Here is a 56,482-nt window from a genome sequence, read left to right on the forward strand (position 1 = left end):
AGCAGGGTCGGGTTGTGCGCCAGCACCGTAGCCAGACCGAATACGCCAGCGGCCACCAGCAGCGCATCGCAGACGACGCACAGCGCCGCTACCGGCAGGTGATGTTCGCGGCGCAGGCTCTGGGCCAGCACAAACGCATTCTGGGTGCCGATCGCCATGATCAGCCCCGCGGCCACCAACAGGCCGTTCACATAGCTTTGCCACATTAGATGTTTACTCCGCGTTGGCCGCCAGATCCCGCAGTACGTGCAGGGCGCGTTCGGCATCGGCCTGGCCGACGAATAAATGGTCGTGGTAATAGCCGGCAATCACGTTGCAACTGATGCCGGCCTGGCCTAATGCCGTGGCGAATGCGGCGGTCAGGCCGACGGCTTCGAGGGCAGAATGCACGTTCAAGGTGATCCAGGCCGCGACGTAATCGAAACTGAAACCGGCCTTCTCGGCGTGGGAACGTTCCAGAATCACTGTCAGACCTTCCTGCTCGCGAAAGCTGCCGACAATCTCAAGGCCTGCCGGCAACTTGCCGTCGCGAAGGGTGCAGAACACGTATTCGCCGACGTTGAGTTGCGGGCTCATGCTGCGCAGCAGGGTTGCCAATGAAGTTTCGCCAGCCATGTCGATGATCCTTGTTCAAGAGTTCTTGCTGGCCATTCTCCGGTGCAAAGCTGTATAAGAAAAACCAATCTTACTGATCGCTCATTAGGAAAACTGATGTTCGACTATAAATTGCTTTCTGCCTTGGCCGCCGTGGTTGAGCAGGCCGGGTTCGAACGTGCGGCTCAGGTGCTCGGTTTGTCGCAATCGGCGATCTCCCAGCGCATCAAATTGCTCGAGGCGCGAGTCGGCCAACCGGTGCTGGTGAGGGTGACACCGCCGGCCCCGACCGAAATTGGCCGACGGCTGCTCAACCATGTGCAGCAGGTGCGTTTACTTGAACGGGACTTGCAAACATTGGTGCCGGCACTCGACGAAGAAGGCCAGCCGGAACGTCTGCGCATTGCTTTGAATGCCGACAGCCTCGCCACGTGGTGGGCCGTGGCGGTCGGGGATTTTTGCGCGGAACAGCATCTGCTGCTGGATCTGGTGGTTGAAGACCAGACCGTTGGCCTCAAACGCATGCGCGCCGGTGAAGTCGCGGCGTGCGTCTGCGCCAGCGAGCGCCCGGTGGCCGGCGCGCGCAGCGTTTTGCTGGGGGCCATGCGCTACCGTGCGTTGGCCAGCCCGGCATTTATTGCCCGGCATTTTCCTGAAGGTGTGCGCGCCGATCTGTTGTCGAAAACGCCGGCGTTGGTGTTTGGCCCGGACGATTTCCTACAGCATCGCTACCTCGCGTCCCTCGGCGTCGATGGCGGATTCGAACACCATCTATGCCCCTCGTCCGAAGGCTTCATCCGCCTCACCGAAGCGGGACTCGGTTGGGGCCTGGTGCCTGAACTGCAGGTGCGCGAGCAACTGGAGCGCGGTGTATTGGTAGAGCTTTTGCCTGATAAGCCGATCGATGTGCCGCTGTACTGGCATCATTGGCGCAATGGCGGTCAGTTGCTGGGGTTACTCACCGATCAGTTGGTGCGTTCGTCGAAGCAATGGCTGGTGCCGTTGGACTGACGGGCAGCGTCAAGACCTCACGCAATATGCAAAACGCAAAACGAAATATTCGGAGCAATTCATGAAGATTCTGGTTACCGGCGCAAGCGGCTTCATTGGCGGGCGCTTTGCGCGTTTTGCCCTGGAGCAAGGCCTGGACGTGCGGGTCAACGGTCGCCGGGCCGAAAGTGTGGAGCATCTGGTGCGCCGTGGCGCCGAGTTCATTCAGGGGGACTTGAGCGACCCGGAATTGGCACGCGATCTGTGCTCAGAAGTCGAAGCCGTGGTGCATTGCGCCGGTGCGGTCGGTTTGTGGGGGCGTTATCAGGACTTCCATCAAGGCAACGTGCAGGTCACCGAAAACGTGGTTGAGGCCTGCCTGAAACAGCGGGTTCGGCGACTGGTTCACTTGTCGTCGCCGTCGATCTACTTTGATGGTCGCGATCACCTGGGGCTGACCGAAGAACAGGTGCCCAAGCGCTTCAAGCATCCCTACGCCGCGACCAAATACCTGGCCGAGCAAAAAGTTTTCGGCGCGCAGGAGTTCGGCCTCGAAACCCTGGCCCTGCGCCCGCGTTTCGTGACGGGGGCTGGCGACATGAGCATCTTCCCGCGGCTGCTGAAAATGCAGCGTAAAGGACGGCTCGCGATCATCGGCAACGGCCTGAACAAGGTTGATTTCACCAGCGTGCAAAACCTCAATGAAGCGTTGCTCAGCAGTTTGCTGGCCAGCGGTTCTGCGTTGGGCAAGGCCTACAACATCAGCAACGGCACGCCGGTGCCATTGTGGGACGTGGTCAATTACGTGATGCGCAAGATGGAAGTCCCACAGGTCACGCGCTACCGTTCCTACGGTTTGGCCTACACCGTGGCGGCGCTCAACGAGGGGGTGTGCAAGTTGTGGCCGGGTCGCCCCGAACCGACCCTGTCGCGTCTGGGCATGCAGGTGATGAACAAAAATTTCACCCTGGACATCAGCCGCGCCCGGCATTATCTGGACTACGATCCGAAAGTCAGTCTCTGGACCGCCCTCGATGAATTCTGCGGCTGGTGGAAGGCCCAGGACATTCGCTGACGCACGGGTTAGCGCCGCCACACTGAACCGAGTTCGGGGTTGAGGGTCAATCGATGCGGCAGTGGGGGTTATACTGCGCCGCATCAAGCCATCACCGCGTTCCACAAAGGTTGACTCAATGTCCATGCGTAACGATGCCAACGACGACTTCGACGATGTACCGAGCCTGCGTGCCGACAGCCTCGACGACGATGATTTTCCGACCACCGCTCGCAACTCCGTGCATTCGCGGACCGCGCCAGTCGTCAAAGTCAAAAGCCCGAGCACCGGCCCGCTGTGGGCGCTGGTTGGCGCCTTGTTCTTTGCGTTTGCAGGCCTTGCCTGGTGGAGCTTCCAGCAGCTCTCGCTGATGGAACAGCAATTGGTGGCGACCCAGGAAAGTTTCGCGCGTATCAGTGAGGATGCGGCGGGGCGCTTGCAGGACATTTCCGGCAAGGTTGTGGCCAGTCAGACCAACGTCAGCAGCGACAGCGAAGCCTTGAAGCTGCAAATCAAGCAGCTGGAAAGCAAACTCCAGGATCAAAGCAAACAACAGCAAGGCGTTGTCGGCCAGACCACCGATCTGGACAAACGCCTGGCGCAGATGAGTGCCCAGACCACTGAGCTGGATAAGCGCTTGGCGCAGATAACCGAACAAGGCACCGAACAACAGACCGCCACCATTCAATTGCAGGCTCAGGTCAAAGTCTTGAACAGCGATGTGGCCGTGCTGAAAAGCAACCCGGCGGACACAGACAAATTCGACGCGCAACTTAAAAGCCTTGGCTCCGACATCGTTGCACTGAAGAAACAAGGCAACCCGAGCGCCGCCATCGAGCGCCTGGAGCAGGAAGTCATTATTCTCAAAAGCCAACAGGACAATCGCCCGGCCGCGACGCCAGGCGGGACCAATACCGCCGAATTCGACGCCTTCCGTGGCCAGGTCACCCGCAACATCAACACCCTTCAGGCACAGATCCAGAATTTGCAGCAGCAGCTGCGCGCAAGGCCTTGAGCCATGAATCATTCCCGGATGCGCCGGGAATGATTTCCTTACACACTGCCATTCGCTGAATATCCATACATACCCCATTGCCGTCTACGCTCTTGAAACACCGACAAGAACGAGGGATGCGCAATGGGGTTTTTGCATAGGTTGGCCTTGCTGGGCGTGATGCTTTTGCTGTGTCTTGGCCAGGTTCAAGCCGCCGGCACGGAAAAGGACGACAGCCAGGCTGCCAAGGCCTTGCTGGAAAAAGCGTGGCGTACTACCACGACAATGGCGACAAGGCCTTCGCTGCTTTCAGCCGTCAGGGGGAGTTTGTCGACAAGGATCGTTACGTGTTCGTGGTCGACACCAAGGGCGTGATGCTCGCCAGCGGCGGGCCGTCTTCGGCGTTGATTGGCCGTGATGTGTCCGATGTGCTCGGGCCGGATTTGCAGAAAGCCTTCAAAGACGCCTTGAAAGTGCCGGAGGGCAATGGCATTCAGCAGGCCGAATATCGCTGGCAGAACTGGTCCGACGGCAAGGTCGAACGCAGCATGTGTTCTACCAGCGCATCGGTCAGCGGATCCTGGCGGTCGGTTACTACTTGCCACGGGCCTCAGCGGAACAGGCGATGGCGTTGCTGAACAAAGCGGCGGCCGATCTGGCCAAGGACGAGAAGGGCACGCTCACGGCCATCAACTCCCTCAAGGGCGGTTACTTGCAGGATGACCTGTACGTCTTCGTCGTCGACCTGAATAACCAGCGTTATGTCGCCCACGGCACCAACTTGCGGTTGATCAATACCGATTTCAGCAAGATCAAGGACCCGGAAGGCAAGCCGGTTGGGGAGCCGATCCTGGCGCTGATGGCCAAGCAGGACTACGGCGAATACGAGTACCGCTGGAAAAACCCGGTGACCGGCAAGGTCGAGGACAAGCATGCCTACCTGAAAAAGGTCGGGCATTTTCTGGTGGCAGTGGGGTATTACAGCCCTTGAAGATCAAAAGATCGCAGCCTGCGGCAGCTCCTACAGTGGAATGCGTACACCCTTGTAGGAGCTGCCGCAGGCTGCGATCTTTTGCTTTTAGTGGACCTTATCCTCACGCCCCCGCAACACCATATTCGGCATGGCAACCGCCGCCGCCAGCCCCAGCAGCGACACCGCCGCACTGACCATCAGCAAATGTTGAAAGGTCAGCAGCAGTTCGGCGCGCAAGGCGTTCTGCGCATCCCCCGGCGCGGCGTTCAAACCATCGAGCAAGACGTTCCCCGAACTGCCCTCGGCAATCATCGAAGAGCCGGCCAGGTGGGCAAAACTTGAGTCCTGTAACAACGCCAGCAGCAGGGCTGACATCAAGGCCACACCCACCGCACCGCCCAGTGAGCGGAACAGGTTGGTGGTGCTGGTGGCGACACCGATGTCCCGTTGTGCCACCGCGTTCTGCGTTCCGACCAGGGAAGTCGGGAACTGCATGCCGCTAGCGATCCCGCTGAGCAACATAAACACACTACTGAGCACAAATGCTTGGGGAGGACTGAACGCCATACCGAGAATCGATATCGGCATGAGCACGGCGCCGGTCAGGATCATAGGTTTGTAGCGCCCGGTCACCGAGGTTCGGCGGCCGGCGAAATACGCCCCGATCGGCAAACCTATCGCCAGCGGCAACAGGTGCAGCGCGGCGCTGTCGGCCCCGGCGCCGGTAACGCTCTGGAAGCGCAGCGGCATCAACACAATCAGCGAGATCGCTTGGAAACTGGTGAAGAAGATCGTGCACCAGCACAGGATCGCATTGCGATTGGCAAACAAATGCATGGGCAGCAGCGGCTCCCGCGCCCGGCGTTCATGCCAGACGAACAGCGCCAGTACCAACACCGCACAACCGAGCAGGCCCAGCACTTCGGCGCTGCGCCACGAATGGCCCTGGCCGACTTGGGTGATGCCCAGCAACAAGGCGGTCAAGCCGATGATCATCAGCAACGTACCGAGGTAATCGATGATCGGTTTGCGTTGCGGCACTGGCAAACCCACCAGCGTTCGATTGGCCACCAGCCAGGCACCGAGGCCCAACGGAAGATTGATCAAAAATACCCAACGCCATGACAGGTACTCGGTCATGTAACCGCCGAGTACCGGGCCGGCCACGCTGGCCACTGCGTACATGCTGCTGAAATAGCCTTGATAGCGGCCACGTTCCCGGGGCGGCACGATGTCGCCAATGATCGCCTGGCTGACCGAAATCATCCCGCCAGCACCGATGCCTTGAAGAATCCGCGCCAGCACCAGTTGCTCCATGCTCTGGGCCATGCCGCAGAAAAACGAAGCAACCGTGAACAACCCCATGCCAAACAGCATCAACGTGCGGCGACCGTACAGATCGCCCAGTTTGCCGTAGATCGGCACGGCCACCGTCATCGCCACCATGTAGCCGGAAATCACCCAGGCCAGCAGGCTGACGTCCTTGAATTGTGCGGAAATGGCCGGCATCGACACGGCGACGATGGTCTGGTCCAGCGCGCCAAGAAAGATCGCCAGCATCAGGGCGATCAACACGCTGCGGATGGCCGGTTTTGGCGTTTCAGGCTGGTTGAGATTGGTCACGGGTTAGAACCTGCGGACAGTGATTGACCCGCAAGGAGCAAGGCGAGCGGGGATGCTCGCCAGTGTAAGTCGATAGCAGGCTATTCGATAGCCTCGTATGGAAGGCCGACGTAATTTTCTGCAATGGTTTTTCGACCGGCCTCGGAGTCGACGAAGTACCCCAGTTCCGACTCGGCAATCCGCTGGCTGAAGGCGTCGTTATCGTCAAAGCGGTGCAGCATCGAGGTCATCCACCAGGAAAACCGTTCGGCTTTCCACACCCGGCGCAAACAGACCTCGGAGTACTTCTCCAGCAAATCCACACGGCCTTCTCGGTAAACCTTCAGCAGAATGTTGAACAGCGTACTGACGTCACTGGCCGCCAGGTTCAGGCCCTTGGCGCCGGTGGGTGGGACGATATGCGCGGCGTCGCCGACCAAAAACATACGCCCGTACTGCATCGGCTCGACAACAAAACTGCGTAACGGCGCGATGCTTTTTTCGATGGAAGGTCCAGTGACCAACGATTCTGCCAACGCGCAAGGCAGACGGGATTTGAGTTCATCCCAGAAGCGCTGATCAGACCAGTTCTCGACGTGCTCGTCGGCAGGTACCTGAAGGTAATAGCGAGTGCGGGTGGCCGAACGCATGCTGCACAGGGCAAAACCGCGCTCATGCCGGGCGTAAACCAGCTCTTCGTGAACAGGCGGTGTGTTAGCGAGGATGCCGAGCCAGCCAAACGGATAGACCCGCTCAAACACTTTCAGGCACTCGGCAGGAATCGACTGCCGGGCCACGCCATGAAAACCGTCGCACCCTGCGATGTAGTCGCAATCGAGTCGATACAGCTCGCCATCCTTCTCAAAAGTCACGAACGGCTCTTCGGTTTTCATCCCGTGAGGAACGACGTTGCTTGCCTCGTAAATCGTCTGCGCACCGGCCTCCCGACGAGCGGCCATCAGGTCGCGGGTGACCTCGGTTTGACCGTAGATCATCACCGTTTTGCCACCGGTCAGGGCTTGCAAATCGATGTGTACCCGGCGTCCGTCGAGGGCCAATTCGAAACCTGAATGAACCAGCCCTTCGGCGTCCATGCGCTGACCCACCCCGGCCTGACGCAACAGCTCTACCATGCCTTGTTCGAGGACGCCGGCACGGATTCGACCGAGCACATAGTCCGGGGTCTGGCGTTCGAGAATGAGGGTGTCGACGCCGGCGTTGTGCAGCAATTGGCCGAGCAATAAACCGGACGGACCGGCGCCGATGATGGCGATTTGGGTTTTCAGCGTTTTCATTGTTTTTATGACTCGCAAGCTTCACGCAACCAGGGCCGGTGAATAATTTTTATGGATCGAGTGCTTGCATTTTTCCCTCGCGAGTCTGTCAATTGAAGGGGAAAACTGAGCCGATACCTGTACATTCTGCCAATCGGTGCGATTATCGCCCGCCTACCCCCGAGGCCTGGATTGAAGTGATGAACAAGCCTGACCTACCTTCGATTCCAGTGTTCAAGCTCTACGGTGAAAGCCTGGATTGGCCGACCCCGGACTTGCTGCACTGTGAAACCATTTCCAAACGCAGCCGCGAACACCAATGGGAAATCAAACCCCACCGTCACGCCGATTTGTGTCAGTTGCTCTTCGTGTTCAAAGGTCAGGCAGAGCTTGAAATCGAAGGCAAACGTACGCAATTGACCGAGCCGGCGATCCTGGTTTTGCCGCCGTTATCGGTGCATGGCTATCGTTTTTCCGAGGACGTCGAAGGGTTTGTCGTAACTCTTGCCGCGCCGCTGGTCGCCCATCTTCAGGCGCAACTGGGCAATTCGGTGAATGCCCTGGCCCAGGCCGAAAGTTATCCGGCGGGCAAGGAAGGCGAATACCTCAACAGCCTGTTTTCAGCGCTGCAAGACGAATACACCGGCCACCAGCCGGCTCGCGAAATGCTCATGCATTCGCTGGTCAGCGTGATCATGGTGTGGGTCAGCCGCCAAGTGATTTCCCGCCGCAACGCCAGCCAGCGTCCGCAGCGTGCCCGGGAATACCTCAACGGATTTATCCAACTGGTGGAAGAGACCTATCGCCAGCACGTCAAGGTCGAGGACCTGGCGCATCGGCTGGGGATTTCCGTGTCCCACCTCAACGGCACCTGCCGTGAGCTGGCGGGACAACCGGCGTTGCAGATCATGCACGAGCGTCAATTGCTGGAGGCCAAGCGCTTGCTGACCTACACCAGCATGACCATTTATGAAATGTCCGACGTGTTGGGGTTCTCTGATCCGACCAACTTCACGCGCTTGTTCCGACGTCGAGTGGGGATCTCGCCCAAGGCCTTTCGCGACCGCTTGAAGGCCGATCAGGACAACGAGGCCTGATCCCCTTCGTTACTTGAGGGCGTTAAGGGTCGCGTTGTGGGGAATGCAGCGTTCGAAGTTGCAGCTCGCGTATTCACGGGGCAGTTGTCGCAACTGCTCGACGCGCCAGGCCGCGGTGCCATACAGCGCGAGCGTGGCCGCGCAGGTAATGAAAATCGCGAGGTATCTTCTTGTTTTGATGTTCATGGTGTTGACCTCTGAACGAATACCCTTCGGTACTACTTTCAGCATAGGTCAGTGCCAGTGAGTTGCCAGCCGCGCGGTCTGCGCTTGTAACCCGACATTCAGAACACTGATGCCCCCTGTGGGAGCGAGCCTGCTCGCGAATGCGGTTAATCATTCAACAATGATGTTGAATGACCCGCCGCATTCGCGAGCAAGCTCGCTCCCACAAGGGGATTCGGTTACAGGCCGATATCCCACGCCGGTTCTTCCGGGAATCTGAGCACCAGAAAATCCAGCATGCTGCGCAGTGTCGCCGGCATGTGTTTGCGTGAGGTATACACCGCGTAAACGTTCATTTGCCGGGGTTCGGCAAGGGGCAGCAGGCGGATCAGTTCGCCGCTGTGGATATGCACGCCCGCCTGATAACTGGGGAGCATCGCCACCCCGGCGCCGGCCATCGCCGCGCGCAACAACGTGCTGGCTTCGTTGGCGCTGATGTTGCCCTGCACCGGCACTGACACCTGCTCACCGTCCTCCTCGAAATGCCATAGGCTTTTGCCGAAGTAGGAGTGGGTCAGGCAATTGTGCAGGCTCAGGTCCTCGACCCGCCGCGGTGTCGGGTGTTCGAGCAGATAAGCGGGGGAGGCGCAGATCACCGAGCGGCAGACCGTCAGCCGCCGCGCGATCAGGTTCGGGTCCAGGTCATTGCTGGTGCGGATCGCCAGATCGATGCGCTCATCCACCAGGTTCACCGTGCGGTCGAGCATCTGCATGTCGATGCTGACGCCGGGGTAGCGTTTGACGTAAGCGGCCATGGCATCCGCCAGTTGTGCCTGACCAAACGAAGTGCTGACGCTGATGCGCAGCAGGCCGCGCGGCGCATCGTCCGGTTCGCTGACGGCGGCTTGCATGTCCGTGGACAGGTCGAGCATTTGCCGACATCGAGGCAGGATTTCGCTGCCGGCGGCGGTCAGGCTCAGCTTGCGCGTGGTGCGGTGCATCAGGCGTGCGCCGACCCAATCCTCCAGCTCCGCCAGATAGCGTGAAACCACGGGCCGAGACAGGTCCAGGTGATCGGCAGCGGCCGACTGACTGCTGAGGTCAACCACCGTGACGAACACCCGCATTGCTTGTAGTCGATCCATCATTTGCTCACTTTCAGAAACAAACTATGTCCCAGCATCGCATTTTTTGTACTGAGTCATGCAACTAAGCTCTGTCCCATCGCCAAGCACGGCATTCGGACAACGGAGCAACAGATGATCGGCTTCACCTCGCTTAAACGTATTTTGCTGGCCACCGCTACTTTCGGTTTTGCCGCCCACGCAGTGGCAGCATCGACCCTGACCCTGGACGTCTACAACCCGGGTGACAAGGCGATCTTCCCGGTGACCTCGGTGCTGGTCAGCGGCGAGAAAGACGCGATTTTGGTGGATGCACAATTTGGCAAATCCCAGGCCAAGCAAGTGGTCGAGAAGATCCGCGCCAGCGGCAAGCAACTGACCACCATTTACATCAGCCACGGTGACCCGGATTACTACTTCGGCCTCGACACCCTGACTGCCGCATTCCCCAACGCCAAAGTGCTTGCCTCGCAGCCGACTGTGGATCACATCCAGAAAACCGTCGACGGCAAACTGGCGTTCTGGGGGCCGAAAATGGGCACCGATGTGCCTGCCAAAACCATCGTGCCGGATGTACTCAAAGGCGACAGCCTGATGCTCGAAGGGCAGAAGTTGCAGGTGGTGGGGCTGGAGGGCAAGCAGCCGGATCGCACCTTTGTCTGGATTCCGTCGATCAAGGCCGTGGTCGGTGGCGTCGTCGTCGCAGAAAACATCCACGTGTGGATGGCCGACACCCAGACGCCGCAGTCCCACGCCGATTGGATGACCACACTGCACGCCATCGAAACCCTGAAACCGAAAACCATCGTGCCGGGTCATTACCTCGGTGAAAGCGCCCGCTCCCTGGCCGCCGTGCAGTTCACCGCCGATTACATCAAGGCGTTCGATGAAGAAACCGCCAAGGCAAAAGACGCTGCCGCGCTGATCGCCGCGATGAAAAAACGCTACCCGAAGCTGGGTGAAGAAAGCTCGCTTGAACTGAGCGCCAAAGTCGCCAAGGGCGAGATGAAGTGGTAACCCGATTCACCTACTCACACTGATCCACACTGGAGAACGTCATGAGCAAGATCGCAATCATTGGTGCTACCGGTCGCGCCGGTAGCCAACTGCTGGAAGAAGCCCTGCGTCGTGGTCACAGCGTTACCGCCATCGCCCGCGACACCTCGAAGATCGGTCAGCGTACCGGTGTGGTCACCAAGAATGTCGATGCCCTTGATGCCGACGCGTTGCAAGCGGCCGTTGCGGGTCATGACGTGGTGATCAGCGCTGCGCACTTCGCGACCCTTCCTGCCAGCGCCGTGATCGGGCCGGTGAAGAAGGCGGGGGTGCAACGTCTGCTGGTGGTGGGCGGTGCCGGTTCGCTGTTGCTGCCGGACGGAACCCGCGTGATCGACAGCGACGGTTTTCCGCAGGCGTACAAGGCTGAGGCCAATGCCGGTGCGCTGTTTCTGGAAAACCTGCGGCAGGAAAAAGAGCTGGACTGGAGCTTTGTGTCGCCGTCGGCAGAGTTTGTCGAAGGTGAGCGCACGGGGACGTTTCGGATCGGCAAAGATGATTTGCTGGTGAGTAGCGAAGGGCGTAGCTGGGTTACTTTTGCTGATTATGCGATTGCGATGATCGATGAAGTGGAAGCGCCGAAGCATTCTCGGCAGCGGTTCACCGTCGGTTATTGAGCTGAAAGCCACCCCTCACCCTAACCCTCTCCCGGAGGGAGAGGGGACTGACCGAGGTGTTCTTTCGAGTTACATCGACCTGAAATTCCGAGTCGAGCTCAGGTTCTGAAAAGCATGCAGATCGGCCCCCTCTCCCCTCTGGGGCGGTCCGACGTTTCGGGAGGGCTGGGGTGAGGGGTGGATCTAACTGACACACCACGCCACACACATTCACCGCGCCTGAGCCTGCTCCACCAACCACCCCATCAACTCGCGCAACTTCGGCGAAGGCCCGGGTTTTTCAGGGAAAACCAGGTAATACGCCAACCCGGTCTTCACCTTCAATTCAAACGGCATGACCAGCCGCCCGGCACTCAAATCATCACCAATCAGCGACCAATCCCCGATCGCCACGCCTGTCCCTTGGGACGCCATCGACATCGCCAGGTCCAGCGTTTCGAAATGCTGACCCTTGCCGACATTGCTCAAGCGAATATCCGCAGTGGCCAGCCAGGCCTTCCAGTCCCGTTCATCCCGGGTCGGGTGCAGCAGCATGTGTTGCTCCAGATCCTCCGGCGTCAGCAGCGGCACCGGACCTTCGAGCAACGGCTTGGAGCAGACCGGTGTCAGCTGCTCATCAAACAGATGTTGAGACACCAATGAACTGTCCGGCGGTGCGCCATACACCACCGCTGCATCGAACTGTTCGCGATGAAAATCCACGCCGTGTTTGACCGTGGTGGTCAATTCCACCGGCACATCCGGGCGCTCCCGTTGCCACTGCAACAGCCGCGGCAACAGCCAGCGCATGACACACGTCGGGGCCTTGAGTTGCAGGGTTTCGCGCTTCTCGCCGATCTGCTCCACCGCCTCGTCGATCAGACCGAAAATCTGCTGGACCCGTGGCAGCCATTCCCGTCCTTCAGCGGTCAGGCTCAAGCCTCGAGCCTGGCGAATGAACAGTTCATAACCCAGATGTTCTTCCAGCCCGGCGATCTGCCGACTCACCGCACCTTGGGTGATGTACAGCTGTTCAGCAGCACGGGTGAAGTTGCAGCACTGCGCGGTAATCAGAAAAGTGTGCAGCGCCGGCAGGGGAGGCAATCGTTTCATTGGGATCCAAGGTATGACGTGAGGACATGGCTAGTATGACTTTTTATCCATTGTTGCGGCTACGTGTCGCCCGTTCCAATGAGGCCATCCCTGGACCTGCCCACGCATCATAAACACTGCGCAGGCCCGGCGTCTCAAACGAACAAAAAGGGCAAAGACATGGCGACGTGCGGCGAAGTATTGGTCAAGTTACTCGAAGATTACGGAGTTGAGCAGGTGTTCGGCATTCCCGGGGTTCACACCGTGGAGCTGTACCGCGGGCTGGCCCGTTCGAGCATCAACCACGTCACTCCGCGTCACGAACAGGGCGCCGGTTTCATGGCCGACGGTTACGCTCGCACCAGCGGCAAACCGGGTGTGTGCTTCATCATCACCGGCCCTGGCATGACCAACATCACCACCGCCATGGGCCAGGCCTACGCCGACTCGATCCCGATGCTGGTGATCTCCAGCGTGCAATCGCGCAGCCAGTTGGGCGGCGGTCGCGGCAAGCTGCACGAGCTGCCAAACCAGAGCGCATTGGTCGGTGGCGTGGCGGCGTTCTCCCACACCTTGATGTCGGCGGCTGAATTGCCGGGCGTCTTGGCGCGTGCCTTTGCTCTGTTCCAGGCCGGCCGTCCGCGTCCGGTTCACATCGAAATTCCTTTGGATGTATTGGTCGAAGAGGCCGATGACCTGCTCGCCAGCGTACCCGTGAACATCGACCGCGCCGGTGCCTCGCCGAGCGCAATCAGCCGCATGACTGCGTTGCTGGCCGGTGCCAAGCGCCCATTGATTCTCGCCGGTGGCGGCGCCATCGATGCCGCCGCCGAGTTGACTGAACTGGCCGAGTTGCTGGACGCCCCGGTGGCCCTGACCATCAATGCCAAAGGCATGCTCGAATCCAACCATCCTTTGTTGATCGGCTCGACCCAGAGCCTGGTCGCGACTCGCGCTTTGGTGGCTGAAGCTGACGTGGTGTTGGCGATCGGCACCGAACTGGCCGAAACCGATTACGACGTCACCTTCGCCGGCGGTTTCGAGATTCCTGGCGTGCTGCTGCGTGTGGACATCGACCCGGACCAGACCGTGCGCAACTACCCGCCGAAAGTCGCGTTGGTAGCCGACTCGCGCAACGCGGCTCAAGCCTTGCTGAGCGAATTGTCCCACCACTCGCTGGCCGAGCGCCGTAACGATTGGGGCCAGGTCCGTGCCGCACGCTTGCGCGACGAACTGGCCGCCACCTGGGACGCTCCGACCCTGGCCCAGACCCGTTTCCTGGAAACCGTCTTGCACGAACTGCCAAACGCAGTCTTCGTCGGCGATTCGACCCAACCGGTGTACACCGGCAATCTGACGTTCAACCCGGAGCGCCCGCGTCGCTGGTTCAACTCGTCCACCGGTTACGGCACCCTCGGTTACGCCTTGCCGGCAGCCATTGGCGCCTGGCTCGGTGGCAGCGTTGAAAACGGCGCGCGTCCTCCGGTGGTGTGCCTGATCGGCGACGGCGGCCTGCAATTTACCCTGCCGGAACTGGCCAGCGCCGTTGAAGCGCGCACTCCGGTGATCGTCCTGCTGTGGAATAACCAGGGCTACGAAGAGATCAAGAAATACATGGTCAACCGCGCCATCGAGCCGGTGGGCGTGGACATCTACACCCCGGACTTCATCGGTGTCGCCAAAGCGCTGGGCTGTGCAGCCGAAGCCGTCTGCGGTGTTGAGCAACTGCGCAGCGCACTGCGTGCCGCCGCCGATCGCCAGGGGCCGACCCTGATTGAAATCGATCAGACCGTGTGGATGAAGGCGGTGTCGAAATGACTTTTCCAACCACTTTGGATGGCCTGTTCATCGATGGCCAATGGTCCGCTGGCAACGAACACCTGCGCGTGATCAACCCGGCAACCGAAGCCCTGTTGACCACCGTGAACGGCGGCGATGAGCGGGCTGTGGAGCAAGCCGTCACTGCCGCAACCAACGCCTTCAAGGAATGGTCGAAAACCACCGGCGCCGAGCGCGGCGCGATCCTGCGAAGAATCGCCGCTGGCGTGCAGGCCGGGCGTGACCACTTGATGAAGTTGCAATCGAGCAACAACGGCAAACCGCTGTTCGAAGCCGCCATCGACGTTGACGACGTGATCGCCACCTTCGAGTACTACGCAGGTCTGGCCGAAGGGCTCGATGCCAAGCAAGACAGCAATGTCGAGCTGCCAACCGACGACTTCAGCGCTCGTCTGCGTCGTGAACCCGCAGGTGTTGTCGGCCTGATCGTGCCATGGAACTTCCCGATGGTTACCACCGCCTGGAAACTCGCCCCGGCCCTGGCCGCCGGCTGCTGCGTGGTGCTCAAACCGTCCGAAGTCACGCCGCTGCCAGAATTGGAATTGGCCGCGATCATCGCTGAGGCCGGTCTGCCCAAGGGCGTGTTCAACCTGGTCTGCGGCACCGGCCTGGCGGTCGGCGCGCCGTTGTCCGCTGATCCGCGCATCGCCAAAATTTCCTTCACCGGCAGCAACGCCGTCGGTGTTCAAGTCATGCAACGTGCCGCAGAAACCGTGAAGGGCGTGAGCCTGGAACTGGGCGGTAAATCCTCGCTGCTGGTGCTCAAAGACGCTGACATCGAACTGGCCGTGGAAGTGGCCTGTGGTGGCGGGTTCTTCAACGCCGGGCAGATGTGCTCGGCCACCAGCCGCGTGCTGGTCGCCGATGAACTGGCGGACGAATTCCTCATCCGTTTGAAGGCCCGCGCCGAAGCCATTCGCGTGGCCGACCCGTTCGACCCGAACGTGGAAATGGGCGCACTGGTCAACCAAGCGCAATACCAACGTGTACTCGGTCACATCGATCGAGGTTTGAGTGCTGGTGCCAAGCTGGTTTGCGGCGGTAATCGTCCGGCAGACCTGTCGCGCGGCTATTTTTTGCAGCCGACGATTTTCACTGAAGTGCCCCTCGACAGTGCGCTGTGGTGTGAGGAGATTTTCGGGCCGGTGATTTGCGTGCGCAGTTTTGCCACCGAAGCCGAGGCGATTGCCCTGGCTAATGACAGCCAGTTCGGTCTGGTGGCCAGCGTGGTCACTCGCGACGCCGAAGCGGCAGATCGGGTCGCTAACGCTTTGCAGGCGGGGCTTGTGTGGATCAACGCGCCGCAAGTGATCTTCCCGCAGACCGCCTGGGGTGGCTACAAACAGAGCAGCATCGGCCGCGAATTGGGGCCGTGGGGCTTGCAGGCTTTCCAGGAAATCAAACACGTGATTCGAGCGGTCTGACGGCTCGAAAAGGGTCAGCGCATGCCTCGCGTTGAGGCATGCACTGGCGTCATGGCTTCAATGAGTTTTTATCGATAGTCAGGTGTTTTACACGACCTCAGGATGAACCCGTCGGCTCAGCGCAAGTCCTTTGAAACCGGGGGCTTTAAGCAGATCTGACCGCGCGGATGCAACGGTTGCGACCAACCTCATACTTAAAAAAACAAAGGGAGTCCTTCATGGGCGAGCATGATCTAAACAGACGTCAATTCATCAAAACCGTGGGCGTGGCGTCCGTAGCCGCGGCGGCCATGAGTTTGCCCTTCGTCAAGGCCAATGCCAGCGACACACGCTTCCAGGGCAAAACCCTGCGCCTGCTGACCTGGTCCGATGACACTGGCCTGGCAGCACTGCGCAACATCGCGGCAACCTTCGAAGACAAGTACGGCTGCAAGGTCATCGCTGACCGCACCGGCAGCACCTCGGAAATGGTCGCCAAACTCAAGGCCGGCGGTGATCGTCCGCAGTACGACATCATCACCCTGGCAGGCGTCGGCGCCGAAGGTCTGGCCGCGGCCAACCTGCTGGAAAAGCCCGACCTCAACCGCATTCCCAACCTGGTTGACGTACCGGAGAAATACCGCACCGGCGCCAATGGCCACGGCATCGGTTACCTGCTCTGGTGCAACAGCCTGGTTTACAGCACCCGCACCATCAAAGAAGCGCCGGACAGCTACGCCGCCCTGTGGGACGCCGAGCTGTCGCCGAACATCTTCCTGCCGCCGCCGAACTGGACCGAAGCGATGGACCTGATCATCATCGCCGCCAAACTGGCCGGTGGTGACGAACACAACATCGAGCCGGGCTTCAAGAAACTCGCCGAGCTGAAAGATCGCGTAGTGACCCTGGGTGAAAACCCGAACCAGATCGCCGAACTGTTCCGTACCGGCTCCCTGGACATGGGCGGCTTGTACGCACCGGCATTCTTCCCGAAACAGATTCGCGATCCGTCTTACGGTCTGGGCGCTACCTTCGGCATGAAGGAAGGCTTCTACACCGACCTGATGCTCTCGGTGATGCCGAAGAGTCGTCCGGGCGATATCGACCTGGCCTACGCCTTCATCAACCACTCTCTGGACCCACTGGTGCAGGGCAAGATGGCCGAGGACATCTACAACGGCCCGGTCAACGCCAAGGCGATCATCTCTGCCGAAGCACGCAAGAGCCCGTACATCCTCACGCCTGAGCAGATTGCCGAGAAGGCGATCATGCACGACAACGCCTTCCTGGCTTCCGTGCATGACCAATGGATTCGTCGTTACACGGAAATATTTTCTTCCTGATCGAGTGACGAACACAGGATCTTCAACCACTGAAGATCCCCTGTGGGAGCGAGCCTGCTCGCGATTGCGGACTGACATTCACCGATGATGTTGGCTGACACACCGCTATCGCGAGCAGGCTCACTCCTACATGGGGTCGATGTAGTTTCCAGGACTTGTGTTTGTCAGCTGCTTTCCATTGACGAGACCCTTGCTATGGAACACCAACCTCTGACTCATCCGGTCGCCGTCGCTCCAGTGCGCACCAATCGGGGTGTTTCGCCGACGACGCGTGCCTGGTTTTTCCTGTCGCCGTCGATGCTGTTTCTGGGCGTATTGATCGCCGCCAGCCTCCTGGTTCTGCGCATGAGCGTGGGCACCAAGGGCGCGGAATGGACCGGGTTCAGCCTGGCCAGTTACGCCCAATTGCTGGAACCGTATTACCTCAAATCCTTGCTGCTGACCCTGCGCCTGGCCTTGATCAGCGCGGTGATCGCCGTCGTGCTGGCGATCCCGGTGGCCTACACCATGTCGCGGCTGACCTCACCGTTTGTGCGACGGATCTTCCTCGCCGCGGTGCTGCTGCCATTGCTGGTCAACCTGCTGCTGCAAAGCTACGGCTGGCTGGTGATTCTCGGCCCTGGCGGGATGCTCAACCAGGCGCTGATGGGCCTGGGCCTGATCAAGCGCCCGATCATGCTGCTCTACAACCAGAACGGCGTACTGATGGGCCTGGTGCAAACCGCGTTCCCGTTGGCCGTGCTGCCGATTGCCAGCGCCATGCGCGGCGTCGCCCGTACCTACGAAGAAGCCGCCGCAACGTTGGGCGCGAGTCGCTTGCAGGTGTTCCGCCAAGTGGTGCTGCCGATGAGTATGCCGGGGATCATCACTGGCGCGACGTTGGTATTCGCCTACAACGCCAGCAGCTTCGTGGTGCCTTTGCTGCTCGGTGGCCGACGCGTGCCGATGCTGGCCGTGATGGTCCATGACCAGATCGCTCCGCTGATGAACTGGCCCGCCGCTTCCGCTGCCGGTGTGGTGCTGATTGTCACCACGCTCGCGATCATGACCTTGTCCGAATACATCACTGGCCGTCGTCGGCGCATGCTGGAGGCTTCCCAATGAGCACCCTGATCAAAAAGCGTTATGGGCTGCTGCCCGGCGAGACCGGCAAGTTTGCCGGCATCCTGTCGGGCTTCATCCTGCTGCTGGCGGTGTTGCCGATCCTGACCATGATCGTGATGTCGTTCAGCGGTGCGTCGAACCTCGACTTTCCGCCGAGCAGCTATAGCCTGCAATGGTACAAGGCCGCCTGGAACACCTTCGTGTCGCCGGATTCCAGCGATGTGCTGAGCCTCGGCAAAGCCATGACCACCAGCCTGATGGTGGCCTGCCTGACCATGATTTTCGCCACGATTATCGCGGTGCCAGCAGCCTATGCCCTGACCCGTTGCGAGTTCCGCGGTAAAGCCGTGGCGCTGCAACTGATGTCGCTGCCGTTGGTGTTTCCGATGGTGGTGTTGGGACTGGCGCTATTGCTGGTGTTCGACAGCCTGCCGTTCCACATCACCACCTCGCGATTGGTAATTGCCCACGTGATTCTGGCGCTGCCATTCGTGGTGAAAAACTGCACCGCCGCGATGCTCTCCATCGGCAGCGAAGTCGAAGAAGCCGCGCAGATGCTCGGCGCTTCACCGACCCGGGCGATTATCGATGTGGTGGTGCCGCTGATGAAGTCGGGGATTCTGGCGGGGATGCTGCTGGCGTTCATCGTCTCGTTCAACGAATTCACCGTGACCTACTTCCTCTACACCATCGACGTCATGACCGTGCCGATCTGGATGTACAGCCGCACCGTGTCTTCGCTCGACCCAACCGTTTTCTCGTTTGCCGTGCTGATCGTGCTGATCGACTTCGTCCTGATCTGGGCGTTGGAGAAGCTGGTTGGTGAAGGTGGCGTTTCGTTCTGATTCTTGAGGTGCAACATGACTGGTCTGATTCTGGAAAACGTCGAGAAACATTACGGCTCGGCCTGCGCGGTAAAGGATGTAAACCTGCATTTGCCTGAGGGCAAACTGGTGTGTTTTCTCGGCCCTTCGGGTTGCGGCAAAACCACGTTGCTGCGAATGATCGCAGGGCTTGAAACCCTGAGCGGCGGCGAGATTCGCCTGGACGGTGAAGACATCGGCCACACGCCGGCGCATCAACGTAATTTCGGCATGGTGTTTCAATCGCTGGCGCTGTTCCCGCACATGACGGTGGGGGAGAACATCGCCTATCCGCTGAAACTGCGTGGCGTCAGCAAGGCTGCTCAGCAGGCGCGGGTGGTGGAGTTGCTGCAACTGATTCAGTTGCAGGAAATGATCGACCGTCCGGTGTCGAAACTCTCTGGCGGTCAACGTCAGCGCGTGGCGATTGCCCGGGCGATTGCCAATCACCCGAAAATTCTGCTGCTCGACGAACCACTGTCGGCGCTGGACGCCAAGCTGCGTGAATCGATGCAGGTGGAAATCCGTCAACTGCAACAACGCTTGAACATCACCACCATCCTGGTGACCCACGACCAGCGTGAAGCCATGACCATGGCGGATATCGTTGTGGTATTGGGTGAACATCGGGTGCAGCAAGTGGGCACGCCGATTGAAATCTATCGTCACCCGGCCAACGAGTTTGTTGCGGACTTTATCGGCTCGGGCAACATCTTCCCGGCCACCGCGCTGGGCAACGGGAAAGTTGGCTTGCCGGGTGGCGATGCACTGGAAGTGCCGATCTGCAGCAGCATCGTGGTGGGTGAGAAAGTGAAGATGCTGATTCGCCCTGAGGACCTGCAACTGTCTCATCCACAGGCGACGGCGGGGAATCGGTTGCTCGGTAAGGTGACGTTCGTGCGTGATATTGGCGCGACGATTGAAACGACCGTGGAGTGTTCCGGGGTGTCGTTTACGGCGTTGAGTACGCCGTGTCAGGGGTTTGGGTTGAGCATTGGCAATCCGGTGTCGGTGACCCTTCCGGCCGAGGCGTGCCGCGTACTCGGTGCCTGATTTTGTTTCCTACCTTTAGAACCACCCCTCACCCCAGCCCTCTCCCCAGAGGGGAGAGGGAGCCGACGGAGGTGTTCTTTCGAGTGACATCGACCTGAAAATCCGAGTCGAACTCAGGCTTTGAAAAGCGTGGAGATCGGCTCCCTTTCCCCCTCTCCCCAGGGGTAGAGGGGGCTGGCCGAGGTGTTCTTTCGAGTGACATCGACCTGAAGTATCGAGTCGAACTCAGGCCATGAAAAGCATGAAGATCTGCTCCCTTTCCCCCTCTCCCCTCTGGGGAGAGGGCTGGGGTGAGGGGTGGATTTTGACGGCAATACACAACCTCAAACCGTCAACCGCAACCGCGCCAAATCCCGCAACGGCGGAGCCCCGAACAATCGGCTGTACTCACGGCTGAATTGCGAAGGGCTTTCATACCCCACCCGATACCCCGCCGCCGAAGCCTCCAACCCTTCCGCCAGCATCAACCGCCGCGCTTCTTGCAGGCGCAGTTGCTTCTGATACTGCAACGGACTCATCGCCGTCATCGCCTTGAACCGGTGATGCAACGTCGACACACTCAGGTTCACTTCCTTCGCCAGATCATCGATGCGCAACGGCTGTTCATAGTTGCCGTTGAGCCATTTGATCGCCTGGCTGATGCGATGGCTCTGGCTGTTGGCGATAGCGATTTCGTACAGCCGATGACCCTGCTGGCTGCGCAATAGTCGATACAGGATTTCCCGGCGAATCAGCGGTGCGAGCATGGCGATGTCTTTCGGCGCATCCAGCAAACGTGCCAAACGCAACACCGCGTCAAGCATTGCGGTGTCGATTCGTTCGACATACAAACCTCGTCCCGTCGGCCGGGTGGGCACACCGAGAGGACCGGCATCGGCAATCAGCGCAGTGATTTCCGCCGGGTCGATATCCAGCCGCACCGCGAGGATCGGTTCTTCAGACGTGACGTTCACCACTCGTCCGCTCAATGGCATCGAGACAGACACCACCAGGTAATTCAGCGGATCGTAATTGAAGTATTCATCGGCCAGCCTGACCTCTTTACGGCCCTGCGCCATGATGCACAGCGCGGGTTGCGCCAGTACCGGGGCAAACTCATGGGACTTGCTATGGCGCGACATGAACAGCGAGCCGACGGCAGTCGCATAAGTGCCATCCTCCGCCGTGTTATGGCGAATGATAGCGGCCAGTTCCGCGCGCTGTTTCTCCATGTCGGCATCCAGCGGGGCTTTAAAGTGATCGAGCGACGACATGCAAGGCATCCTCGGTGGGGCGTCAGTAATGAGGCGAGCTTAAGTTTGTGCAAGACGAAGCGGTAGACACATCCTGCCTCAACCTTGCCTGATTCTGCACGGAGTGGATTAGCGGCACCTCTATGACAGGGCAGGCCAAGGAAAACTTGCTTGAAAGGCCTGTTTCATTGGCACCAAGGCTTTTACAGGTTGTTACAGGTTTTTCGAGAAGCCGCGCAGGATTGTGCAACAAGCCGGCAGGAATCGACTAACCGTGCTTCTACTTGCGCGCTTAACCTTTGATCCTGTCGCAGCCCGTCCCACGGCTGCTACTCGACTACCTGGGAGGGTTGAACATGTCTACGCAGATCCCCGTCAGTCATATGGCCTTTGTCCGCGCCCGCGCCGGGCGTTCGGCGGAACTCGGTGCGCGCCTGAGCGCTTTGATCGAGCCGTCCCGCAGCGCGCCGGGTTGCCTGAATTTTGCCCTGCAACATTCGCAGTGCGATCCGGAGTTGTGGCTGGTGTCCGGTTTCTGGATGAACCAGCAGGCCATGACCGCTTATTTCAGCACCCCGGCCATGCAGATTTTTGCCGGGTTGGTGCAAGACCTGGTGGTTAACAGCCTGGATTTTCATACCTTCAAGGACGTGTCGGCCGCCCAGGCGCAGGGGCAGTCCCAGTCATGGGTACACAAAATGGCGGGTTGAGGGTTTAATGGCTCAATTCTCCATTCAGCCAGGATCCACGACATGGCACGCAAAGCCTTTGAAACCTTCGAAGCCGTATCTGCCGTAGTACCCCGTGAAGGCGGTTATCACGCCGCAATCGCCACCAAGGCCATCGGTGGTTCGGGTGCACCGCGCTTTCACAAGCTGCTCGAAGAACAGACCTTCAAAACTGCCCGCGAGGCCGATGAAGCCGCTGCGCTGCAGTTGACACACCTCAAAGACGTCAGCGAAGACGGCGACCTGATCTGGTGATTACTTGACCGCCCCCGGGCGATACATCTTGAACAACGCCTCAGGCCCCAGCTGGAAATAATCCGCTGGCCCGCCGCCGCGCAGGATCGGTTCTGCCGCGGCGGTGTCGTACACCCCATCCATCAACAGCCATTTGGCGATATGCACGGCGACCACTTCGCCGAGAATCAGCCAGCTCGGCACCACGTTGCCATCGGCCCGCTGCAACTGAATGATCTGCGTGACCTTGCACTCGAAGGACACCGGGCTTTCGGCGACGCGCGGCACCTGAATGATTTTCGACGCTGCGGGGGTTAGCCCGGACAGCTCGAACTCGTTGACCTCAGGTCCGACCATGGCAGAGCACTGGTTCATCTGCTCGGCCAGCGGACGGGTTGCCAGGTTCCAGGCGAATTCGCCGGTTCGCTCGATGTTATTCAGGCTGTCTTTGCGCCCGACACTGGAAAAACCAATGATCGGCGGAATGTAGTTGAACGCGTTGAAGAAACTGTAAGGCGCCAGGTTCAGGCGGCCATCGGCATCCTGGGAGGAAATCCAGCCAATGGGACGCGGGCCGACGATGGCGTTGAACGGGTCATGCGGCAGGCCGTGGCCGTTGGCGGGTTCGTAGAAATGGATGTCGTCGGGCATGGATGGCGTTCCTGGGGCATATTCGGAGATCGCGCCATAGTGCTGGGACGAACGGATAATTTCCAGCGATGAGATCCAAATGTGGGAGCGAGCCTGCTCGCGAAGGCGGTGTGTCATTCAGCATTGATGTTGACTGAAAAACCGCTTTCGCGAGCAGGCTCGCTCCCACAAGGTTCTGTGTCGACGCAATTAAAAAGGGGCAGACCCGTTAAGGTCTGCCCCTGTTTTTATTGCGCGGGCTGACTCAGTCCGTTTCGATCCGCGAATGTTTGCGGGTGTCTTTCATGGTCACGTAGACCACCAACGACACGGCAATACACGCGGTGACATACCAGTAGTAACCGGTTTCCATGCCGATGCTCTTGAACCACAGTGCGATGTATTCAGCGGTGCCGCCGAAGATCGACACGGTGAGCGCGTACGGCAGGCCGACGCCCAGGGCGCGGATTTCGGTCGGGAACAGTTCGGCTTTGACCACCGCGTTGATCGAGGTGTAGCCGCTGACGATGATTAGCGCTGCCATGATCAGGAAGAACGCGCCCCACCAGGTCTGGACGGTGTGCAGGGTGGTCAGGATCGGCACGGTGAACAGCGTCCCGAGAATACCGAAGGCAATCAGGATTGGCCGGCGACCGACTTTATCCGAGAGCCCGCCAATGATCGGTTGCAGGCACATGAACAGGAACAGCGTGGCGGCCGAAATAGTGGTGGAGTCGGAGATGCTCATGCCGACGGTATTCACCAGGTATTTCTGCATGTACGTGGTGTAAGTGTAGAACGCCAGGGTGCCGCCCATGGTCAGGCCGACCACGGTCATCAGTTCCTTCGGATGGCGCATCAAGGTGCGCATGGCGCTTTCCTTGGCCTTTTCTTTCTTGGTGAACGACTCGGTTTCTTCCATGCCACGACGCAGGTAGAGCGCGACCACGGCACACAGCGCGCCGATGGCGAACGGGATGCGCCAGCCCCAGGCGTACAGCTCTTCAGTGGTCAGGGTCTGTTGCAGCACGATCAGCACCGCCAACGCGATGAGCTGACCCGAGATCAGGGTCACGTACTGGAAGCTGGAGTAGAAGCCGCGACGATCTTTGGTCGCCATCTCGCTGAGGTACGTTGCCGAGGTGCCGTACTCGCCACCGACCGACAGGCCCTGCAGCAGGCGGGCGAAAATCAGCAGGATCGGTGCGCCAATGCCAATGGTTTCATAACCAGGGCTCAGGGCAATCAGCAGCGAGCCGAAACACATCAGATACACCGAAGCCATCAGTGCTTTCTTGCGACCGGCCTTGTCGGCGTAGAGGCCCATCAACCAGCCACCGATCGGGCGCATCAGGAAGCCCACGGCGAAGATCGCGGCGGTGTTCAGCAGTTGTGCGGTGGTGTCGCCTTTCGGGAAAAAGGCCTTGGCGAAGTACAGGGAGAAGGCGGCGTAGACATACCAGTCGTACCACTCGACCATGTTGCCGACAGAGCCGCTGAAGATCGATTTGATGCGACTGGCAGTGGTTCTTTCTTTGGCAGGCGAAGCTGCCGACCCAAGAGGCAAGGCGTTGGAGTTATCCATTGAAGGATCCTTCGTTTAATTGTTTTTGTGGAGCGCGTTGAAACGCAGCCTGCTTGGGCTATAGCAGGAGATGTGCCAAGGGGAGGAGGGCCGGTTTAGAGGGGTTTTGAAACTTGAGTGAGCGGAAATCCGCTTGTTCTGGCTTGGTTGTAGGCGGAAATTTGCTTATTGCGGGAGGGCCACCCCTCACCCTAACCCTCTCCCCAGGGGGGAGAGGGGGCTGACCGAGGTGATCTCTCGAGGTACATCGACCTGAAATGTCGAGTCGAACTCAGGACTTGGAAATCATGGAGATCTGCTCCCTTTCCCCCTCTCCCCCATGGGGAGAGGGCTGGGGTGAGGGGTGGATTTCACGGCTGAACATTACTCCCCCAAAAACATCTCCCGACTCAACCCATGCCGCTGCATCTTTTCATTGAACGTCCGACGCGGCAGTTGCAGCTCTTCAAGCACCGCTTTCACATCGCCTTTATACCGGGTCAACGCTGCGCGCAGACAATGCGCTTCAAACGCTTCCGCCTGCGCCGCCAGCGATTGCCCAGGATCGATCCCCATCGGTTCCGGCTCGCCCAGTCCCAACACCTGGCGCTCGGCGACGTTCGCCAATTCGCGCACATTGCCCGGCCAGTCGTGGCTCAGCAGGTGGCTCAACTGCGGGCCGCTCAGCGGTGGAAAAGTGCGCCCCAAACGCTCTGCGGCATTTTGCGCAAACGACTCGAACAATAACGGAATGTCTTCACGCCGCTCGCGCAACGGTGGTAGCCGCAACTCGGCCACGTTCAACCGATAGGCCAGATCCTCGCGAAAGCGTCCGGCCCGGGCTTCGTCCAGCAAGTCGGGTTTGGTCGCGGCGATGATTCGCAAATCCACGCGGATGCTCTGATTGGAGCCCAACCGCTCCAGCTTCTGCTCCTGCAAAACCCGCAGCAATTTCACCTGCTGGGCCAGCGGCATGCTTTCGATTTCATCGAGAAACAGCGTGCCGCCATCGGCGTATTCGAGCTTGCCGATGCGTTTGCCCGAGGCGCCGGTGAACGCGCCGCTCTCGTGGCCGAACAGCTCGGCCTCGAACAACTGCTCGGGGATCGCCGCACAGTTCAATGCCACAAACGGTTTGTCGGCACGCGGACCGAAGTCGTGCAGGCAACGGGCAACCAATTCCTTGCCGCTGCCGGTTTCACCGCGAATCAACACATTGACCGGCAGCGTCGCTAGGTCCAGCACTTGTCGACGCAGCGTCTGCAAACCACGGGACACGCCCAACAGCGTCGCATCGAGTTTGGCGCGGTTGTCCGCCTGCTCGTGCAGGGCGCGGTTCTCCAGTACCAGCCGCCGTTTGTCCAGCGCACGGCGCAGGCTGCCGAGCAGGGTTTCGGGGCTGAAGGGTTTCTCAAGGAAATCGTAGGCGCCATCGCGCATCGCTTCGACCGCCATCGGCACATCGCCGTGACCGGTCAGCAGAATCACCGGCAAGTCGGCATCGCGGCGCTGAACCTCGGCCAGCAGTTCCAGGCCGGTCATGCCCGGCATGCGCACGTCGCTGAGGATCACCCCGGGGAAATGCTTCGGCAACTGCGCCAGGCACTCATCGGCGCGGCTGAACAGCTGCACCTCGAACCCGGACAGGCTCAGCCATTGTTCGACGGCACTGCGAATACTGCTTTCGTCGTCGACGACCATCACTGAATTCAGCATGAGCCAGGGGCCTCCAGGTCGATGGGCAAAGTCACGGTGAACACCGCGCCGTTTGCATGATTGTCGGCGCTCAGTCGTCCGCCCGATTCGTGAACGATGGCAAAGGATACGGCCAGCCCGAGGCCCAGGCCATCACCCACCGGTTTAGTGGTGAAGAACGGATCAAACACGTTGGCCAAATGCTCTTCGGCAATGCCACCACCGTTGTCGGTGACGGTCAGGCGCCAGAGTTGTTCGTCGGCTTCGAGACGGATTTCCAGGCGTTTGCAGGGTTTGTCCTGCATGGCGTCCAGGGCATTGCGCAGCAAATTGATCAGCACCTGTTCCAGACGAATCGCATCGCCACGCACCCAGGCCGGACGCGTCAGGTGCAGCACCGTGCTGACCTGTTCATCGCGCAACCTTGTGTCGAGCAACTGCAATGATTGGTCAACCACCGCCGCCAGGTCCAGGCGTTCGCGCAAACCGCTGGGGCTTTTGCGGGCGAAGGTTTTCAGGTGGCCGGTGAGGGCGGCCATGCGTGTCAGCATGTCATCCACCGGTTTGAGTGCCTTGTAAGCGTCGTCGACGCGACCGTGATCGAGCAGCAGCCTCAGAGTAGCAAGCTGCATGCGCTGGGCGGTCAGCGGCTGGTTGATTTCATGAGCCAGCGCGGCAGACATCTGGCCGAGCGCGGCGAGTTTGGCCGATTGCACCAGACCGTCCTGAGCGGTGCGCAGGTCGCGGGTGCGTTCTTCCACCAGTTGTTCGAGCTCTTCACGACTGCGCTGGCGCAGCTTGGCCAGACGCCAGCGCTGATTGAGAAACAGCAACAGAAACACCACCGCCAGCCACAACCCGGCGGCAGCGAGCCCGGCGTTGCGGCTGTCTTCGAACGCAACTTGCGGGCGGCGCAGCAGGTGCAACGTCCAGCCTTCAGTGCTCAGCGGCAGCGATTCCCACAGGTAATTCGCCGTCCCGTCAGGACCCACGACCCGCGTCAGATCACTGTTGTCGTCGAAGCGCCGCACCGATTGATACTCGAGCGGTGTCAGCGGTTGTTTGTCGTATTGGCGGGTGGCCTTGAGTTCGGCGTGATCGCTATCACTCAACGGTTTCAACAGGCGATAGCGCCAGCCCGGCTGATTGGCGATGAAGATAATCCCGCGTGCATCGCTGACCAGCAGCGTGTCGCTGCCCTGACGCCACTCGCGCTCCAGTTCCGGAAACTCGAGTTTCACCACCATCGCGCCGAGGAACTGGCCGTCGTCACCGGTGACCGCGCTGGACAGGAAGTAACCGGGAATGCCGCTGGTCACGCCCACCGCGTAAAAGCGCCCGGTGCCCTGGGTGCGGGTCTGGCTGAAGTAGGGGCGAAAGCCATAGTTGTGGCCGACGTAACTGCTGGGTAAGCGCCAGTTGCTGGCGGCCACCGCGAGACCGGTGTGGTCCAGCAGTTCCAGAGTCGATGATTGCGCCGCGCCGTTGATCTTTTCCAGTTTGCGGTTCAGTGCGTCCTGCTGTTCAGCGGATACCGAACCCTTGAGCGCGGCGCGCAATTCCGGGTCTAGCGCCAATACGGCGGGCAGAGCGCGGTAGCGGTCGATCAGTGTGTGCAGGGAATTGGCGTATAGCGACAATTGCTGATTGGCGCGGGCGGCGTCTTCGACCAAGGCCTGGCGTTCTGCGTGACGTATTGACACGGTGGCCGCGATCGCAGCGCCGACGAGGATAAGAAGGGTGTACAGCATTATGCGCAAGGAGCGAGAAGACTCAAACATGCTTGGCGTTACACAAGTGTGCGGGGGGGCACCATATCATGACGAAGTTAGGCATTCCCACGCTCAAATCCACCTCCCTCAGCCTATATATATAAACGACCATTAAAAAAGGCGACAAGAGCATGGCTCATGTCGCCTTTTATTTGTCAGTCGAAGCGCTTACTGCACTTCCACCGCCAGGCTTTCACTGATCTTTTTCTGCCAGATGGCAGGACCGGTGATGTGTACCGACTCACCCTTGCTATCAACCGCAACGGTAACCGGCATGTCTTTGACGTCGAACTCGTAGATCGCTTCCATGCCCAGTTCGGCGAAAGCCACCACGCGGGATTTCTTGATGGCTTGTGCCACCAGGTAAGCCGCGCCGCCGACTGCCATCAGGTAAACGGCTTTGTGGTCCTTGATCGCTTCGATCGCGGTCGGGCCGCGTTCGGATTTTCCGATCATGCCCAGCAGACCGGTTTGCTCGAGGATCTGACGGGTGAACTTGTCCATCCGCGTTGCGGTGGTCGGACCGGCAGGACCAACCACTTCTTCGCGCACCGGATCAACCGGGCCGACGTAGTAGATGAAGCGACCTTTCAGGTCCACTGGCAGGGTTTCACCCTTGTTCAGCATCTCGACCATGCGCTTGTGCGCGGCGTCGCGACCGGTGAGCATCTTGCCGTTGAGCAGGACGGTTTCGCCCGGCTTCCAGCTCTGCACGTCTTCCGGGGTCAGGGTGTCGAGGTTGACGCGACGGGCCGACGGGCCGGCTTCCCAGACGATTTCCGGGTAGGCGTCCAGCGGTGGCGCTTCCAGCGAGGCCGGGCCGGAACCGTCGAGCACGAAGTGCGCGTGACGGGTGGCGGCGCAGTTCGGGATCATGCACACCGGCAACGAAGCGGCGTGGGTCGGGTAATCCATGATCTTCACGTCGAGCACGGTGGTCAGGCCACCCAGGCCCTGGGCGCCGATGCCCAGTTGGTTGACCTTCTCGAACAGCTCCAGGCGCATCTCTTCGATACGGTTGGACGGGCCGCGCTTTTTCAGCTCGTGAATGTCGATGGACTCCATCAACACTTCCTTGGCCATGACGGCGGCTTTCTCGGCGGTGCCGCCGATGCCGATGCCGAGCATGCCCGGTGGGCACCAGCCGGCGCCCATGGTCGGAACGGTTTTCAAAACCCAGTCGACGATCGAATCGGACGGGTTGAGCATGGCCATTTTCGACTTGTTCTCGGAACCGCCGCCCTTGGCCGCCACGTCCACTTCCACGGTGTTACCCGGAACGATGGAGTAGTGGATAACAGCCGGGGTGTTGTCCTTGGTGTTTTTACGAGCGCCCGCCGGGTCGGCGAGGATCGAGGCACGCAGAACGTTTTCCGGTAGGTTGTAAGCCCGGCGCACGCCTTCGTTGATCATGTCGTCCAGGCCCATGGTGGCGCCATCCCAACGTACGTCCATGCCCACGCGAACGAAGACGGTAACGATGCCGGTGTCCTGGCAAATCGGGCGGTGGCCGGTGGCGCACATCCGCGAGTTGATCAGGATTTGCGCCATGGAGTCACGGGCCGCTGGCGATTCTTCGCGCAGGTAGGCTTCGTGCATCGCCTGGATGAAGTCAACGGGGTGGTAATAGGAAATGAACTGCAGGGCGTCGGCAACGCTCTGAATCAGGTCGTCTTGCTTGATCACGGTCATGAGTCGCGCTCCTCTAAAAGACGGGAACATTCAATAAGGTGCTTGCAGCTTGGGTGCATCGGTCGGTTGCAAGCACCTTTACAAGGCACGCCGGGGCTGCTGGCGCGACGCTAAAAAGGCGCGGCAGTATAACGCGCCTCGGTTCCAGGCACACCCGCCGGTAGTCAATCGTTGGTCGCATAGGATTGGGGGTGGTTGGGGAGATCCACCCCTCACCCCAACCCTCTCCCCACGGGGGAGAGGGGGAGAGGGGGAGAGGGGGAAAGGGGGCCGATTTGTGTTGGTTTCAAATCTGAGTTCGGCTCGATATTTCAGGTCGCAGAATTTCTTATAAACACCTCGGTCAGTCCCCTCGCCCCCTGGGGAGAGGGTTAGGGTGAGGGGAAATGGTGTACACGCGTAGTCATGGCATTGACGCCAGTTTTCTGCCCCGAAAATTGAATGGTCATTTATCAGGCACGCTACTAAAGTGGCATTCGGTCTGTAGAGTAGGACACTCAAGCAGCCTCCTTCGCACGGTGAGTCAACGATTGACCCATAACGCCATCCAGCGCTTGTTGCTCAAACGCTTCGCCCTCGCAGCCGGCACCTACGCCCTGGCTTTGTTGCTGTTGTGGCTGGCGTTTTTCACCGGTCATTACGATGAATCCCTCTCCAATGTGGCCATCGGCAGTGCGCTGGTGGTCATCAGCCAAGCCGCGTTGTTCGCGGTGTTTTACAGTGGCTGCAACCTGCGTTTCTCCGACCCCAGCCTGACTGAAGCGCAAGTGTTGCTGGGGCTGGGTTGGCAAACCTGGCTGATAGCCCATCTGGACGAGGCACGCGGCGCGTTCCTGGTGTTCTATGTGCTGATTCTGCTGTTCGGGTTGTTCCATCTTTCGCGCCTTGCCTTTCTGCGGTGCACGCTGTTGGTGTTCGGCAGTTTCAGCGCGATCACGCTGTGGGAGGGTTACCACTTCCAGTTACCCGACCCGGCGCTGGCCGCGTTGCAGGTGTGCGTGCTGCTCATCGTGTTGGTCTGGCTGGAGCTTTATGCCCGTCACGTCCAGGCCTCCCGTCAACGCATGCGTCAGCGCCGATTTGCCTTGCAGGCGCATCAGGACACCCTGCGCGGGATGATGCGTCAGCTCGAAGACCTGGTGGCTACCGACGAACTGACCGGGCTGTTTAATCGCCGGCATTTCCTGCGTCTGGCCTCCCGTGAGCTGAAGGCCATGGACGCCGGTGTCATGCATGGCCTGGCGCTGATCGACCTCGACCATTTCAAACGGATCAACGATGTGCACGGCCATGCCGCCGGTGATCAGGTGCTGCAAGCCTTTGCCGCCGTGGCCACTGCCTGCTTGCGCGATGGCGATGTTCTGGCCCGTTACGGTGGCGAAGAATTCGTCGTGCTGTTGCCCGATTGCAACGCCGAGCGCTTGACCTCCTGTTGCGAGCGGCTGCGCATTGCGTTCACCGATGTAGAACTGATCGGACTCAACGTCGCCCATCTCAGCTTGTCGGCGGGCATGACGTTGCTCGAACTGGGCGACGATCTCGATGAAGCTTTGCAGCGCGCCGATCAGGCGCTCTATCGCGCCAAGCGAGACGGCCGCAATCGTTGCGCGGCCGCGTGGGAGAACGTCGATGCCTGAGTTACGGGTCGGCGAACGCCAATGGTCGGTGGCGGCGGGCAGCAACTTGCTCGATGCGTTGAATCAGAACGGCGTATCGGTGCCCTACAGCTGTCGCGCCGGCAGTTGCCATGCCTGTCTGGTGCAATGTGTCCAAGGGCTGCCGAGTGACAGCCGCCCCGACGCCCTGAGCGCAGACCAACGACAGCAAGGCTGGCGCCTGGCGTGTCAGTGTCAGGTGGTCGAGGACTTGCAGGTGCACACCTTCGATCCGCAACAGGATGGCCGCCCGGCCGAGGTGACGGCTGTCGACTGGTTAAGCGCCAGCGTGTTGCGTTTGCGCCTGACCCCTCAGAGCCCGTTGCGCTACAGCGCCGGGCAGCATCTGGTGTTGTGGGCGGGCAACGTGGCGCGCCCGTATTCATTGGCCAGCCTACCGGAAGAAGACCGTTTTCTGGAGTTCCACCTCGATTGTCACCAGCCAGGTGAATTCAGCGACGCAGCCCGCCAGCTGAAAATCGGCGATTCGATCCGCCTCGGCGAGTTGCGCGGCGGGGCCTTGCATTACGACCCGGACTGGAACACCCGACCGCTTTGGCTGTTGGCCGCTGGCACGGGTTTGGGGCCGTTGTTCGGTATCTTGCGTGAAGCGCTGCGGCAAGATCACCAAGGTGCCATTCGCGTCATTCACCTGGCCCATGATGCCGAGGCGCATTACCTGGCCAAACCCCTGCAAGCCATGGCCGCCAGCCGCCCGAACCTGAGCATTGAGCTGTGGACAGCGGCCGAGTTGCCGGACGCTTTGGCGCAACTGCGGCTTGTTTCACGGCAAACCCTGGCCTTACTCTGCGGGGCCCCCGATAGCGTCGATGCCTTTGCCCGGCGCTTGTACCTGGCGGGATTGCCGCGCAATCAACTGCTGGCGGATGTCTTTGTTCTCCGCGGTTGAGCGCTGATTTTCAGACGCGAGACCCACCATGAGCGATGCCATCCAATTTGAACGTGAGCGCGGCCTGCTGACCCTGCGCCTCAACCGCCCTGACAAGAAAAACGCCCTGACCCGCGCCATGTACAGCCACTTGGCCGAAGCGCTGAAACTGGCGGATACCGACCCTGAAATCAACGCCGTGCTGATCACCGGCAGCGCCGAGTGCTTCACCGCCGGCAACGACATCGCCGACTTCATCCAGCAACCACCGAGCAACCTCGACAGCCCGGTGTTTCAGTTCATGCTCACCCTGCTCGAATGCCGCAAACCGGTGATCGCCGCCGTGGCCGGCGCTGCGGTGGGCATTGGCACGACGATGTTGCTGCATTGCGATCTGGTGTATGTCAGCCGCGATGCGCGCCTCCGCATGCCGTTCGTTAATCTCGGGTTATGCCCGGAGTTTGGTTCCAGCCTGATCCTGCCGCGACTGCTCGGGCAGGCCAAAGCCGCCGAGTTGTTGCTGCTGGGCGAAGGTTTCAGCGGTGAACAAGCCGCGCAGTGGGGCATTGCGACCGAAGCCTTGGACAGTGGCGAAGCGGCGTTGGCCAAGGCGCGAGAGATGGCGTTGCGTTTCGAGTCGCTACCACCGGAAGCGGTGCGTATCAGCAAGCAATTGATGAAAGCCCCGGACCGTGAACAACTGCGCAAGGCAATAGAAGAAGAGAGCGCACAGTTCACCCAACGGCTGCGCTCGCCGGAAGCGATTGCGGCGTTGACCGGGTTCATCAAACGGCATTGAGTCTGCGGCCGATCGTTCCCACGCTCTGCGTGGGAATGCCTCAACGGACGCTCTGCGTTCGGCTCTAGATGGGACGCAGAGAGTCCCGGGCTGCATTCCCACGCGGAGCGTGGGAACGATCATCGGAAAGCAAAAAGCCCCGCCATTCACATGGCGGGGCTTTTGTTTTTCAGCGGCCGGTCACTCAGACCATCGGGTCGCCAACGTGCAGGATTTTCATCCCGTTGGTGCCGCCGATGGTGTGGTAGCTGTCGCCCTTGGTCAGGATGACCCAGTCGCCTTTTTCGACTACGCCGCGTTTGAGCAACTCGTCGATCGCGGCCTGGCTGACTTGCTCAGGCGGCAGCGATGCCGGGTCGAACGGTACGGTGTAGACGCCACGGAACATGGCCGCGCGGGCCTGGGTTTCGCGGTGTGGGGAGAACGCGTAGATCGGCACCGAGGAACGGATGCGCGACATGATCAACGGCGTGTAGCCACTTTCGGTCAGGGCGATGATCGCCTTTACGCCCGGGAAGTGGTTGGCGGTGTACATGGCCGCCAGGGCGATGCTCTGGTCGCAGCTTTCGAAGACCTTGCCGATGCGGTGGCTGGAGGTCTTGCTGGTTGGGTGCTTTTCAGCGCCGATGCAGATGCGCGCCATGGCTTGCACCGCTTCCAGCGGGTACAGACCGGCAGCACTTTCAGCCGACAGCATGACGGCGTCGGTGTAGTCGAGCACGGCGTTGGCCACGTCGGACACTTCGGCGCGGGTCGGCATCGGGTTCTGGATCATCGACTCCATCATCTGGGTCGCCACGATCACAGCCTTGTTGTGGCGGCGTGCGTGCAGAATGATTTTCTTCTGAATGCCCACCAGCTCGGCGTCGCCGATTTCCACACCCAGGTCACCACGGGCCACCATGACGGCGTCGGAGGCATTGATCAGCGCGTCGAGGGTTTCGTCGTCAGCCACGGCTTCGGCGCGTTCGATCTTCGCCACCAGCCAGGCGGTACCGCCGGCTTCGTCGCGCAGTTTGCGTGCGTATTCCATGTCGGCGGCGTCACGCGGGAAGGACACCGCGAGGTAGTCGACTTGCATCTCGGCAGCGAGCTTGATGTCGGCCTTGTCTTTTTCAGTCAGGGCCGGAGCGGTCAAGCCGCCACCGCGACGGTTGATGCCTTTATGGTCGGACAGCGGACCGCCGATCAGTACGGTGCAATTCAGCTCGGTGGCATTGGCGGTATCAACGCGCATCACCACGCGTCCGTCGTCGAGCAGCAGCTCGTCGCCCACGCCGCAGTCTTTGACCAGATCCGGGTAGTCGATGCCGACGATGGTCTGGGTGCCTTCGGTCAGAGGATGGCTGGTGGAGAAGGTGAATTGATCACCGATCTTCAGCTCGATCTTCTTGTTGGCGAATTTGGCGATACGGATTTTCGGGCCTTGCAGGTCACCCAGCAGGGCGACGAAGCGGCCGTGCTTGGCAGCGAGGTCACGCACCAGCTTCGCGCGAGCCTTGTGCTCGTCGGGGGTGCCGTGGGAGAAGTTCAGGCGGGCGACGTCCAGGCCAGCCAGAATCAGCTGTTCGAGAACTTCCGGCGAGTTACTGGCCGGGCCAAGGGTAGCGACGATTTTGGTGCGACGGACGGACATGCATAGACTCCTGAGTTCAAGCGCTGAGTGAGGCTACTATGCTCTGCGGGTGTAGTCATTGTTCATGTGCACTACTTATTCGTTTGTTTATTGAAACGAACATTCCTGAAGATTTCCGCCAACGGGTCGATACAGAGCTCAAGACAGGAGAACCCCCATGCGATTCGTGCTCATTGCCGCCCTTGCCATCAGTGCCCTCAGCGTCGCGGGCTGCACCCGTTGGTCGATGAACCATCATTTGAATAACGCCTACAGCGCCTATGACCGCGGCAATTGCGAGCAGGTGACGCTCGAACTGTCCAAAGTCGAACGCGCCAGCCGCGCGCGGCCTTACGTGTGGCCGGAAGTGTCGATGTTGCGCGGGCTGTGCCTGGAGCGCCAGAAGCTATTTGTCGATGCGGCGCAAACCTACCAGTTCATCATCGCTTCGTACCCGCAAAGTGAATACGCCTTCCGCGCCCGCGCCCGCCTGGAAACCTTGCAGTCGCTGGGCCACTATCCGCTGCGCAGTGCTGCTGCGGTCGTGCGCCCGACGCAGTTCTGATTGTCCTGGTTGTTCAAAGGCTGGCTCACCGGCAGCGGTGAGCTATAGTCGAATAGATCGGTTTAGAGTCTTGCCTCTGATCGACGCAACACCTGTGATCGGCAGGAGTAAGCGGCAGCGGCTTTATGGACTGTCGCACCGGGATCTGGGAGAGCGCGCCCATGCCTCTGTATAAAAGAAGCAGGCCCGTTCCGAAGCATTAGTGCGGCTCTGCTTAAGAGCCTTGCTGGGCCATTTGCGCATGTTTACTGACCGCCGGATCGAGCGGCATCAACTGCCGTATTTTCTAAGAGTGTTCAACAGCGTCACCGACAAACCCATCGGCTTTCTGGGCAACGTGTCCGAAGACGGGCTGATGCTGATCAGTCAGTTGCCGATGATGATCGGCGCCGATTTCGATTTGCGCCTGAAAATCCCCGCCAGCAACGGCTGCATGCAGGTTATTGATCTTCAGGCGTGTTGCTTGTGGTGCCATGAAGACACGACCCCTCACCACTATGACGCCGGGTTCAGCCTGCAACGGGCGCCGCCGGAATATGGGCAATTGGTCAGCGCCTTGAAGCAATACTTCAGTTTTCAGCCGTTGCCTGCTTCGGCTTGAAGTAAATCGTCAACAGCTTCGCGAGCAGGCTCGCTCCCACAGTTGAATCGATGGTGAGCACAAAATTTGTGTCCACCGCAGAACCCATGTGGGAGCGAGCGAGCTCGCGAAAGCGGCCGATCAGACAACAACTATTGAAAGGCTAAAAGCTACGTCGTCTTGATCGCCCGCTCGTTCTCCAGCGACCTCTCCACCAGCATCAACCCCAACTCACTCATCCGATAAATCGCCATTGCCAGATGTCGCGGCTTGTCGTCCAGGCTTTCGGCCAGGTCGAGCAGCAGAATGCTGACTGTCGAAAAGGCCTCGTAGGTCTCGATGGTCAAGGCTTCGGGATTGGCATCAGGGACAACGGCGAACATTTTCATGGCTCGTTCTGTAGTGGTCTAATGAAACCGGACACCCATTTAGGCGAGAATGCTCGCCAGATCGAGGTGTCAGATGACCAAACAACGCCGTTCCTTTTCCGCTGAGTTCAAACGCGAGGCTGCCGACCTCGTGCTCAAGCAAAACTACAGCTACATCGAAGCCAGCCGTTCACTCGGCGTCGGCGAGTCGGCCCTGCGCCGTTGGGTTGACCAGGTTCAGAAGGAACGCCAAGGCGTTACTCCGCAGAGCAAAGCGCTGACATCAGAGCAGCAGAAAATCCAGGAGCTGGAAGCCCGGATCGCCCGCCTTGAACGGGAGAAATCGATACTAAAAAAGGCTACCGCGCTCTTGATGTCGGAAGATCACGAGCGTACGCGCTGATCAATCAGCTGAGCGTCCACGAGCCGGTTGATTGGCTGTGCCAAGTGTTTGAAATCAACCGCTCAAGTTACTACGCCCACCGCCTCAAGCGTCGAACGCCTGATGTCGAACGGCTTCGGCTACGCAGCCGGGTGAGCGAGTTGTTTTCGCAAAGTCGCAGTGCTGCCGGCAGCCGTAGCATTCTCTCGTTGATGCGTGACGATGGTGAGCAACTCGGTCGGTTCAAAGTACGCAGCTTGATGCGTGAGCTTGATCTCGTGAGCAAACAGCCAGGGTCTCATGCTTATAAACGGGCGACGGTTGAGCGGTTGGATATCCCGAACATCTTGAATCGGGAGTTCGATGTCCCGGCACCCAACCAAGTGTGGTGCGGCGACATCACCTACATTTGGGCTCAGGGGAAATGGCATTATCTGGCGGTCGTGATGGATCTTTGCGCGCGCCGGGTGGTGGGCTGGGCGTTGTCGGAAAAGCCGGACGCCGAGCTGGTTATCAAGGCGCTGGATATGGCCTACGAACAACGAGGAAGGCCTCAGGGCCTGCTGTTTCACTCTGATCAAGGGTCGCAGGGCGGATTCAACCGGTCGTCGCAACACCTTTGATCGAGGTGTTTATGGGACGGTCTGCAGGCTGGATGCAAAAGTTGACGGGGCGTGGAGCGATGCGTTCGCCAGGTGCGCCGTCACTTCGTAATGAAATCGAGCGGCTATTCTGGAAACAAATCGCAACCGGGATCACAAGCGAAAAGGCAGCGGAGGCGACTGGCGTATCATCAGCGGTAGGCACACGCTGGTTCCGTCATCGGGGCGGGATGCCATTGTTCATGTCTAACCAAATATCCGGAAGGTACTTATCGTTCGCAGAGCGAGAAGAGATTGGGCTGCTTCGGGCGAAAGGTGTTGGCGTACGTGAGATTGCGCGTCTCCTTGGACGAAGCCCGTCGACAGTTTCACGGGAACTGACACGTAATGCTGCAACTCGTTGCGGTCGGCTTGAGTATCGTGCTTCAGTCGCACAATGGAAGGCAGAACTGGTTGCCAAAAGACCGAAGCCAGCGAAACTGTTGACTAACCCGCGGCTGTGTCACTACGTGCAAGACCGTCTGGAGGGTAAAGTTCACGGCGCTAATGGTCGCGAGATTGTTGGGCCTCGACAAGCTCCCTTCAAAGGCCGAAATAAACCACATCGCAGTGACCGTAAATGGGTCAATGGCTGGTCGCCCGAACAGATTACCAACCGGTTAAAGATCGATTTTCCGGACGATGAATCCATGCGCATCTCTCACGAAGCCATATATCAGGCCCTCTATATTCAGGGGCGAGGAGCTCTTAAGCGCGAGCTAGTGAGCTGCCTGCGCACAGGGCGAGCATTGCGTGTGCCGAGAGCTAGGGCGCAGGCCAAAACATGGGCGCACGTCAGCGAGGATGTCATGATCTCCAGTCGCCCTGCTGAGGTGGAAGACCGGGCTGTACCAGGGCATAGGGAGGGAGACCTGATCATCGGTCTGAACCGATCTGCGATTGGAACCCTGGTCGAGCGCTCAACTCGATTCACCATGCTCGTCCACCTGCCTCGCGAGGAAGGTTATGGGCTAATTCCTCGAACGAAGAACGGCCCGGCGCTGGCCGGCTACGGGGCTGTCACTATGGCCAATGCACTGAAGAAGACGGTGACTGACCTACCCATCGAATTGTGGCAATCTTTGACTTGGGATCGTGGAAAGGAACTATCTGATCACGCTCGATTTACCATCGAATCCGGAGTGAAGGTCTTTTTTGCTGACCCTCATAGTCCATGGCAGCGCGGCACGAACGAGAATACGAACGGTCTTCTGCGCCAATACTTCCCGAAAGGTACCGACCTGTCTCGCTGGAGTGCCCAAGAGATCCAAGCCGTAGCCCATGCGCTGAACACAAGGCCTCGGAAAACACTCGGCTGGAAAACACCTGCCGAAGCACTAAACAAGTATCTAAAATCAATTCAACAATCCAGTGTTGCGACGACCGGTTGAATCCGCCCAGTACGCGAGTCGTTTATTTCGCCAGCGACTGTGGCGTTATCGAATGCGTCAGAGCATGAGTCGTCGGGGAAATTGCTGGGACAACGCGCCGATGGAGCGCGTGTTCCGCAGCTTGAAAACAGAATGGATACCGACCACGGGCTACAGGACTGCTCAAGAAGCCCAACGCGATATCAGTGATTTCTTGATGCATCGGTACAACTGGATTCGGCCCCATCAATTCAACGATGGACTGGCGCCAGCTCGGGCCGAAGAAAAACTTAACGTCGTGTCCGGGATTAGTTGACCACTACATTCCTCGGTAAAGCGGTTTTGGGTATTGTTTTGTTTTAGGTAGTGTTTCAGAGCCTTTTTGGCGGCGGCGTGGAGCTTTTTAGGGTCGAGGGTGGCGTAGGGCGAATGGGGGATGGATTCAAATTTCTCGGGTGGAGGTTTGAGCATCGGGTTAACTCCTTTGGATCGCTGATGGGTAGCGACAGGAGAACCTTAAGGTTGAACGGCCATCTTCAATAGTCAGTCAAGGCCGCTGCTAGTTGTAGGCAGAGGCGCTTGGTTTTGTAGTCGTTGTCGTTTGCTCGAATATTTGAGTAGGAAAAGAGAAAGAGCAGCTGTCCAACGATGAACATTTGTCATGCCATCAAAGCTATCCCTTCATCAAAGAGCGCTCGACAATTTTGAGAAATCGTCGAGCGATATTTGCAAGAGTTGAAAGTGTTTATCACTCATCAGAATGTGGTTTTTTCGGGGGCTGTACTTCTTTAAAGTCGGTGGAAACAGAGATAAGTGCCAAAGAGATAAATTCTTGGTTTCGATCTAGCGTTTGGAGCGTTCCTCGGATGTTATTTGCGACTTCAGTAGCCCCTTGCTTCTCCACCCAATTGGTTAGTTCCTCTATTGCCGCACACATTGCCAGCTGGTTCTGAGAGATCTGGGTTAGCACTGCAGTGAATAGATTTTTCTCATCCATGATTTATTCCTCGATGTAGAGCTAAACGCTTGTTGGTTATGACCGATGCTCAAAACTGTTGTGGGAAAGAATTGACCACTGCATCGCGTCCTTAAGTAGTTCCACTATCACTTCCTATCGAGGTCGTGAAGCAGCTATTTCTATGCTGGGTACCGTTACATCATTCCCGCTTTTTTCCAACCAAGATACCGCGTCACCAGCTCGGCCCCCAACTCTGAGGGTCGAGCATCCACCACCGGAACTCCATGAGCACTCAACCGCTCATGGAGTTCCGCCCGCTCATTCAAATAATCCACCGTCCCGCAATAGGCCAGAGCCTCCGGAAAGGTCTGCACCGGCGCATGCCGCAGCGTGTCGAGCAAGTCTTCGCGCAGACTGGCCACCAGCACCCGATGCTGCTTGCTCAGGCGTTTGACCGCGGTGAGCAATTCTTCGTCATCTTCATCCCGCAGGTTGGTGACCAGCACCACCAGCGCCCGACGTTTTTGTCGGGCTAGTAGTTGGTTGGCGGCGGCCTGGTAATCGGCGGGGCGTTGGGTGCTGTTGAGGTCGTAGACGCTGTTGAGCAGAACCTTGAGTTGCTCAGTGCCTTTGACCGGGGCGAGGTAATGCGGCCGGTCGCTGGCGAAGGTACTCAGGCCCACCGCATCACCCTGACGCAACGCCACGTAGCTGAGCAGCAGGCAGGCATTGAGCGCATGGTCGAAATGCGCCAGTTCACCGTCCTGGCTGCGCATCCGGCGGCCGCAATTGAGCATGAAGATGATTTGTTGATCGCGTTCATCCTGATACTCCCGTGCGATGGGCGTGCGTTGGCGGGCGGTGGCTTTCCAGTCGATCTGGCGCAGGCTGTCGCCTTCACGAAATTCACGCAGCTGATGAAACTCCAGACCCAACCCGCGTCGTTGCCGCTGGCGTACGCCGAGTTGGCTGAGCCAGTTGTCCACCGCCAACAGTTGGCCGCCGTAGAGGCGGGCGAAGTCGGGATAGACACGGGTGTTGTCGACCACGTTGAGCAGGCGTTTGTCGGACCATAAACCCAATGGGCTCGGCAGGTTGATTTCGCAGAGTTCGAAACAGAAGTGCCCGCGCTTGAGAGGGCGCAATCGATAGCCGATCTGGCTGTACTGGCCGGGTTGCACTTCGACCGACAGGGGCAGGTTTTCGAAGCTCAGACCTTCCGGTACATGGTCGAAAATCTGTACGGTCAGTGGTTGTTCAAAATCATGCTCGATTTCCAGTCGCACTTCACCCCATCGACCGAGTGCAAGGCTACCGGGCATTTGTCGCTGGAGGCGGGGTGAGGGCAGGCGCTTGAGGCGGATGCCGTCGAGTATTGCCAGGGCCAGCAGTGCCAGCAGCAATCCCCAGTTGATCGATAACAGGCTCGAGGGAACCGCGAATTCCAATGCCCGCAACGCGCCCAGCACGATGCCGATGGCCAGCAGCACTGCGAGCCAGATCAACAGCAGGCGCGCGGGTTTCACAGGCGTGGCGCCGGCACTTGATCGAGCAGTTGCTTGAGTACTTGATCGACGTCCAGCCCTTCGATGTCCAGCTCCGGCGCAATCCGCACGCGATGACGCAACACCGCCAGCGCGCAGCCTTTGATGTCATCCGGAATCACAAACTCGCCGCCACGCAACAACGCTCGCGCCCGCGCGCAACGCACCAGGGCAATGGAGGCCCGAGGCCCGGCACCGAGGATCAGGCCCGGCCAGTTACGGGTGGTGCGGGCCAGGCGCACGGCATAGTCGAGCACCTGATCGTCCAGCGGCAGATCGCTGGCGATGCGTTGCAAGGCCAATACGTCTTTGGCTTGCAACACGGTACGCAGCGGTTGCACGTCGAGCATGTCGGCGCGGGTCGAGCGGCTGACCTGGCGGACCATGTTCAGCTCCTGATCGGCGTCGGGATAGTCCATGCGCACCTTGAGCATGAAACGGTCGAGCTCGGCTTCGGGCAGGGGGTAAGTGCCTTCCTGTTCGATGGGGTTTTGAGTGGCGAGCACCATGAACGGTTGCACGATGGGCAGGGCGCGGCCTTCGAGGGTGACTTGCCGTTCCTGCATGGCTTCGAGCAGCGCCGCCTGGGTTTTCGCCGGGGCGCGGTTGATTTCGTCGGCGAGTAAAAGGTTGGTGAACAACGGACCTTTGCGCAGTTTGAATTGCTCGGTCTGCAAGTCGTAAACGGCGTGCCCGGTGACGTCGCTGGGCATCAAGTCCGGGGTGAACTGGATGCGCGCGAACTCGCCGCCGAAGCAGCGGGCGAGGGCGCGCACCAACAGTGTCTTGCCCAGCCCCGGCACGCCTTCGAGCAGGACGTGGCCGCCGGCGATCAGCGCGGTGAGGACATCGTCGATCACGGTGTTCTGGCCGATCACGGCTTTTTGCAATTCAGTTCTGACCGCTTGGGCCAACTGACTGGCGCGCTGGCGTTGCTGCGCGGCGTGGCTCGGTGCGCCGGGCTCGATCTGTTCACTCATAAGGCGTTCCTCAAGGTTTGCAGGTGGGCGACCTGACGGCTGAATTCAGCGCTGGACAGCCGCTGCTTCGGTCGCGGGCTCATGGCCTGGCTGATAGCGCGTGTGGGTTGGCCGGTCAGGCGTGCGAGCACCAGCCATTGTTCGGCAACGCCGAGTTGTTCATAACCTTGATGACGGCGCCGCACGCGCCGCAGGATGTCTTGCTGCAAGGCGTGCAGCAGGTGGTCCTGACCGTTGCGGCGCAGCATGAAATCGGCGCTGGCGCGCAGGTGTTCCTGAAGTTGACGACGGGCCCTTGGGGCCGGTTCCAGCAGCGGACCCTGGCGCACGCCGACGTGCCAGACGCCAAGACCGATCAGGGCAAAAAGGGCGACCAGAGCCTGTGGGAAATAGCGCAGGAGCAAGGTTAGAAGACTGTCGTGATCGGTATTGAACAGCAGGGTCACCTTCGTGTCTGCGGTCAGGTACCAGAGCAGCCAGGCGTTGTCGTACTGGTCGATGGCCGGGGTTTTCCATAGGTCGGCGTCGGTGACCACGGTGATCGAACCGAGCCCGTGGCTCAGCTGCATCATGTGCGTGGCCTTGCCGCTGTTGGCCCAGGCCTGGGCGAGGTTTTTCGGGTCTTCGAGATGGAACGCGGTATCGAAACTGGCGTAGGCCGGCGCGTTTTCGTCTTCCAGGTACAGCTTGGTCAGTTTGGGGTATGGGTCGTCGTCGCTATCGGGCGGCGGGTCCTTGAGGTCCTTGCTCAGCGACTGGTGAATCTGCACCCGGTCGAGTAACAGGTCATTGCTTTGGCCGGTCTTTTCATCCCACAACGACTGGGCAACAAACAAAAGACGCCCGCCGGCCCGGGTCCAGTTCAACAGTTGATCGATCTGGCGCGGGGTCATGTTGTACCGATCCCCGAGCAATAACAGACTGTGCTGATGCGGCTCCAGGGTGGGCAGAATGTCGAGGCTGTTGGCGTGGCTCACTGACAGGCCCTGTTTGCGCAGGAAATGCTCGGCAGCGAGGTAAGGATTGGCCTGGGCGTCGGGCGAGGGGCCGTGATCGATGTCTGCCTGATAGGGCGTCGCGTTGACGTACAGATAAATACTCAGCGCGATTAATAGCGCGGCGATGAATACGCCGACCGCGAGCCACCGTTGGCGGTTCAACGCACCGCTCCCGGGCCGAACAGGGCGCGCCAGCCGTCACAGAGTTCCTGTTGCAAATGCGCGGGCGGCAGGCGATGCCCGTAGGCCATGTTCTGCCAGTGCCCGGTCAGGTTTTTACTGAAGGCCAGCAAGGCAGGTTGTTGCAGGTGTTCGATGCGCTGAAGAACTTCGCCTTCGGTGTCGGCGGGTTTGAGCGCCATGTTGAAGTCGTGCAGCAAGTGGCTGAGCAGACCGCGATAGAGCAATCCGAGGGCCTCGCGAGGGTGGGTTTGCCAGAGGCGTTCGGCGCTGGCGGCGATGTCGGCAGGCAGGGTTTCGCGGTTGAGGTCCAGGCCGAAAGCCTGTTGCGGTAATGGTCGCGCGATTTTGTTGTTCAAGGCCGGTCGACGACTGACGAAGGCTTGCAACCAGTCACGGTAATGCCAGATCAATAAACCAATGGCACCGATCACGACACCCCACAACACAACTTCAATCAGCGTGGCCGCCGCGCCGAAGCGTTGGTTGCCCAGAAGCTTGAGCAGCGCCTCCAGCCATTCGGGGGCGTTGTCGTCGTCCGCCGTGTCGGCGGCTGGTTTGTCCTCGCCAAACCGATAGCGCGTGACCGATTCCTTGTTCTTGAACGGAGGCTGATCGAGGATCGCCTTGATGCTGTCCCGGGATGCCTGACTGGTCAGAGGTTGGTCCAGCAGGCGTGGGCTGTCGGGTGAAATGACTGGCTCGGCGGCCCACACGGTTTGTGCTGTCGGCATCAAGAGGAATGCTGCCAGCAGCAGGGTGAGGGCGGCGCTGGTCAAGCGTTGGCGCATGCGGCGGAACACCAGCTCGATATCCCAGGCCTCCAGCACCGTGCGCCGATTCAGATAAAGGCTGAAGCCGCAGGCGACATAAACCGGTTCCCAGACAATGAGCACCAGTGCGTAAAAGGCGTTGGTCAGGTGTTCCAGCCATCGCCAGTCTTGTGTGGCGGCGGTGATTAAGGTCTGCCAGCTCCAGTCGATTTCGACCTGTTGCGGCAAGAACATATAGAACAGCACCATCAGGCCGATCCATAACGCGCTTTCCAGATGTACGCCGATGATGGTCAGCCATCGCGCGGCACCGGCGTTACGCTGCAACAGCACCTGCAAGCGCTGTTGTCGTGCTTGCCCACTCAGTCCTTCGAGTTGCATCACCGGCATCAGGAAACTGCGACTCAGGCTCAGGCGCCGCCAGGTCAGACTCACCAGCAGTTGCGGTTTGAGCAGCTGCGGAAATTGGCGTAGCGCCTGTTTCAGGGTGGGCGTTTCGCCGAACATGGCTTTGGACAGTATGTACAGCGGCAGGCGGTCGAACGCCGGTTTCAGCCACCAGAAAATGAACACGGCGAGGGAGGGCGAATCCCACAGCACCCAACTGAGCAGCGCGAAAACCGGCAAGGTCACGATGGCCCAACTGGTCATCAGCAGGCGTCGGTGCCGCTGGCTCAGCAGGACGCCCAGGTCCATGGCTTCCCAGGTCGTGCGCGGGCGGATGACAACCGTGGCGTCACTCAGGCGCATGGCGGGTCCGTCCGGCAAACAGCAGATAAGTCGCGACCAACAACCAGAGCGCTGCACCGACCAGGTATTTGGTCATTGGCGCGACTCCGATCGTGGACGACCAGTAAGCTTCGATAAACGCAGCAATCAGCAGAAACAGCATGACCCCGCAAATCAGCAACACGCTCTTGCGTGCCGCCAATCGCAGGGCTTCGGAGCGAGGCAGGCGCCCCGGCGCGATCAATGCCCAACCCAGTTGCAGGCCGGCGGCACCGGCCAGGGCGATAGCACTCAGTTCGAAGGCGCCGTGGCCAACCACGAATGACCAGAAGGTTTGCCCGTAGCCGATGTGCGTCAGGTGCCCGGCCACCGCACCAATCATCAAACCGTTGAAGAACAGGAAAAACGCGCTGCCCAGGCCAAACAGCAAACCGCTGGCGAAGGTCTGAAAGGCGATGCCGATGTTGTGCATGATGTAGTAACCGAACATCACCCAGTCTTCACTGGCCGCCCGTTCTGCCGAACGTCCCAGGTGACCGGCCTCGGGGTCGTACATGCCTTGCATCTCGCTGACCTGCTCGGCCGGGATCAGGTTGTAGACCAGGTCCGGGAACAGATACACCAGCAACGCGAAGCCAATCAGGCTGCCAAAAAACATCAGGCCGGCGGCGAGAACGAAACGCCACTGTTCGCGCACCAGTCGCGGGAAGTCAGCCAGGATGAAGCCCAGCACGTTGGCACCCAGTCGACTGCGGTGGCGATAAAGCTGTTGATGCCCGCGCAGGACCTGTTGCTGTAACGAGTCGATCAGAAAACTGCTGTAACAACGTTCCTGGGCCAGCGCCAGATGCTGGCAGAGACGACGATAATCGCTGGGGAAACGGGCGACTCGTTCTGCTTCCTTGCCTTGCTCCAGCTGTTCGAGCACGAGAGCAAATTGCTCCCATTCGGCCTTGTGGCGACTTTCGAAAAGGCTTTGCTTCATGTGGGGCCCAACAAGCCGCGGGCGATGCCATTGAGTTCGTCCACGGCCCCTGGCGCCGACACCTGCAACGGATGCGCGAGTATGGCCGCCAGCTCTTTGACCCGTGCTTCAGAGAGTTCACCCTGACGCTCGGCAAACCCGAGGACGGCGCGTTGTTCGGTCAACGTCAGCGCAAAGGCCGGGCGCCGGGGCTGGACGGTGGGCAGTTGTGGTCGGGTGAGCGGTTGTTCGCGGTAGATCACCAGCGTGCCGGCGGCCAGATCGCCGAGGCGTTTGAAGGTGGGATGTTGCAGGCAACTGATGGCCCCGAGGAAATAGCCGAACGGCAACATGTCGACAAATCGCAGCAGGTTGCGCAGCAGCGAAGCAGACCAGCCGATCGGCGTGCCATCGTCCTGCACCACCCGCAGGCCCATCCAGTGCTTGCCTGGCGAACGCCCCTGATTGAGCACTTCGAACAGCACCATGTACCACCAGCTCACCACGAACAACAGAATCGAGCCGAGCCCTGCACCGAGTTTTCCGAGGAGCGCCAGGACAATAAACAGCAGGCCGACGATCAACCCGCGCAGCCCGAGATCGATGGCGAACGCCAGCGCACGAACCATCAACCCGGCCGGGCGCAGTGGCAGGTCGATGCCTTCCGGCGTTTCGACTTGATACCGCGTATCCAGTGGCGGGGACAGCGTCGCTTTCCTTGGCAGTGCTGTGGTCTCGAGCATGGGCAACCTTGATGTGGCCTGTTCGGGATTCGATGTCCGTCCGATGCTAGCAGCCTCTCGGGGGAAAACGACATAACTATGTATTGCACGGTAAGTGGTCAGAGGTGATTGAATGACGAGATTACTGGCCGGGGCGGGATGTGAACGCCTAGACTTCGCCGATCTTCAGTTCAGGAATAGCCCGTGACCTCTATCTTCTGGTACGACTATGAAACCACTGGCATCAACCCCCGTTGCGACCGTCCGCTGCAAATGGCGGGGATTCGCACTGACTTCGATCTCAATGAAATAGACGAGCCGGTCAACCTTTACTGCCAGCCCAGTGAAGACATCCTGCCCCATCCGGCGGCCTGCGCGATCACGGGTATTACGCCCGGTCGGCTGGCCGAGCAAGGCTTGAGCGAAGCCGATTTCATGACCCGGGTGCATGCCCAACTCGCTGCGCCCGGCACGTGCGGGGCGGGGTACAACACGTTGCGTTTCGATGACGAGATGACCCGTTACAGTCTTTACCGAAACTTTTTCGACCCTTATGCGCGCGAGTGGCAGGGCGGTAATAGCCGCTGGGACCTGATCGATGTGGTGCGTGCAGCCTATGCCTTGCGCCCTGACGGCATCGTTTGGCCGACGGACGACGAGGGGCGGATAACGCTCAAGCTCGAACGCCTGACCGCCGCCAATGGCATTGATCACGGAAATGCTCACGAAGCGCTTTCGGACGTTCGCGCTACCATCGCCCTGGCGCGTCTGATCCGGGAAAAGCAGCCAAAGTTGTATGACTGGTTGTTTCAGTTGCGCGGTAAACAAAAGGTGATGGATCAGATTCGTCTGTTGCAGCCGATGGTGCACATCTCCGGGCGCTTTTCGGCGGCGCGCAATTATGTCGGTGTGGTACTGCCTTTGGCCTGGCACCCTCGCAACAAGAACGCCTTGATTGTCTGTGACCTGCACCTGGATCCTCAGGGCTTGCTCGATCTTGATGCCGACACCTTGCGCCAACGGCTGTATACCCGCCGCGATGACTTGGCCGAGGGCGAGTTGCCGGTGCCGCTCAAACTTATCCACATCAATAAATGCCCGGTGGTGGCGCCGTTGTCGGTACTTCGCTCTGAAGATCAGCAACGTTTGGGGCTGGATATGTCGCTCTACCAAGAGCGCGCGCTGCGGCTAAGTGACGCACAAACAGTTTGGCGAGATAAAGTTCAGGCGATTTATGCCAACGAAGATTTCACCTCGAGCCAAGACCCTGAGCAACAGTTATACGATGGTTTTATCGGTGATCGGGATCGGCGTCTTTGTGAGCAAGTCAGGTCTGCCGACCCTGCTCAATTAGCGCAACAACAATGGCCTTTCGATGATGAACGATTGCCTGAATTATTGTTTCGATATCGCGCACGCAACTTCCCCGATACGTTGAATTTCGAAGAGCAAGAGCGCTGGAAAATATTCTGTCAGCAACGTTTGTCAGCCCCCGAGTGGGGGGCGCCAAATACGCTGGAAACTTTTGTAGACGCCGCAGCTCAATGGAGTATTACGGCTACATCGTTTCAGCGAGAGGTGCTGAATGAATGGCAGAATTATGTCGAAGGATTACGCAAACGTTTGAATCTTTGAAATCGAAAATGTTCGGGTGCTGAATACCGGGCATAAAAAAACGCCAGCAGATGCTGGCGTTCTTTTTTTCGCGGATGAGTCCGCGACAAGCGCTGCGGCTTAGCCCAGCAGGGTAGCCCAGCCTTCAACCACGTCACCGCCCCACTTGGCTTTCCACTCTTTCAGAGTTTTGTGGTTGCCACCTTTGGTTTCGATGACTTCGCCGTTGTGCGGGTTTTTGTATTGTTTAACTTTGCGAGCACGCTTGGTGCCAGTAGTTTTTACTGCGCCGCCGCGTGGTGCTTTGGTTTTGGACTCTGGATCCAGTAGCGCAATGATGTCACGCAGAGACTTGGAGTACTCGCCCATCAGGGTGCGCAGTTTGCCTTCGAATTCCAGCTCGGTTTGCAGTTTGTCGTCTTGGGACAGGTTCTTCAAACGGGCTTGCAGCTCTTTGATAGCTTCTTCGGTGGCGCGATATTCGTTGATCAAGGACATGAGGACTACCTTATGTTGGGGCGCTGGATGGCAGGTGACAGTGCGGCAATAATAGTCAGGGTGTTTCACCAAGTAAACATTTAACCGGAGTTTTATTTAAATTAGTTACGGTGAATAGGCATAAATTGCCGGTGTAGTTAAATAGTGTGATGCAGTCATCACGAATATTCACAATTGAGCACTTGAAGATTGGCAACAGGAACACCATCGCGCGGGTTGCAGGTGCTGCCAGAACGTGTGCCGCTTACCTTTGTGTCGGGCCAAACGTCATCAATACTGCAGTTTTGCTGCGCAATCGCTAGAATGGCCGCCTTTGCGAAGTTCTGGAGTTTGACCCTCATGCGCACTTTTCGGCTGGTGATTGCTTGCCCGGACCGCGTCGGCATCGTTGCTAAAGTCAGTAACTTTCTGGCGTCACATAACGGCTGGATCACTGAAGCGAGCCATCACTCGGACAATCTCAGTGGCTGGTTCTTCATGCGTCACGAAATTCGTGCCGATTCGCTGCCCTTCGGTATCGATGCCTTTCGCGAAGCGTTTGCACCGATTGCCGAAGAGTTCTCGATGAACTGGCGCATCACCGATACCGAGCAGAAAAAGCGCGTGGTGCTGATGGCCAGTCGCGAGTCTCACTGCCTCGCCGACTTGTTGCACCGTTGGCACAGTGATGAACTCGATTGCGAAATTTCCTGCGTGATTTCCAACCATGACGACTTGCGCAGCATGGTCGAGTGGCACGGGATTCCGTATTACCACGTACCGGTCAATCCGCAGGACAAAGAGCCGGCATTCGCCGAGGTCTCGCGCCTGGTCAAACAGCACGATGCCGAAGTGATCGTACTTGCCCGCTACATGCAAATCCTGCCGCCCGAGTTGTGCAGCGAATATGCCCACAAGGTCATCAACATTCACCACAGCTTTCTGCCGTCGTTCGTCGGTGCCAAGCCGTATCACCAGGCATCTTTGCGTGGCGTGAAGTTGATCGGCGCTACTTGCCACTACGTGACCGAAGAGCTGGATGCCGGTCCGATCATCGAACAGGACGTCGTTCGCGTCAGCCACAGTGACAGCATCGAAGACATGGTGCGTTTCGGTCGGGACGTCGAGAAGATGGTGCTGGCCCGTGGTCTGCGTTATCACCTGGAAGATCGGGTGCTGGTGCACGGCAACAAAACCGTCGTGTTCTGATAGCCATACAACACAGTTGAAATTCGAAGGGCCTGGGCGTTCAATCGCTTCAGGCCCTTCGCCTTTTCTGTACTGAGGACATGACCATGGCCGATCCACTCGATAAAGCTACATCCAAGGCTCCCGCCACGTTGGGCGAAGGGTGTTTGAGTCGTTACGACCCGCAAGACATGAGCCCTGAAGACGGCACGGAGTTTCCCGGTGCCGCCGAGTTGTGGGAGCAGTTGCAGAAAGAGCCCGACGATAAAACTAAGCCTGTTTGAACTTCATCAACTTCTTCAGCAGCGGCCGCCCAAGCATCAGTAAAAATACCGGCCCACCGACTACCAGATAAAAGTAATAAGTCACCGCCCGCCAGATCAGAATCGCCGCCGCCGCGGTGGATTTTCCCACCATCGGCGCCAGCAGCGCCGCCGACGTCAACTCCGCCGCCCCGGCACCGCCCGGCAACAGGCTGAACTGCCCCGCGCTCAGTGAAAGCATCTGGATCAGAAAGCTCCAGGCCCACTGCAAATCCGCCCCGAGCCCACGCAACGCCAGATACAGCACGCTATAGCGCAAGATCCAATGCAGGCAAGTCAGGGCAAACACCGTGATGAGCGTCTGAAAGGGCAGCTTCAGTGTGTCCGTGAACGCCGCCAGAAAGTGCAGGAGTTTTCGCGCCCAGCGTACGCGCGTGGTGGCTTTGACATTCAGGCGAGCGAGCAATCGACCGCTAAGACGAATCAGTACTCGATGGTAGCGGGCGACCACCACGCAACTGAACAACCCGCCGAACATCGAAATGGCGCTGACGGTCAGCAGCCATTCCATGCGTTGGCTGAGGTGCTGGAACAACGCATAGATCAGGATCCCGCTCAGCGCGCAGAGAAAAAACAGCAAATCGCTCAGCTGATCCATGGCAAACACGGCGCTGCCCCTGGCCGGACGCACGCCATTGCGCGCCAGCAGCGCCATGATGGTCAGCGGCCCGCCGCTGCCGCCGGGGGTAGCGCAATAGGCGAATTCGGCGGCCATCACCACCCCGAGACTTTTTAGCGGGCCCACCTTGTCACGCTGATCCCCGAGCAACAGGCGCAAGCGCATCGTGTTCAGCACCCAGCACAGCAGGATCATGCCGAACATGATCAGCAACCATGTCAGCGGAAAGCTTTGCAGTCGATACCAGGTTTCGTTGCCGCCCAGCAGCGACGGAATCAACACCGCAGCGAGCAGCGCGACGAGCAGCAGAATCCCGCGACTCATGCGGCGCGACCCATACGGTCGCTTTGCAGTGCCAGCCAGCGTGCCTTGGTCATCGGCACTCGTCCTTCGTCGAGCAAGCGCTTGAGGGTTTGCAGCCAGTAAGTGCGCGAGAACTCATGGCGCATATCCACCGGGTGCAGGCCGAGACGAATCACCGGTGCTTGCTGCCAGCGTTGTTCGCGTTGATCGCTGACGAGCTTCGATAGTCCTCGGCGCCAGGCACTGCGCGCACTCCAGACCAGTCCCTGCGCGTCGACCGCGGTGAAGTCTGGCAGACGATACAGATGCTGCGGATCGCTGGTGTAACTCAGGGGTAACTGGCGCAAGGCCTGGCGCGTCCCTTCGCTCATCAACCAGGCCGGGGCGACGAAGCCCTCCAGCGGCCAGTGATAACGGTGGAACACTTCGATACCGGCGCGCAGGCGGGCGAGGGCGACTTCTTGAGTCAGGCTGTAAAACTCGCCTTCGTGGGTGTAGATCCTGCGCATGAACCAGTCTCGTGGAGTTGTGGGAGTGGGCGCTTCATCGCAATGAAAGTAACCGTGCAATGCCAGTTCGTCACCCCGGGCGATACGACGGGTGAGCAAACGTCGAAATCCCGGATGCTCCTCCAGATCGTTGTGTTTGTGGAAATTCGGCACCACCAACCAGGTCATCGGCACCTCGCCCAGAGCGTCGACGGCTTCGACAAAGGGTTGATAATCGGCCCAGGTTTGCGGTGCGACGTCGTGCAGCACGAGTAACAGGCTGGGCGGGTTCATGGGCTCAACCATTGGCCGTCAGCGGCCAGTGGCTGCCGAGCACGGCGTGATAGTGCCCCAGCAGGCTGTTGACCACCGTGTCCCAGGAGTAATGCCGTTCGACATGGCTACGGGCCTGTTTGCCCAAAACCACGCTGCCCGAACTGAACAGCTCGCGGACCGCGTTGGCCATCGCCAATGGATTATTCGGCGGGCAGAGCAGGCCGCATTGATCGGTGATGATTTCCTGAAAGGCCCCGGCCGCCACCGCCACCACCGGAATGCCACTGGCCATGGCTTCAAGAACCACCAGGCCGAAGGTTTCCTGATCACCGGCGTGCAGCAGTGCATCGGCGCTGGCCATCAATCGCGCCACGTGTACCGCCGGACAGAACTCACCGACCACGGTGACGTTGTCCGGCACCACGGCCGGCATCGACGAGCCTACCAGTAGCAGGTGATAGCGTCGGCCCAGGCATTTCATGCAGTCGAGCAGCACCGGCAGGTTTTTTTCCTTGGAGCCGCGCCCGGCGAAGATCAGCAAATGCGTGTTTTCATCAATACCCAATTCGGCCCGCAGGCCCGTGTCTCGTGCCATGGGATTGAAGGTTTGCAAATCGACGCCCAGCGGTTGCACGAAAACGTTCTTCACCCCCAGCCCGATCAGTTTGTCGGCCATGACCTGGCTGGGTGCCAGAACCCGATCGAAGTTGCCATAGAGCTTGCTGACATAGGCTTCAACGTTGGTAGTGACCCAGTTGCCCATGCGATTGCTGACCAGCAGCGGCAGGTCCGAGTGATAAAAGCCGATCACCGGGACATCGAGTTGCCGTCGGGCATCGAGGGCCGCCCATGCGGTGAGGTAGGGGTCACCGACCTCGATCAGGTCGGGCTGTAAGTCCTGCAGAACATTGCGCCATGGTGCGAGACGGAGAGGGAAGCGATAACCCTTGCCGAAGGGCAGGGCGGGGGCCGGAACCGTGTAAACGCCATCCTGTTCACTTAAGTAAGCCCCGGGGATCAACAGGCTGTGGCGAATGCCCGGCTTGATGCTCAGGCGACGGTGTTTGGCATCCAGATAAGTGCGCACGCCACCGCTGGCAGGGGCGTAGAACATGGTTATGTCAGCGATATGCACGATGAACATCCCTCCGGTCCGTTGGGCTCCCTTGGTTGACCTTTATGAAGGATAGATGTTCGGTTGGGGTTTTGTGGTGTGAGGGCGATCGTCACCCCTCACCCTAGCCCTCTCCCAGAGGGAGAGGGGACCGACCGAGGTGTTCTTTAGAGTTACATCGACCTGAACGTCCGAGTCGAACTCAGGTTTAGAAAAGCATGCGATCAGCTCCCTTTCCCCCTCTCCCCTATGGGGAGAGGGTTGGGGTGAGGGGTGGATCTACGCTTCAACGCCAATCCACCGTCGAACCCTCAGATCCGGAAACTGCCTACCAACTGTTTCAACCGCGCCGCCTGCTGCTCAAGATCCGAACACGCCCGCAACGTCGACTGCAGGTTTTCCACGCCTTCCTGATTCAGTGTGTTGATCTCGGTAATGTCGACGTTGATCGATTCCACCACCGCCGTCTGCTCCTCGGTCGCCGTCGCCACCGACTGGTTCATCCCGTCAATCTCGCCGATACGCAACGTCACGCTGTTCAAACGCTCGCCGGCCAGGTTGGCGATTTCGACGCTGTCCTGGCTGTGGCGCTGGCTGTCGCTCATGGTGCTGACGGATTCGCGGGCGCCGACTTGCAGCTCCTCGATCATGGTCTGCACTTGTTGCGCTGATTCCTGAGTGCGGTGCGCCAGGTTGCGCACTTCATCGGCCACCACGGCAAAACCACGTCCGGCTTCACCGGCGCGCGCCGCTTCGATAGCCGCGTTGAGCGCCAGCAGGTTGGTTTGTTGGGAGATGCTGGTGATCACTTCGAGAATCTGCCCGATGTTCACCGTCTTGCTGTTCAGCGATTCGATGTTGGTGCTTGAGGCGCTGAGCATGCTCGACAGCTGATTCATCGCGACAATGCTGCGATCCACCACTTGCTGACCATCTTCGGCCAGGCTGCGGGCATCGCTGGCCTGACTCGATGCTTGCGCTGCGTTGCGGGCGATTTCCTGAGCGGCGGCGCCGAGCTGGTTGATCGCCGCGGCCACGCTGCTGGTGCGCGAAGCCTGTTGGTCGGAGTTGAACATCGACGAGTTCGAGGCGGCCACTACACGCAAAGCCACTTCGTTAACCTGCCCGGTGGCCGACGACACTTCGCGGATCGAACCGTGAATGCGTTCCACGAAGCGGTTGAACGCGGTACCGAGGACACCGAATTCGTCGTTGTTCACGATGGTCAGGCGCTTGGTCAGGTCGCCTTCACCGTCGGCGATGTCTGCCATGGCGCGGGTCATGACGTGCAGCGGCTGGATCAGGATGCGGATCAGCATGCCCAGCAGAGCGATGATGATGGCCACGGCAATGACTGTCGCAATGACCGCCGAGGCGCGGAATTCGGTGAGCATCGAGAAGGCTTTGTCTTTATCCACCGACAGACCGATGTACCAGTTGACCGATGGCAGGCCTTTAATTGGGGTGAAGGTGACGATGCGGGTTTTGCCGTCGACTTCCACTTCACTGAAGTCGCTGCTCAGGCGCGGGGTATTTTTCGGGTACGCCTCGCTCAGGGACTTCATCACCATGGCTTTTTCCGGGTGGACCAGAATCTTGCCGTCGGCGCTCACCAGAAAGGCGTAGCCCATGCCGTCGAAGTCGCGGGCGCTGAGGGTGTCGATCAGGGTTTGCAGGCTCAGGTCGCCGCCCACCACACCGACGCTTTGCTCGGCCTTTTTCGAGGCGGTGGCGATCGAGATGATGGTTTGGCCGGTCGCCGCGTCGATGTAGGGTTCGGTCAGGGTGGCGGTGCTGCTGCTTTCGGCGCCTTTGTACCAAGGGCGAACCCGTGGGTCGAAGCCATCGGGCATCTTCGCATCCGGGCGGATGGTGAAGTGGCCGGTGGCGTCGCCCAGGTAGGACGCCATGAAGGTCGACGTCAGAGCTTTCTGCTCAAGCAGGCTGGAAACGGTGGCCTGTTCGGGATTGATGGCGATGTTCTGGGCGAGGTTGTCGATCAGCAGGATACGACCGGCGAGCCAGGTCTGGATGTTGTTGGCGGTGACGTCTCCCATCTCATTGAGGTAGTTATCCAGGTCTTCGCGAATGGCGTTGCGCTGCAAATAGTCGTTGTACAGCGTGAACGTGGCGAAGGCGGCAATGACGATGAGGGCGGCGGCAAGCAGGATTTTATGGCTGAAGCGCAGATTTTTGTTCATGGCTCGGGGGGTCCGCTAAGGTCTTATTGTTCGGGGCGCGTTGCTGTTAATGCGCGCAAAATGAGTGCGCAATGGAGCGAGTCGGTAATTCCTGCTCTCCATAGGGGAATGTCGGACCTTGCTTTCAATTGGGTCTCTCGCTTATTTCTATCGGCCGTGAAGGATCAAAGATTAACCATGGGTGACAAAATGCCTGACTCATTACAACTCGTTATCGGTGCCGACCTCGCCGGGCAGCCCATTGCCCAGGCCATGCGTCTGGCGAACCGTCATGGTTTGGTCGCGGGCGCTACCGGGACGGGCAAAACCGTCACCTTGCAACGGATGGCCGAAGCCTTCAGCGATGCCGGCGTGGCGGTGTTTGCCGCGGATATCAAGGGTGACCTGTGCGGTCTGGGCGCCGCCGGCAACCCTCAAGGCAAAATCGCCGAGCGGATCACCGGGATGCCCTGGCTGAACCACACGCCTCAGGCGTATCCGGTGACCCTGTGGGACATTCATGGTCAGTCCGGTCATCCATTGCGCACAACCTTGAGCGAAATGGGGCCGTTATTGATTGGCAGCCTGCTGGAGCTGACCGACAGCCAACAGTCGGCGCTGTACGCCGCGTTCAAGGTGGCGGACCGTGAAGGGCTGTTGCTGCTGGACCTCAAGGACCTGAAGGCACTGCTCAATCACCTGCGTGACAACCCCGAATTGCTGGGGGACGACGCCGCGCTGCTGACCACCGGTTCCAGTCAGGCGCTGTTGCGACGTCTGGCGACCCTGGAACAGCAGGGCGCCGAAGCGCTGTTCGGTGAGCCGGCGCTGCAACTCGAAGACATCCTGCAGCCGACCGCCGAGGGCCGTGGGCGCATTCATTTGCTCGATGCCAGCCGTCTGGTGCACGAAGCGCCGAAGGTCTACGCGACGTTCCTGTTGTGGCTGCTGGCCGAACTGTTCGAGCAATTGCCAGAGCGCGGGGATTCGGACAAACCGCTGCTGGCGTTGTTTTTCGACGAAGCGCATTTATTGTTCGCCGGTACGCCAAAGGCGTTGCAGGATCGTCTTGAGCAAGTGGTGCGGCTGATACGCTCGAAAGGCGTTGGCGTGTATTTCGTCACGCAATCGCCGGGCGACTTGCCGGATGACGTGCTGGCTCAGCTCGGTCTGCGCGTTCAGCATGGCCTGCGCGCGTTCACCGCCAAGGAACAGAAATCCTTGCGAGCGGTGGCTGAAGGCTTCCGTCCGAATCCGGCGTTCGATGCCTTGTCGGTGCTGACCGAGCTTGGAATCGGCGAGGCGCTGGTCGGTACGTTGCAGGACAAGGGCACACCGGAGATCGTCCAGCGGGTTTTGGTCGCGCCACCGCAGTCGCGGATCGGGCCACTGAGCGAGATTGAACGCACAGCGCTGATCTCGGGG

The 56,482-nt window shown here is 59.5% G+C and carries 51 protein-coding genes and 4 pseudogenes (2 of these 55 only partly in view); 27 read left to right on the forward strand and 28 right to left on the reverse strand.

Going from position 1 to position 56,482, the window contains the following annotated elements; genetic code table 11:
- Together ACA056_RS05670 and ACA056_RS05675 are read right to left on the reverse strand one after the other, a co-directional pair.
- Window positions 1–206, reverse strand: the beginning of a protein-coding gene (locus tag ACA056_RS05670) for a LysE/ArgO family amino acid transporter (protein ID WP_497271130.1). 397 nt of this gene lie to the left of the window's left edge; 206 of the gene's 603 nt are visible here — the first part of the coding sequence; it begins with the start codon at window positions 204–206; the stop codon falls past the left edge of the window.
- Between the two features lie 7 nt (window positions 207–213).
- Window positions 214–615 (reverse strand): ACT domain-containing protein, encoded by a 402-nt coding sequence (locus tag ACA056_RS05675; protein WP_033057513.1) that lies wholly within the window; start codon window positions 613–615, stop codon window positions 214–216.
- Window positions 616–711: 96 nt separating this feature from the next.
- Here ACA056_RS05675 and ACA056_RS05680 point away from each other — a divergent pair, with 96 nt between their 5' ends.
- The 4 genes and pseudogenes from ACA056_RS05680 to ACA056_RS05695 all read left to right on the forward strand — a co-directional run bounded on the left by ACA056_RS05680 (window position 712) and on the right by ACA056_RS05695 (window position 4,623).
- On the forward strand, window positions 712–1,605 hold the full coding sequence (locus ACA056_RS05680) for a LysR family transcriptional regulator ArgP (RefSeq protein WP_497271132.1): 894 nt from the start codon (window positions 712–714) through the stop codon (window positions 1,603–1,605).
- Between the two features lie 61 nt (window positions 1,606–1,666).
- Window positions 1,667–2,659 (forward strand): NAD-dependent epimerase/dehydratase family protein, encoded by a 993-nt coding sequence (locus tag ACA056_RS05685; protein WP_497271134.1) that lies wholly within the window; start codon window positions 1,667–1,669, stop codon window positions 2,657–2,659.
- 118 nt (window positions 2,660–2,777) lie between these two features.
- Window positions 2,778–3,653, forward strand: coding sequence for an ATPase (locus ACA056_RS05690; protein ID WP_497271136.1), 876 nt, complete (start codon window positions 2,778–2,780; stop codon window positions 3,651–3,653).
- 123 nt (window positions 3,654–3,776) lie between these two features.
- Window positions 3,777–4,623 (forward strand): annotated as a pseudogene (locus tag ACA056_RS05695) (cache domain-containing protein).
- A gap of 87 nt (window positions 4,624–4,710) precedes the next feature.
- Here ACA056_RS05695 and ACA056_RS05700 read toward each other — a convergent pair.
- Complete coding sequence (locus ACA056_RS05700) at window positions 4,711–6,228, reverse strand: MDR family MFS transporter (protein WP_497271138.1); 1,518 nt, start codon at window positions 6,226–6,228, stop codon at window positions 4,711–4,713.
- Window positions 6,229–6,308: 80 nt separating this feature from the next.
- The gene (gene pobA, locus ACA056_RS05705; RefSeq protein WP_497273495.1) at window positions 6,309–7,493 is read right to left on the reverse strand and encodes a 4-hydroxybenzoate 3-monooxygenase; all 1,185 of its coding nucleotides are present in this window, start codon (window positions 7,491–7,493) and stop codon (window positions 6,309–6,311) included.
- 188 nt (window positions 7,494–7,681) lie between these two features.
- On the opposite strand from pobA, the gene ACA056_RS05710 reads away from it, so the two are divergent.
- Window positions 7,682–8,578: a helix-turn-helix domain-containing protein gene (locus ACA056_RS05710; protein WP_415766673.1), complete on the forward strand. Its 897-nt coding sequence runs from the start codon at window positions 7,682–7,684 to the stop codon at window positions 8,576–8,578.
- A gap of 9 nt (window positions 8,579–8,587) precedes the next feature.
- On the opposite strand, the gene ACA056_RS05715 is transcribed toward ACA056_RS05710, so the two are convergent.
- Both ACA056_RS05715 and ACA056_RS05720 read right to left on the reverse strand, forming a co-directional pair.
- Complete coding sequence (locus ACA056_RS05715) at window positions 8,588–8,764, reverse strand: hypothetical protein (protein WP_170206612.1); 177 nt, start codon at window positions 8,762–8,764, stop codon at window positions 8,588–8,590.
- 218 nt (window positions 8,765–8,982) lie between these two features.
- Window positions 8,983–9,888, reverse strand: coding sequence for a LysR family transcriptional regulator (locus ACA056_RS05720; protein ID WP_497273496.1), 906 nt, complete (start codon window positions 9,886–9,888; stop codon window positions 8,983–8,985).
- Between the two features lie 114 nt (window positions 9,889–10,002).
- On the opposite strand from ACA056_RS05720, the gene ACA056_RS05725 reads away from it, so the two are divergent.
- Both ACA056_RS05725 and ACA056_RS05730 read left to right on the forward strand, forming a co-directional pair.
- The gene (locus tag ACA056_RS05725; protein ID WP_497271141.1) at window positions 10,003–10,884 is read left to right on the forward strand and encodes an MBL fold metallo-hydrolase; all 882 of its coding nucleotides are present in this window, start codon (window positions 10,003–10,005) and stop codon (window positions 10,882–10,884) included.
- Window positions 10,885–10,925: 41 nt separating this feature from the next.
- Entirely contained in the window at window positions 10,926–11,540 is a 615-nt protein-coding gene (locus ACA056_RS05730; RefSeq protein ID WP_497271143.1) for an NAD(P)-dependent oxidoreductase, read from the forward strand.
- A gap of 210 nt (window positions 11,541–11,750) precedes the next feature.
- Here ACA056_RS05730 and ACA056_RS05735 read toward each other — a convergent pair whose 3' ends face one another.
- Window positions 11,751–12,632, reverse strand: coding sequence for a LysR substrate-binding domain-containing protein (locus ACA056_RS05735; protein ID WP_497271145.1), 882 nt, complete (start codon window positions 12,630–12,632; stop codon window positions 11,751–11,753).
- A gap of 159 nt (window positions 12,633–12,791) precedes the next feature.
- On the opposite strand from ACA056_RS05735, the gene ACA056_RS05740 reads away from it, so the two are divergent.
- The 6 genes from ACA056_RS05740 (at window position 12,792) to ACA056_RS05765 (ending at window position 20,216) form a co-directional block, all read left to right on the forward strand.
- Window positions 12,792–14,429: a 5-guanidino-2-oxopentanoate decarboxylase gene (locus ACA056_RS05740; RefSeq protein ID WP_497271147.1), complete on the forward strand. Its 1,638-nt coding sequence runs from the start codon at window positions 12,792–12,794 to the stop codon at window positions 14,427–14,429.
- Entirely contained in the window at window positions 14,426–15,874 is a 1,449-nt protein-coding gene (locus ACA056_RS05745; protein ID WP_497271149.1) for an aldehyde dehydrogenase family protein, read from the forward strand. Before ACA056_RS05740 ends, ACA056_RS05745 begins: the two co-directional genes overlap by 4 nt.
- A 218-nt stretch (window positions 15,875–16,092) precedes the next feature.
- Window positions 16,093–17,196, forward strand: coding sequence for an extracellular solute-binding protein (locus ACA056_RS05750; RefSeq protein WP_497271151.1), 1,104 nt, complete (start codon window positions 16,093–16,095; stop codon window positions 17,194–17,196).
- A gap of 195 nt (window positions 17,197–17,391) precedes the next feature.
- Window positions 17,392–18,300, forward strand: coding sequence for an ABC transporter permease (locus ACA056_RS05755; RefSeq protein WP_282482150.1), 909 nt, complete (start codon window positions 17,392–17,394; stop codon window positions 18,298–18,300).
- Window positions 18,297–19,145 carry an ABC transporter permease gene (locus ACA056_RS05760; RefSeq protein WP_429429354.1) on the forward strand — a complete coding sequence of 283 codons (849 nt, stop codon included), beginning with the start codon at window positions 18,297–18,299 and terminating at the stop codon, window positions 19,143–19,145. Before ACA056_RS05755 ends, ACA056_RS05760 begins: the two co-directional genes overlap by 4 nt.
- Before the next feature lie 15 nt (window positions 19,146–19,160).
- Window positions 19,161–20,216, forward strand: coding sequence for an ABC transporter ATP-binding protein (locus ACA056_RS05765; RefSeq protein WP_497271154.1), 1,056 nt, complete (start codon window positions 19,161–19,163; stop codon window positions 20,214–20,216).
- A gap of 323 nt (window positions 20,217–20,539) precedes the next feature.
- On the opposite strand, the gene ACA056_RS05770 is transcribed toward ACA056_RS05765, so the two are convergent.
- Window positions 20,540–21,469 (reverse strand): AraC family transcriptional regulator, encoded by a 930-nt coding sequence (locus tag ACA056_RS05770; protein ID WP_497271156.1) that lies wholly within the window; start codon window positions 21,467–21,469, stop codon window positions 20,540–20,542.
- A 335-nt stretch (window positions 21,470–21,804) separates the two neighbouring features.
- On the opposite strand from ACA056_RS05770, the gene ACA056_RS05775 reads away from it, so the two are divergent.
- Window positions 21,805–22,158 carry a putative quinol monooxygenase gene (locus tag ACA056_RS05775; RefSeq protein WP_192410323.1) on the forward strand — a complete coding sequence of 118 codons (354 nt, stop codon included), beginning with the start codon at window positions 21,805–21,807 and terminating at the stop codon, window positions 22,156–22,158.
- Between the two features lie 42 nt (window positions 22,159–22,200).
- On the forward strand, window positions 22,201–22,431 hold the full coding sequence (locus ACA056_RS05780; RefSeq protein WP_056741355.1) for a hypothetical protein: 231 nt from the start codon (window positions 22,201–22,203) through the stop codon (window positions 22,429–22,431).
- On the opposite strand, the gene ACA056_RS05785 is transcribed toward ACA056_RS05780, so the two are convergent.
- The 5 genes from ACA056_RS05785 to ACA056_RS05805 all read right to left on the reverse strand — a co-directional run bounded on the left by ACA056_RS05785 (window position 22,432) and on the right by ACA056_RS05805 (window position 29,763).
- Window positions 22,432–23,061, reverse strand: coding sequence for a flavin reductase family protein (locus tag ACA056_RS05785; RefSeq protein WP_497271159.1), 630 nt, complete (start codon window positions 23,059–23,061; stop codon window positions 22,432–22,434). It abuts the gene before it with no gap.
- 244 nt (window positions 23,062–23,305) lie between these two features.
- Complete coding sequence (locus ACA056_RS05790; RefSeq protein WP_497271161.1) at window positions 23,306–24,625, reverse strand: MFS transporter; 1,320 nt, start codon at window positions 24,623–24,625, stop codon at window positions 23,306–23,308.
- Between the two features lie 363 nt (window positions 24,626–24,988).
- Window positions 24,989–26,320 (reverse strand): sigma-54-dependent transcriptional regulator, encoded by a 1,332-nt coding sequence (locus tag ACA056_RS05795; protein ID WP_497271163.1) that lies wholly within the window; start codon window positions 26,318–26,320, stop codon window positions 24,989–24,991.
- A complete protein-coding gene (locus ACA056_RS05800; protein WP_497271165.1) occupies window positions 26,314–28,080 on the reverse strand; it encodes a sensor histidine kinase in 1,767 nt (588 codons plus the stop codon). The genes ACA056_RS05795 and ACA056_RS05800 overlap by 7 nt, the downstream gene beginning before the upstream one ends.
- 159 nt (window positions 28,081–28,239) lie before the next feature.
- Window positions 28,240–29,763, reverse strand: a complete 1,524-nt coding sequence (locus tag ACA056_RS05805; protein ID WP_057960547.1) for a fumarate hydratase — start codon at window positions 29,761–29,763, stop codon at window positions 28,240–28,242.
- 530 nt (window positions 29,764–30,293) lie between these two features.
- Between ACA056_RS05805 and ACA056_RS05810 the strand changes: the two genes are divergently transcribed.
- From ACA056_RS05810 to ACA056_RS05820, 3 genes are read left to right on the forward strand one after another with little or no spacing between them, the layout of a single operon-like run.
- The gene (locus ACA056_RS05810) at window positions 30,294–31,400 is read left to right on the forward strand and encodes a GGDEF domain-containing protein (protein ID WP_497271167.1); all 1,107 of its coding nucleotides are present in this window, start codon (window positions 30,294–30,296) and stop codon (window positions 31,398–31,400) included.
- On the forward strand, window positions 31,393–32,328 hold the full coding sequence (locus ACA056_RS05815; RefSeq protein ID WP_497271169.1) for an iron-sulfur-binding ferredoxin reductase: 936 nt from the start codon (window positions 31,393–31,395) through the stop codon (window positions 32,326–32,328). The genes ACA056_RS05810 and ACA056_RS05815 overlap by 8 nt, the downstream gene beginning before the upstream one ends.
- A 28-nt stretch (window positions 32,329–32,356) precedes the next feature.
- On the forward strand, window positions 32,357–33,106 hold the full coding sequence (locus tag ACA056_RS05820) for an enoyl-CoA hydratase-related protein (RefSeq protein ID WP_497271171.1): 750 nt from the start codon (window positions 32,357–32,359) through the stop codon (window positions 33,104–33,106).
- 184 nt (window positions 33,107–33,290) lie between these two features.
- On the opposite strand, the gene pyk is transcribed toward ACA056_RS05820, so the two are convergent.
- Window positions 33,291–34,742: a pyruvate kinase gene (gene pyk, locus ACA056_RS05825; RefSeq protein ID WP_497271173.1), complete on the reverse strand. Its 1,452-nt coding sequence runs from the start codon at window positions 34,740–34,742 to the stop codon at window positions 33,291–33,293.
- A gap of 157 nt (window positions 34,743–34,899) precedes the next feature.
- Here pyk and ACA056_RS05830 point away from each other — a divergent pair, with 157 nt between their 5' ends.
- Window positions 34,900–35,286: a tetratricopeptide repeat protein gene (locus tag ACA056_RS05830; protein ID WP_497271175.1), complete on the forward strand. Its 387-nt coding sequence runs from the start codon at window positions 34,900–34,902 to the stop codon at window positions 35,284–35,286.
- A 241-nt stretch (window positions 35,287–35,527) separates the two neighbouring features.
- Window positions 35,528–35,887, forward strand: a complete 360-nt coding sequence (locus tag ACA056_RS05835) for a PilZ domain-containing protein (RefSeq protein ID WP_282375439.1) — start codon at window positions 35,528–35,530, stop codon at window positions 35,885–35,887.
- Between the two features lie 149 nt (window positions 35,888–36,036).
- On the opposite strand, the pseudogene ACA056_RS05840 reads toward ACA056_RS05835, so the two are convergent.
- A pseudogene (locus tag ACA056_RS05840) lies at window positions 36,037–36,273 on the reverse strand (DUF6124 family protein); the annotation flags it as partial.
- 55 nt (window positions 36,274–36,328) lie between these two features.
- Here ACA056_RS05840 and ACA056_RS05845 point away from each other — a divergent pair.
- The 3 genes and pseudogenes from ACA056_RS05845 to ACA056_RS05855 form a co-directional block, all read left to right on the forward strand.
- A pseudogene (locus ACA056_RS05845) lies at window positions 36,329–37,236 on the forward strand (IS3 family transposase); the annotation flags it as partial.
- 35 nt (window positions 37,237–37,271) lie between these two features.
- Window positions 37,272–38,648 (forward strand): IS30 family transposase, encoded by a 1,377-nt coding sequence (locus ACA056_RS05850; RefSeq protein WP_497267240.1) that lies wholly within the window; start codon window positions 37,272–37,274, stop codon window positions 38,646–38,648.
- Between the two features lie 4 nt (window positions 38,649–38,652).
- Window positions 38,653–38,943, forward strand: a pseudogene (locus tag ACA056_RS05855) (integrase core domain-containing protein); the annotation flags it as partial.
- Here the strand turns inward: ACA056_RS05855 and ACA056_RS05860 are convergent.
- From ACA056_RS05860 to ACA056_RS05895, 8 genes are all read right to left on the reverse strand, one after another.
- On the reverse strand, window positions 38,874–39,098 hold the full coding sequence (locus ACA056_RS05860) for a hypothetical protein (RefSeq protein WP_497273614.1): 225 nt from the start codon (window positions 39,096–39,098) through the stop codon (window positions 38,874–38,876). The pseudogene ACA056_RS05855 and the gene ACA056_RS05860 overlap by 70 nt on opposite strands.
- Before the next feature lie 277 nt (window positions 39,099–39,375).
- A complete protein-coding gene (locus ACA056_RS05865; protein WP_497271177.1) occupies window positions 39,376–39,624 on the reverse strand; it encodes a hypothetical protein in 249 nt (82 codons plus the stop codon).
- 155 nt (window positions 39,625–39,779) lie between these two features.
- Window positions 39,780–41,111, reverse strand: a complete 1,332-nt coding sequence (locus ACA056_RS05870; protein WP_497271179.1) for a DUF58 domain-containing protein — start codon at window positions 41,109–41,111, stop codon at window positions 39,780–39,782.
- Window positions 41,108–42,109, reverse strand: a complete 1,002-nt coding sequence (locus ACA056_RS05875) for an AAA family ATPase (protein ID WP_497271181.1) — start codon at window positions 42,107–42,109, stop codon at window positions 41,108–41,110. The genes ACA056_RS05870 and ACA056_RS05875 overlap by 4 nt, the downstream gene beginning before the upstream one ends.
- Entirely contained in the window at window positions 42,106–43,269 is a 1,164-nt protein-coding gene (locus ACA056_RS05880; RefSeq protein ID WP_497271183.1) for a DUF4350 domain-containing protein, read from the reverse strand. The genes ACA056_RS05875 and ACA056_RS05880 overlap by 4 nt, the downstream gene beginning before the upstream one ends.
- Window positions 43,266–44,810 carry a DUF4129 domain-containing protein gene (locus ACA056_RS05885; protein ID WP_497271185.1) on the reverse strand — a complete coding sequence of 515 codons (1,545 nt, stop codon included), beginning with the start codon at window positions 44,808–44,810 and terminating at the stop codon, window positions 43,266–43,268. The genes ACA056_RS05880 and ACA056_RS05885 overlap by 4 nt, the downstream gene beginning before the upstream one ends.
- On the reverse strand, window positions 44,797–45,774 hold the full coding sequence (locus ACA056_RS05890; RefSeq protein WP_497271187.1) for a stage II sporulation protein M: 978 nt from the start codon (window positions 45,772–45,774) through the stop codon (window positions 44,797–44,799). The genes ACA056_RS05885 and ACA056_RS05890 overlap by 14 nt, the downstream gene beginning before the upstream one ends.
- Window positions 45,771–46,496 (reverse strand): RDD family protein, encoded by a 726-nt coding sequence (locus ACA056_RS05895; RefSeq protein WP_497271189.1) that lies wholly within the window; start codon window positions 46,494–46,496, stop codon window positions 45,771–45,773. The genes ACA056_RS05890 and ACA056_RS05895 overlap by 4 nt, the downstream gene beginning before the upstream one ends.
- A gap of 183 nt (window positions 46,497–46,679) precedes the next feature.
- Between ACA056_RS05895 and sbcB the strand changes: the two genes are divergently transcribed.
- Complete coding sequence (gene sbcB, locus ACA056_RS05900) at window positions 46,680–48,110, forward strand: exodeoxyribonuclease I (protein ID WP_497271191.1); 1,431 nt, start codon at window positions 46,680–46,682, stop codon at window positions 48,108–48,110.
- A 99-nt stretch (window positions 48,111–48,209) separates the two neighbouring features.
- Here sbcB and mvaT read toward each other — a convergent pair whose 3' ends face one another.
- Window positions 48,210–48,587: a histone-like nucleoid-structuring protein MvaT gene (gene mvaT / locus ACA056_RS05905; protein WP_007933316.1), complete on the reverse strand. Its 378-nt coding sequence runs from the start codon at window positions 48,585–48,587 to the stop codon at window positions 48,210–48,212.
- A 339-nt stretch (window positions 48,588–48,926) separates the two neighbouring features.
- Here mvaT and purU point away from each other — a divergent pair, with 339 nt between their 5' ends.
- Complete coding sequence (gene purU, locus ACA056_RS05910) at window positions 48,927–49,775, forward strand: formyltetrahydrofolate deformylase (protein WP_056741382.1); 849 nt, start codon at window positions 48,927–48,929, stop codon at window positions 49,773–49,775.
- An 86-nt stretch (window positions 49,776–49,861) separates the two neighbouring features.
- Window positions 49,862–50,038 (forward strand): hypothetical protein, encoded by a 177-nt coding sequence (locus ACA056_RS05915; protein ID WP_497271194.1) that lies wholly within the window; start codon window positions 49,862–49,864, stop codon window positions 50,036–50,038.
- On the opposite strand, the gene gpgF is transcribed toward ACA056_RS05915, so the two are convergent.
- The 4 genes from gpgF to ACA056_RS05935 all read right to left on the reverse strand — a co-directional run bounded on the left by gpgF (window position 50,025) and on the right by ACA056_RS05935 (window position 55,078).
- The gene (gene gpgF / locus ACA056_RS05920) at window positions 50,025–51,020 is read right to left on the reverse strand and encodes a glucosaminyl phosphatidylglycerol flippase (RefSeq protein WP_403143103.1); all 996 of its coding nucleotides are present in this window, start codon (window positions 51,018–51,020) and stop codon (window positions 50,025–50,027) included. The genes ACA056_RS05915 and gpgF overlap by 14 nt on opposite strands.
- Window positions 51,017–51,793: an N-acetylglucosaminyl phosphatidylglycerol deacetylase gene (gene gpgD, locus ACA056_RS05925; RefSeq protein ID WP_497271196.1), complete on the reverse strand. Its 777-nt coding sequence runs from the start codon at window positions 51,791–51,793 to the stop codon at window positions 51,017–51,019. Before gpgD ends, gpgF begins: the two co-directional genes overlap by 4 nt.
- Window positions 51,786–52,907, reverse strand: a complete 1,122-nt coding sequence (gene gpgS / locus ACA056_RS05930) for an N-acetylglucosaminyl phosphatidylglycerol synthase (protein ID WP_497271198.1) — start codon at window positions 52,905–52,907, stop codon at window positions 51,786–51,788. The genes gpgD and gpgS overlap by 8 nt, the downstream gene beginning before the upstream one ends.
- A 281-nt stretch (window positions 52,908–53,188) precedes the next feature.
- Window positions 53,189–55,078, reverse strand: a complete 1,890-nt coding sequence (locus tag ACA056_RS05935; protein ID WP_497271200.1) for a methyl-accepting chemotaxis protein — start codon at window positions 55,076–55,078, stop codon at window positions 53,189–53,191.
- Between the two features lie 189 nt (window positions 55,079–55,267).
- Here ACA056_RS05935 and ACA056_RS05940 point away from each other — a divergent pair, with 189 nt between their 5' ends.
- A protein-coding gene (locus ACA056_RS05940) for a helicase HerA-like domain-containing protein (RefSeq protein ID WP_497271202.1) crosses the window boundary here: on the forward strand, window positions 55,268–56,482 show its 5' portion. Its footprint extends 273 nt past the window's final position; only the first 1,215 of its 1,488 coding nucleotides appear in the window; its start codon is at window positions 55,268–55,270; its stop codon lies off the right edge, out of view.

The organism is Pseudomonas sp. LBUM1666, assembly GCF_059695775.1.

What these genes read in the sequence shown, in the direction of transcription:
- ACA056_RS05760 (WP_429429354.1), top strand. Translation starts at nt 18,297, where the DNA reads ATGAGCACCCTGATCAAAAAGCGTTATGGGCTGCTGCCCGGCGAGACC.
- ACA056_RS05875 (WP_497271181.1), bottom strand. Translation starts at nt 42,109, where the DNA reads ATGAGTGAACAGATCGAGCCCGGCGCACCGAGCCACGCCGCGCAGCAA.
- ACA056_RS05835 (WP_282375439.1), top strand. Translation starts at nt 35,528, where the DNA reads ATGTTTACTGACCGCCGGATCGAGCGGCATCAACTGCCGTATTTTCTA.
- ACA056_RS05820 (WP_497271171.1), top strand. Translation starts at nt 32,357, where the DNA reads ATGAGCGATGCCATCCAATTTGAACGTGAGCGCGGCCTGCTGACCCTG.
- ACA056_RS05745 (WP_497271149.1), top strand. Translation starts at nt 14,426, where the DNA reads ATGACTTTTCCAACCACTTTGGATGGCCTGTTCATCGATGGCCAATGG.
- ACA056_RS05730 (WP_497271143.1), top strand. Translation starts at nt 10,926, where the DNA reads ATGAGCAAGATCGCAATCATTGGTGCTACCGGTCGCGCCGGTAGCCAA.
- ACA056_RS05735 (WP_497271145.1), bottom strand. Translation starts at nt 12,632, where the DNA reads ATGAAACGATTGCCTCCCCTGCCGGCGCTGCACACTTTTCTGATTACC.
- ACA056_RS05785 (WP_497271159.1), bottom strand. Translation starts at nt 23,061, where the DNA reads ATGCCCGACGACATCCATTTCTACGAACCCGCCAACGGCCACGGCCTG.
- gpgD (WP_497271196.1), bottom strand. Translation starts at nt 51,793, where the DNA reads ATGGTTGAGCCCATGAACCCGCCCAGCCTGTTACTCGTGCTGCACGAC.
- ACA056_RS05795 (WP_497271163.1), bottom strand. Translation starts at nt 26,320, where the DNA reads ATGCTGAATTCAGTGATGGTCGTCGACGACGAAAGCAGTATTCGCAGT.
- ACA056_RS05800 (WP_497271165.1), bottom strand. Translation starts at nt 28,080, where the DNA reads ATGTTTGAGTCTTCTCGCTCCTTGCGCATAATGCTGTACACCCTTCTT.
- ACA056_RS05765 (WP_497271154.1), top strand. Translation starts at nt 19,161, where the DNA reads ATGACTGGTCTGATTCTGGAAAACGTCGAGAAACATTACGGCTCGGCC.
- mvaT (WP_007933316.1), bottom strand. Translation starts at nt 48,587, where the DNA reads ATGTCCTTGATCAACGAATATCGCGCCACCGAAGAAGCTATCAAAGAG.
- ACA056_RS05740 (WP_497271147.1), top strand. Translation starts at nt 12,792, where the DNA reads ATGGCGACGTGCGGCGAAGTATTGGTCAAGTTACTCGAAGATTACGGA.
- ACA056_RS05915 (WP_497271194.1), top strand. Translation starts at nt 49,862, where the DNA reads ATGGCCGATCCACTCGATAAAGCTACATCCAAGGCTCCCGCCACGTTG.
- ACA056_RS05680 (WP_497271132.1), top strand. Translation starts at nt 712, where the DNA reads ATGTTCGACTATAAATTGCTTTCTGCCTTGGCCGCCGTGGTTGAGCAG.
- ACA056_RS05790 (WP_497271161.1), bottom strand. Translation starts at nt 24,625, where the DNA reads ATGGATAACTCCAACGCCTTGCCTCTTGGGTCGGCAGCTTCGCCTGCC.
- ACA056_RS05775 (WP_192410323.1), top strand. Translation starts at nt 21,805, where the DNA reads ATGTCTACGCAGATCCCCGTCAGTCATATGGCCTTTGTCCGCGCCCGC.
- ACA056_RS05690 (WP_497271136.1), top strand. Translation starts at nt 2,778, where the DNA reads ATGTCCATGCGTAACGATGCCAACGACGACTTCGACGATGTACCGAGC.
- ACA056_RS05755 (WP_282482150.1), top strand. Translation starts at nt 17,392, where the DNA reads ATGGAACACCAACCTCTGACTCATCCGGTCGCCGTCGCTCCAGTGCGC.
- pyk (WP_497271173.1), bottom strand. Translation starts at nt 34,742, where the DNA reads ATGTCCGTCCGTCGCACCAAAATCGTCGCTACCCTTGGCCCGGCCAGT.
- ACA056_RS05860 (WP_497273614.1), bottom strand. Translation starts at nt 39,098, where the DNA reads ATGCTCAAACCTCCACCCGAGAAATTTGAATCCATCCCCCATTCGCCC.
- ACA056_RS05685 (WP_497271134.1), top strand. Translation starts at nt 1,667, where the DNA reads ATGAAGATTCTGGTTACCGGCGCAAGCGGCTTCATTGGCGGGCGCTTT.
- ACA056_RS05715 (WP_170206612.1), bottom strand. Translation starts at nt 8,764, where the DNA reads ATGAACATCAAAACAAGAAGATACCTCGCGATTTTCATTACCTGCGCG.
- ACA056_RS05935 (WP_497271200.1), bottom strand. Translation starts at nt 55,078, where the DNA reads ATGAACAAAAATCTGCGCTTCAGCCATAAAATCCTGCTTGCCGCCGCC.
- ACA056_RS05850 (WP_497267240.1), top strand. Translation starts at nt 37,272, where the DNA reads ATGCAAAAGTTGACGGGGCGTGGAGCGATGCGTTCGCCAGGTGCGCCG.
- gpgS (WP_497271198.1), bottom strand. Translation starts at nt 52,907, where the DNA reads ATGTTCATCGTGCATATCGCTGACATAACCATGTTCTACGCCCCTGCC.
- ACA056_RS05890 (WP_497271187.1), bottom strand. Translation starts at nt 45,774, where the DNA reads ATGAAGCAAAGCCTTTTCGAAAGTCGCCACAAGGCCGAATGGGAGCAA.
- ACA056_RS05830 (WP_497271175.1), top strand. Translation starts at nt 34,900, where the DNA reads ATGCGATTCGTGCTCATTGCCGCCCTTGCCATCAGTGCCCTCAGCGTC.
- ACA056_RS05750 (WP_497271151.1), top strand. Translation starts at nt 16,093, where the DNA reads ATGGGCGAGCATGATCTAAACAGACGTCAATTCATCAAAACCGTGGGC.
- ACA056_RS05725 (WP_497271141.1), top strand. Translation starts at nt 10,003, where the DNA reads ATGATCGGCTTCACCTCGCTTAAACGTATTTTGCTGGCCACCGCTACT.
- ACA056_RS05720 (WP_497273496.1), bottom strand. Translation starts at nt 9,888, where the DNA reads ATGGATCGACTACAAGCAATGCGGGTGTTCGTCACGGTGGTTGACCTC.
- ACA056_RS05770 (WP_497271156.1), bottom strand. Translation starts at nt 21,469, where the DNA reads ATGTCGTCGCTCGATCACTTTAAAGCCCCGCTGGATGCCGACATGGAG.
- ACA056_RS05885 (WP_497271185.1), bottom strand. Translation starts at nt 44,810, where the DNA reads ATGCGCCTGAGTGACGCCACGGTTGTCATCCGCCCGCGCACGACCTGG.
- ACA056_RS05805 (WP_057960547.1), bottom strand. Translation starts at nt 29,763, where the DNA reads ATGACCGTGATCAAGCAAGACGACCTGATTCAGAGCGTTGCCGACGCC.
- ACA056_RS05815 (WP_497271169.1), top strand. Translation starts at nt 31,393, where the DNA reads ATGCCTGAGTTACGGGTCGGCGAACGCCAATGGTCGGTGGCGGCGGGC.
- ACA056_RS05710 (WP_415766673.1), top strand. Translation starts at nt 7,682, where the DNA reads ATGAACAAGCCTGACCTACCTTCGATTCCAGTGTTCAAGCTCTACGGT.
- ACA056_RS05865 (WP_497271177.1), bottom strand. Translation starts at nt 39,624, where the DNA reads ATGGATGAGAAAAATCTATTCACTGCAGTGCTAACCCAGATCTCTCAG.
- gpgF (WP_403143103.1), bottom strand. Translation starts at nt 51,020, where the DNA reads ATGAGTCGCGGGATTCTGCTGCTCGTCGCGCTGCTCGCTGCGGTGTTG.
- ACA056_RS05895 (WP_497271189.1), bottom strand. Translation starts at nt 46,496, where the DNA reads ATGCTCGAGACCACAGCACTGCCAAGGAAAGCGACGCTGTCCCCGCCA.
- purU (WP_056741382.1), top strand. Translation starts at nt 48,927, where the DNA reads ATGCGCACTTTTCGGCTGGTGATTGCTTGCCCGGACCGCGTCGGCATC.
- ACA056_RS05780 (WP_056741355.1), top strand. Translation starts at nt 22,201, where the DNA reads ATGGCACGCAAAGCCTTTGAAACCTTCGAAGCCGTATCTGCCGTAGTA.
- ACA056_RS05675 (WP_033057513.1), bottom strand. Translation starts at nt 615, where the DNA reads ATGGCTGGCGAAACTTCATTGGCAACCCTGCTGCGCAGCATGAGCCCG.